This is a genomic window from Rhizobium sp. YAF28, assembly GCF_052113285.1.
Taxonomy (GTDB): domain Bacteria; phylum Pseudomonadota; class Alphaproteobacteria; order Rhizobiales; family Rhizobiaceae; genus Rhizobium.
The window spans coordinates 56962-113509 of sequence record NZ_JBFRCX010000015.1 but is presented as its reverse complement, the minus strand read 5'-3'; the positions used below and the strand labels follow the sequence as shown (position 1 = coordinate 113509).

Here is a 56548-nt window from a genome sequence, read left to right as displayed (position 1 = left end):
TGGCGGCAATCGGCGGCGCCTATCTGTCGCTCTATTATCCTGGCTCCTGGAATGAGGGCATTTCCTCCGGCCAGGGCCTGATGGCCGTCGCACTCGTCATCTTCGCCCGCTGGAACCCGATCGGCTGCTTCCTCGCCGCTCTGCTCTTCGGCGGCGCTGGTGCGCTCGGGCCGGCACTGCAATCGGTCGGCGTCACGCAGGGCTACTACCTTTTCTACGCCGCTCCCTACGTGCTGACCCTGGTCATCATGATTGCGACGTCCTCGCCGACACGTTCGCTCGCCGGTGCACCCGGCGCGCTTTCCCTGACGAAATAAGCGTGAAAGGAGCCAAGCCATGAACGGTCTCGGCGGATTGAACAAGTCGGAACATGGCGTCGGCATCGGCCTTGTGCAGCTGCAGCTTCCGGTCACCGTGACAAGGGAAGACCTTACGCGCCAGACGCAGGTCATCGTCGAACTCGTTGCCAAGGCGCGGCGCAACCAGCCGGGCATGGATCTGGTCGTCTTTCCGGAATATGCCCTGCACGGCCTGTCGATGGATATTAATCCGGAGATCATGTGCACGCTCGACGGGCCGGAGGTCGCAGCCTTCAAGAAGGCCTGCAGGGAGAACGCGATCTGGGGCTGCTTCTCGATCATGGAACTGAACCCTGATGGCATGCCCTATAATTCCGGTATCATCATCGACGACAAGGGCGAGCTGACGCTCTACTACCGCAAGATGCACCCCTGGGTGCCTGTCGAACCCTGGGAGCCCGGCAATTTCGGCATTCCCGTTATCGACGGGCCGAAAGGCGCCAAGCTCGCGCTCATCATTTGCCATGACGGGATGTTTCCCGAGATGGCGCGCGAATGCGCCTACAAAGGCGCGGAAATCATGATCCGCACGGCCGGCTATACGGCACCGATCCGCGAAAGCTGGAAATTCACCAACCAGTCTAACGCCTTCTGCAATCTCATGGTCACGGCGAGCGTCTGCATGTGCGGCTCGGACGGTACCTTCGATTCGATGGGCGAAGGCATGATCTGCAATTTCGACGGCTCGATCATTGCCCATGGCACCTCCGGCCGGGTCAACGAGATCATCACCGCCGAAGTGCGTCCCGATCTCGTGCGCGAAGCCCGCCGCGGCTGGGGTGTCGAAAATAATATCTACCAGTTCGGCCATCGCGGCTACGTCGCCGTTGCCGGCGGCGCCGGCGATGCACCTTACACCTACATGCATGACCTTATTGCCGGCAAATACCGCCTTCCCTGGGAGGATCAGGTGAAGGTCACGGATGGCACATCGTGCGGCTTCGACAAGCCGGCGCGCCGCTACGGCGAAACATTCAAACTCGCGGGTGAATAGGAGAAGAAGACGATGGACGCCATGGTCGAAACCAAAGGACATTATGTCGACGCCGATCCCTATGCCTGGCCCTATAATGGCGCCCTGCGGCCGGACAATACCGCGCTCATCATCATCGACATGCAGACGGATTTCTGTGGCAAGGGCGGCTATGTCGACCACATGGGCTACGACCTGTCGCTGGTGCAGGCGCCCATTGAGCCGATCAAGAAGGTGCTCGCAGCCATGCGCGCCAAGGGCTACCACATCATCCACACACGCGAAGGCCATCGCCCTGATCTTGCCGACCTGCCGGCCAACAAGCGCTGGCGCTCACAGCGCATCGGCGCTGGTATCGGCGATCCAGGCCCGTGCGGGCGCATCCTGACCCGAGGCGAACCCGGCTGGGACATCATTCCGGAACTCTACCCTGCCGAAGGCGAGACGATCATCGACAAGCCCGGCAAGGGTTCCTTCTGCGCGACCGATCTGGAACTGATCCTCAACCAGAAGCGTATCGAGAACATCATCCTGACCGGCATCACGACCGACGTCTGTGTCTCCACCACCATGCGCGAGGCGAATGACCGCGGCTATGAGTGCCTGCTTCTGGAAGATTGCTGCGGCGCGACCGACTATGGCAACCACCTGGCCGCCATCAAGATGGTCAAGATGCAGGGCGGCGTCTTCGGTTCCGTCTCCAATTCTGAAACGCTTGTGAGCCAGCTGCCATGAGTACGGTCCGCGACACTCCCCTTCCGCAGGCCGGCAAGGCCGTCGGCATCGACACGATCGACATGACGATGCGCTTCGGCAGTTTCACGGCGCTCGACCACGTGTCGATCAACGTACCCTCGGGCAGCTTTCATGCGCTGCTCGGCGAAAACGGCGCCGGCAAGTCGACGCTCGTCAAATGCATCATGGGTTTCTACCACGCCACATCCGGCGCGCTTTCCGTCGATGGCCGTGAAGTGGCGATCGCTTCGCCGAAGGATGCTGCAACTTACGGCCTCGGCATGGTCTACCAGCACTTCACGCTGGTCCCTTCGCTGACGGGTGCGGAAAACCTCGTCATCAGCCGCGCCGAAGTGCCTGCCATCATCAACTGGGCGAAGGAGCGCAAGGATCTTGCTGCCTTCATGGAGCGTATGCCCTTCAAGATCCCTCTCGATCGGCCGGTGAGCGAACTTGCCGCCGGCGAAAAGCAGAAGCTCGAGATCGTCAAGCAGCTCTATCTCGGCCGCTCCTTTCTGGTACTAGACGAGCCGACCTCGGTGCTGACGCCTGCCGAAGCCGACGAGATGCTCGGCCTCGTGCGTGGCATGACCGAACGAGGCGAGCTGACCGTGCTGATGATCTCCCATAAATTCCACGAGGTCACAAAATTTGCCGATGCCGTCTCCATCCTGCGGCGCGGTAAGCTGGTCGGCACCGGCAAGGTGGGCGAGGTTTCGACCGCCGACATGGCGGCGATGATGATCGGCGACGTCAAACTGGCCGAACTCGACACCCGCGTTCCAATTTCCGACAATGCCAGGCCGGTGCTGACGGTCGAGCAGGTCAAGGCGCCGGACCGTTCAGGCCTCAAGACCATCGAGATCGGCAATCTCACTGTTCGCTCCGGCGAGATCGTCGGCATTGCCGGCATATCGGGCAATGGCCAGAAGGAACTGACGGAAATCCTCGCCGGCCAACGACCGACCGATACCGGCCGCGTCAGTGTCAAAGGCGAGACCTATGGCGCGACGCGCCCGGAGACCCGCAAGAACAATGTCCGCTTCATCCCCGAGGAGCCCCTGCAGAATGCCTGCGCCCCGCGCATGACGGTCAGCGAAAACCTCGCCTTCCGCACCTTCGATCTCAAGGCGGATGGTAAGGATGCGATCTGGCTGAACAAGGCCAAGATGAAGAAACGCGCCACCGACCTGATCTTCGATTTTAAAGTCAAGACGGCCTCCTCCTCCTCGCCGATTGCGGCGCTTTCCGGCGGCAATGTGCAGCGCGCCGTGCTCGCCCGCGAACTGACGGGCGAGGTCGATCTGCTGATCGTCTCCAACCCCTGTTTCGGCCTCGATTTCTCAGCCGTTGCCGAGATCCGCGCCCGCATCATGAGAGCCCGCAATTCCGGTACGGCCGTGCTGCTGCTGTCCGAAGACCTCGATGAGCTGCTCGAAATGTCCGACCGCATCATGGTGATTTCCGAAGGCAAGCTGGTCTACGAGACACCGGCACGCTCGGCCGATATCGGCATCATCGGCGCACATATGGCGGGGCATCACTGATGGCAGAGATCAAGGCAGAACCCTTCGCCTTCCCGGCGAAACACGACCAACTGGCCCTCATCGTCATCGACATGCAGCGCGACTTTGCCGAGCCGGGCGGGTTCGGCGCCAGCCTCGGTAATGATGTCAGCCGCATCACCAGGATCGTGCCGGATGTCAAACGCCTCATCCAGGGCTTCCGCAATGCCGGCCTGCCGGTCATCCATACAATGGAATGCCACCAGCCCGACCTTTCGGATCTGCCGCCGGCAAAGCGCGATCGCGGCAATCCGACACTCCGCATCGGCGATGCGGGGCCAATGGGCCGTATCCTGATTGCGGGTGAGCCCGGCACGGCAATCCTTCCGGAGCTTGCGCCACTCAAGGGCGAAGTGGTGATCGAAAAGCCCGGCAAGGGCGCTTTCTATGCCACCGAGCTTGGCGACGTGCTGCAGGAAAAGGGCATAAAACAGCTCGTCTTCGCCGGCGTGACGACGGAAGTCTGCGTTCAGACGACGATGCGCGAGGCGAACGATCGCGGCTATGAATGTCTGCTCGCCGAAGAGGCGACGGAAAGTTACTTTCCCGAATTCAAGGCGGCTGCCATCGCCATGATCCGCGCCCAGGGCGCGATCATCGGCTGGACGGCGCATGTCGACGACATCCTGGAGAGCATCGCCCATGCCTGAGACTACCCGCGAACTCCTAACTTCAGATGGCTGGAAGACACTTGAATTCGGCCCCTTCCGTGATGAAGTGACGATCCATTGGATCCGTCCTTTCGACGGCGACCAGCCGGGCGTGGCGCTGCTGAAATATGAGGCCGGCGCCAGCGTTCCCCGCCATCGACATGAAGGACTGGAAACAATTCTTGTCCTGGACGGCGTGCAATCGGACGAGGCAGGCGACTACGGCCGCGGCAGCTATATCGTCAATGCGCCGGGCACCGAACATTCGGTCTGGAGTGATACCGGCTGCGTGGTGCTGATCCAGTGGGACAGGCCGGTGAAAATACTGGGAGAGGAAGCAGCGTAAATTCGGCAGCACCTGCTTCGTCAATCCAACGACTGAGCGAGGCTGGCTGACGGCCAGCCTCGCGTTCAGAACTTGTTCAGGCCGATTGGACGGCTTTGATACGGTCAAGGCCACCAACGACAGAGGCGAAATCGTCCCAGACGCCCTGTGCACCCTTCTGCCATTCATCGAAGGCTTCGGGCTTCAGCAGCTTGCCGCCGTTCTTCAGCGAGATTTCGACCGATGCGACCTCGTCACCGACGATCAGCTGGTTGAAGTAGGCCGCACCTTCCGTGGAGGCCTGCTGGAAGACGGCCTTCTGCTCGTCGTTCAGACCGCCCCAGAAGGTCGACGAATAATAGATGATGCCCGACGCCCAGATGTGGCGGGTCTCGGTCATGTAGGGCACGACCTCATAGAGCTTGAAGCCGGCGTAGGCCGATTTGGTGAGGTCCATCGCGTCAGCAACTCCGGTTGCCAGCGCATTATAGGTCTCGGTGATCGGGATGCCGATCGGCGTCGTGCCGAAAGCGCTCCAGAGCTCGGTGTGCAGCGGGCTCTGGATGACGCGGATGCGCTTGCCCTTCAGTTGTTCCGGGCGCGTCACCGGCTCCTTGGTGAGCAGATGACGGGCGCCGTAATTGATGAAGTCGCCGACGACGAAATTCTGCGCCTGCAGCTTGCCCTTCAGATCGGCGCCGACTTCCCCGCTGACGGTGCGGCGTACATGGTCGGCATCGCGGAACAGGAAGGGAAGGTCGAGGATCTGCAATTCCGGCGCCCAGCCGGAGAGCGAAGAGACCGTCGAAAGGCTGGCATGGATGGAGCCTAAGCGAACACCTTCCGCCACTTCCTTTTCGCCGCCGAGCGCACCGCTCTTGACGATGTTGAACTTGAACTGGCCCGGCAGCTTGGCTTCTACCAGCTCGCTGATCTTTACCCAGATCTTCGTCTCCGGCTTATCGTCGCCGAGCAGCGAGGCGATGGTAATCGTCGTCGTACGGGCAGCCGCCGTGCGAACGAAGGCCGGGGCGGCAAGGGCAGTGCCGGCAAGCGCGGCGGTCTTCAGGAAATTGCGTCGGTTGAGATTGTCCATGAATGAGGTCCTGTCCGTTAGAAGATAATCGCCCAGGCGCAAAGGATTGCGAGGGAGACGAGAAGGGCAAGCAGATAGGGAACGACCGCCTTGAAGAGGGCGGAAGCTGGAATGCGGGTCACGCCGCTGACGACGAAGATCAGCATGCCGAGCGGCGGCGTCAGGCCGTGGATCATCAGGTTGACGACGATGATGACGCCGAAATGAATGGGATCAATGCCTGCGGCGACGGCCGCCGGCAACAGGATCGGGCCGAAAAGCAGGATCGCCGCGCCGATGTCGAGAACGAGGCCCACCACAAGCAGGATGATGTTGGACAGCAGGATGACGGCGAGCGCACTGCCGCCAAGCACCGTCGTCAGGTGTGAGATCAGGCCCGAGACATCGTCGACCGCAAGCAGGAAGGCAAAGGGGCCAGCCGTGCCGATCAGCAGGCCGATCGCGGCGGCCTCGACAGCCGCCTGCCGGAAGGCCGTGTAAAGCGAGAGTACGCCAAGCCGCGCACCGATGCCGAGCAGGAAGGTGTAGAAGGCGGCAAGGGCCGCGGCCTCCGTCGTCGTGACGATGCCGATGCGAATGCCGACCACGACGATAACGCCGAGACCGAAGGCGGGGATCGCCTGGACGGCCGACTGCCAGCGCTGCGCCGACGTGGCTCGCGGCAGCGGCGCCTGATCGCGGACCGTCAGATGGATGGCGACCGCGAGGCAGATCGCCATCAGACCACCGGCAAAGAAGCCCCCGACCAGCAGGGAGCCAACCGAAAGATTGGTGGCGGTTGCCAGGATCAGGAAGGCGATCGACGGCGGGATGACATTGTCTAGAACCGAGGTCGCCGCGATGATCGCTGCGGCCTTGGCCGGCGGATAACCGTGGCGGACGAGCTCCGGCTGGAAGGTGGACGCACCGAAGGCGGCATTAGCAACCGAGGAGCCGGATGCACCGGAAAAGAGCACGCTAGTGAGCAGCGTCGTCTGGGCGAGACCGGCACGGCGATGGCCGACCATGGCGGCAGCGAAACGCACGAGCTGGTTGGCAACGCCCGATGCCGTCAGCAGACCGCCAGCAAGCAGGAAGAAGGGGATGGCAAGCAGCAGGAATTTCGAAATGCCGGTGACGGTCGAAGAGACGATCGCCGGCTCCGGCAGGCTGCTGCCGAAAGCGATCACCACATAGGCGGCGGCCAGGAAGGCATGCGGCAAGGGTGCTGCAAGCACGAGGCCAATAGCGGCAATCAGGCCGAGGAAGATGCTGGGCGGCCAGTCGAGTTCGACGGAGACGAAAGGAATGCCGGCATAGAGTGCCACGCCGACTGCGAAGGAGAGCAGGACCGGCCAAGCCTTTCCTTCGGCGATGCGCTGCAGCAGAAGAACGACGAGGATCAGCGCGCCGCCGGCGCCGAGAAAGCCGAAACGGATCCATTCCGGCACGCCGAGCGTCGGGGAAATACCGCCAAGCATGGTCATGATCTCGCTGCCGCCGAAGCTCAGGATGAGACCGGAAAGCACGGTGAAGATATCGGCGGCCACCTGCGTTGCCGGGTAAAGGCGCTCCGGCATCATCTTCACGAAGACGTCAAGACGCATGGCAAGCGCGCTGTTGAGACTGAGCGGTGCGCCGAGCGCGATCAGCAACACATGCAGCCAGATGCCGAGATCTTCAGCGCCGATGAAGCCAGCCGCGAAGAAATAGCGCATGCAGACCGTGACCAGCACCATGACGAGCAGCACGGCAAGCACCGACGCGGCGGCAATGCCAAGGACGCCTTCGATCGTCTTCAGGATGCGGGCTGCAAGCCCGTTACCTGTCGTCTCCTGTTCGGCTGGGTGGAATTCGCTTGCTGCCACAGAACTTGCTTTCTTGCCGGAGGGTCAGGCGCTCTTGACGGTGGAAAGGTCGCGATCGAAGAGCGTCGACCAGGTGTAGTTGCGCGCCTTCGACACTTCCCTGCTGACATCAAGACGCGGCAGAACCTTTTCGCCGAAACGATAGGCTTCCTCAAGCAGCGGCATGCCGGAAAGAATAAAGGTTTCGACGCCGGCCCTCTGATAGGCCTCCAGCGTGCGCAGCACCGTATCGGGCGAGCCGACAATCGCCGTGCCGGGACCGGGCCGTACCAGGCCGATGCCAGCCCAGAGATTGGGCGCCACTTCGAGATCACGCAGGTTGTCCGGCTTCAGGCCGCCATGCAGCGCCGTCATGCGCTGCTGGCCGACGGAATCACTGCGGGCGACGAAACGCTGGTTGGCGGCAATCGCCGCATCGTCCATGCGGCCGTAAAGGTCGGCGGCAGCTTCCCACGCCTTTTCGTCCGTATCACGCACGATCACATAAAGGCGGATGCCGTATTCGAGCTCACGTTCATATTGGGCGGCACGCGCCTTCACGGCCTCGACCTTGCCCTTGATCTGATCGGGCGTCTCACCCCAGGAAAGGTAGGTATCGACGTGCTTTGCCGCGACGTCGAGCGCCTTGTCGGAAGAGCCGCCGAACCAGAGTGGCGGCGGGGCGATGCTTTCGCCAACCGGAAGCGCGAGCTTGGCGCCGTCGGTGGAGAAATACTTGCCTTGATAGGTGACGCTCTCGCCGGCGAAGAGTCGATGCCAGAGCTGTAGATATTCATCCGCCATGTCGTAACGTTCATCGTGCGGCAGCATCATGCCATAGGCGCCGAGCATCTTGGCATCGCCTGAGACGACGTTGATCAGCAGGCGGTCGCGAGCAAATTCCTGAAAGGTCGCGGCCATCTTGGCCAACAATGTCGGCGCGACGAGACCGGGGTGGATGGCGACGAGGAACCGCAGCCGTTCGGTATGGGAAAGCAGCGCGCTTGCCAGCACCCAGACATCGTGGGCACCGGTCGCAAAGAGTGCGCCAGTGTAACCCAGATGATCGTAAGCCTGGGCGAGCTGCTTGTAATAACCGTAATCGACCGGACGCGAGCCTTCCGGCTGCCACGGATAGGCGCCGTCAGGAGCACACATATACCAGAAGACGTTCATTCCCGGCTCCTCACTTCGTTGCTTCCAGCGGCCCACCAATGGCGACCGCGCGATCAAAATAGCCGTGGCGAAAAAGCGTGTCGGCTTCCTCCTGCTGCTCGGCCAGCACTGCTGCATCGATCGGCACGACCGAGAAATCGCGTGCGCGTACCACCCTCTCCCAGGCCTCGGCGTCGATACCGCTACGGTCGTTTTCCGCCAGAAGGTGAGCTGCCCTTACCGGATCGGCGGCGATCTCGCTGCCAACACGGGCAAGCTCCAAGGCAATGCCGGCAATTTCGCTAGGGGAAAGTCCGATGCGCGCGAGGCTCCAGAAGAGCGACCGGTTGGGGATGGTGGCGCCACAGCGGACGATGAGACGGAGATCCGTCCGCTCGATCACCTTCTCCAGCCGCGGCGACATGGCGATCCAGGCATCGACCCTGCCCTCCAGCAGCTCCGTCAGGGAATCCCGCGTGCCGCTTTCGATGCGCTCGACGTCACCAAGCGCGAGATCCTCGCCCTCCAGGCTGCGAGCGAGCAGATAGGTGTGAAACGAACCGTCGATCAGCGAGATTTTTCGGCCGGCAAGATCAGCTACCGAGCCGATATCACTGTCGGCGCGCACGAAGATCGCGCCATTGGCTGGCCGCGGTGCCGATGCGGCGACATATTCGACATGAAGGCCACGCGCATCCGCCTCGATCGGCGGCGTCGAGCCGGTTCCGCCGACATGGATCGCGCCGCCTTCCAGCAGCGAGGCTGTGTCGCGGCCTTCATCATAGGGAACGAAGATCGGATCAAGCCCGGCAAAGGCACCCGGCCATGCGCTGGCGAGCCGCAAGTGGAGATTGTTGGGATGAACGCCGATTCTCATCTTCATTCCGGTCGGGATTGTCATTGCGATCAATCTACTTTTTTATAAATTGAAAGCGAGAAAAGTCCTGCCGGAGACCGGTGGGAAAACAGATCAAAAACCTATTAAATCTACCGAAAATAAAATCTTTTATCGCAGTTGCGCCCGCAAAGCGGCCGGGCATTGAAATTTCCGAGCACTCACTTTACTTTTTTGTAGAACAAGAGAGATGGCGATGACCAAGCCCGTATCATCGAGAGTCTGCCGCAGTGTCGGCGAGGCGAGCGAACTTCTGAAGCTGGTCGCCAATGCGAACCGGCTGGCAATCGTCTGCTATCTGATGGAAACGGAAGCATCGGTGTCTGCGCTGGAAGACGAACTCGGCATCCGCCAGCCGACGCTTTCACAACAACTTGCGGAATTGCGTGAGGCAAACGTCATCGAAGGGCACCGCGACGGCAAGTTGATCGTCTATCGAGTCGTCGATCCGAGGATTAAGACCATCGTCCACGCGTTGCGGGACATGTTCTCCGGCCTCGACGACGTCACCGGCCGTTTCGGCATGGCAAAGCTGCCGGTCGATGAAGTGATGTTCGACTGATCGCTCCTATGATCGACTTCTATACCTGGATCACCCCGAACGGCCTGAAGATATCGATCGCACTCGAGGAATTCGGGCTTCCCTATAAGGCCCACACGATCGATATCACCAAAGGTGATCAGTTTTCCGCCGACTATGTGGCGATCAATCCGGGCAGCAAAATCCCAGCCATCGTCGATCACGAAACCGGTATTACCCTCGCCGAATCCGGGGCCATTCTTCTCTATCTCGCCGAAAAGAAAGGACGATTCCTGCCGCGTGAAGGTGCTGCTCGCCATCACACGATCGAATGGCTGATGTGGCAGATGGGCGGCTTCGGGCCGACGCTCGGTCATGCCCATCATTTCCTGACTTACAATGAAGGTCGCGCGCCCTTCGCCGAAGAGCTTTTCCGCAAGGATACAATAAGGCTCTATGAAACACTTGATGCAAGACTTGAAGGCCGGGAGTACCTTGTCGGCGACTATTCCATCGCCGACATGGCCGTCTGGCCCTGGGTTTCGCGCTTCGTGCGCCACAAAATCGACCTCAGCGACTTCCCGAATGTCCGCCGCTGGTATCTGCAGCTTGCCGCCCGGCCACAGGTGAAGCGCGGCTACGAAGTGCCGCATTTCACCACCCCGGTTCCGCTGCCGCCAGGTGTCTAAGCATTGGTTTCGGATAGGCAGTCGGCCTATCGCGTAAACATCAGCCGCATGCGCGCCAGAATGCCCTTCATGCCCGGTATGGAGGTCGCTCTCAGATGGCGGGCGACGACACCCGCATCGACCCGTGCTCCGAAATGGCAGGAGCAGACGAGCCCGTGCAGTTGCCGATCGTTAAGATCGAAGAAGCTCTGGGCGTCCCCATAAGTATCGCCTTCGAGACCCGCGGCACGCAGAACCGGATCGTCATAGGCTACGGATATGGGTGACCCGGTGATCCTCATCAGTGTCCGCTGGTCGCGGGGTAGATATTCGGTTTCCCGAAGGGTAACGAGCGAACGCGCAGGATCGACTTCCAGAAGCTCAGCCCACCGGTCCAACCGCTCGGCGCGAGACAGTTGTGGCGTGGTACGGCTGACCCTGGCTATAGCCTTAAGCTGATCGACTGCGTATTGTTCCATGACGGCCTCCTATTTGGAAAAATAGACTGCACGCCCCCTCTGAAAGGTTGATCCCAACTACGCAGCCTGTCCAATCACGTTTGAAGAATCGTGTCTCTTAAATGCAGGCAGAATCCCGCCACTCAGGCGAATTCGCTCTGTCGCGAAAATGTCCGCGGGTGGGCGACGTGCTTCCGGACGACACTCTCCTTGCTGTCGAGTTCCTCCAGCAGAACGTCATAGCTCCAGAGATCGGCAAGGTGCTGCAGGACGAGCTTAAGATCTTCTTCTTCCAGGAACTCGTCATTGGTGGCTCGGTGCTGCAACAGCAATCTACGGTCACCTGCGAGATCGACGTCGACGATCTCAATCGCCGGATCGGTATGGCCAATATCGTAGCCGCGGGAAAGTTGCCGGCGGATACGCCGATAACCGCGCTCGTCATGGATCGCGGAAACCAGGATACCCTCCTGAATCTCCGGGTCGTCATGGAGCTGGAACATGCGCCAGCGCCGCATGAGGCTCGGGCTCAGGAACTGGCTGACGAAACTCTCGTCGCGGTAGTTGGCCCAGATATCACGCAGGACCGCCATCGGATCGCCCCGTCCGGCGATGTCAGGAAACCAGTCGCGATCTTCGCCAGTCGGCTCCGTCACGATGCGCTCGATATCCTGCATCATCGCAAAGCCCAACGCATAGGGATTGAAGCCAGAGAACCGCCGATCATCGTACATCGGCTGGAACACGACATTGGTGTGCGATTTCAGAAACTCGAAATAGTTGCCGTCGCTGAGCTGCCCGCGCTCGTGCAGGCGCTGCATGATGTTGTAATGGACGTAGGTGGCGGTCCCCTCATTCATCACCTTGGTCTGGCGCTGGGGATGAAAATACTGGGCGACGTGGCGCACGATGCGCAAGATCTCTCGCTGCCAGGAATGCAGCCGGGGCGCGGATTTTTCGAGGAAGTAAAGGATATTGTCCTGCGGCAAACCGAGTGCGGCACGCCGGTGCTCGAGATCGCGATCGGACTTGTTGCGCTTGAGGCCGACAGGCACGGTGCGCCAGAGATCGTTGAAGATCTTCTCCTCGTGCGCACGGCGCTCCTGCAGCCGCTTTTCTTCCTGCCGGAGGTCGACCGTCGTCTTGCCGGCATAGCGGTGCACACCGTGCGACATCAGCGCATGTGCGGCATCGAGCGTGCGTTCGACGGCCACTTCGCCATATCGTTCTTCGCAACGCGAGATGTAGCTCTTGGCGAAGTCGAGATAATCAAGAATACCTTCGGCGTCGGTCCAAAGCTTGAACAGATAGTTGTTCTTGAAGAAGTGGTTATGGCCGAAGGCAGCATGCGCAATGACCAGCGTCTGCATGGTCGCCGTATTCTCCTCCATGAGATAGGAGATGCAGGGCGAACTGTTGATGACGATCTCATAGGCGAGGTCGCGCATCCCGCGGCGGTAGAAGGCTTCGTGATGGGCAAAATGCTTCCCGAAGGACCAGTGGCGATAGAACAGCGGCATGCCTGTCGAGGAATAGGCATCGAGCATCTGCTCCGATGTAATGACCTCGATCTGGTTCGGATAGACATCGAGGCCCAGTTCCCCAAGCGCGATGTCCTCACAGGCATCATGAATGCGCTGCAGGGTCGGAAAATCCCAGTCAGCCCCTTCAAACAGAAGCTTTTCCTTATGCCGCGTGCTGGTCTTCATGGCGTAGCCCCTGCCTTGGCAGCCTTCTTCTGAAACAGGTCATGGAAAACAGGGAATATCTCGTTCCTGCGGCAGACCTTGCGTATGGCAAGAGGCAGAGCTGCGGAGCGGATCTCCTGATAGAGCGTCCAGAGCGGTGACCTAGACATTGAGGAATCCCCGTCTTCCTCACCGACTTCGATATAGGCGAAGTACTGGCAGACCGGCAGGATTTCCTGCTGCAGCAGCTGGCCGGTCAGAGCGCCGTCGGAATAGGAATTGTCGCCATCGGAGGCCTGCGCCGCATAGATGTTCCATTCCGTCGGATCGAACCGCGCGGCAACGATCGAGCGCATGACCGCCAGCGCACTGGAAACCAGCGTGCCGCCTGTCGCCGGGCTATAGAAGAAAGTCTCCTCATCGACTTCCTCCGCCTTTTCAGTATGGCGGATGAAGACGATCTCCACCTTCTCATAACGCTGCGACAGGAAGAGGTAGAGGAGCAGGTAGAAACGCTTGGCGAGATCCTTCATATGCTCGCTCATGGAACCGGACACGTCCATGAGGCAGAACATCACCGCCTTGACGACAGGCTTCGGTGTGTTTTCAAAGCGCCGGTAGCGGACGTCGAGCGGGTCGATATAGGGGATGCGCTTGCTCTTGAGCGTCAGGGTCCTCAGCCTGTCTTCAAGAACAAGGCGCTCTTCCGCATTGTCGCATTCGTCGATCTGCTTCTGGAGCGCCTCTATTTCCTCTACCTTCGGGCGATGAAGCGCCAGGCGCCGCATCATGGCAAGGCGTGTCGTGCGCCCGACGGCGATGTTGGAGGGGGAGCCGGAGACAGAAAAACCGGCCCTTTGCGGTGTCACCTCCTCGGTCTCGCTCAGTCGCCGCTTGGCGAGATCAGGCAATTCCAGATCTTCGAGGAAGATGTTGAGGAACTCCTCCCGGGTCAGGACGAAGCGGAAGCCGTCTTCGCCGTCGCCCTCCCCCGCCTCGGACGAACGGCCGCCGCCCGATGCCGGCGGACGCTTGATGAAATCACCCTCGACGAATTTCTGATTGCCGGGAAGGATACGATCCTGAATTCCCCCTCCGCCCCGGTGAAGGCCCGGTTCGGCCATGCCGCCGATCGGGAGAGTAACTTCACCGCCATCAAGCACATCGCGGATGGAGCGGTTTTGCAAAGATCGTTTAACCGCTTGTGCTACGGCGTCCTTGGCACGCCGTAGAAACCGTTGTCTATTTTCTAAACTTTTACCGCGCGGATTGAGCCGCCGGTCAATGATGTGCATGTTTGCTCCTAATGGGTACTCGCCGGACAGCCTACCTAACTCGCCTGTTTGACGCGCATGTACCATTCCACCAGCCGGCGAACCTGCCGTTCGGTATATTCCCGCGCGACCATGCGCGAGACGAACTCACTGTGTTTCTTTTCAGTCTCGCTATCCTTCTTCGATCCGAAGGAGATGACCGGCAGCAAATCCTCGACCTGCGAAAACATCCGCTTTTCGATCACTTCCCGGATTTTTTCATAACTGGTCCAGGATGGGTTCTTACCACCATTGTGGGCGCGCGATCTGAGGCAGAACTTGACGATCTCGTTGCGGAAATCCTTGGGATTGGCGATGCCCGCGGGTTTTTCGATCTTCGTCAACTCCTGGTTCAGAAGTTCGCGGTCGAGCAATTGTCCTGTATCGGGGTCCTTGAAATCGACGTCCTCGATCCAGGCATCCGCGTAATCGACGTAACGGTCGAACAGATTCTGACCGTAATCGGAGTAGGATTCCAGATAGGCCTTCTGGATCTCGTTGCCGATGAATTCCGCATAACGCGGCGCCAGTTCTGCCTTGATGAACTCCATATAGCGCTTTTCCGTCTCCTCGGAAAACTGCTCGCGGCGGATAGCCTGTTCCAGAACATACATCAGATGAACGGGGTCGGCGCCGATATCCGTTGTGTCGTGGTTGAAGGTCGACGCAAGGACTTTAAAGGCGAAACGTGTCGATATTCCGTCCATGCCCTCATCGACGCCTGCGGCATCGTGATATTCCTGTACGCTTCTGGCGCGCGGATCGGTTTCCTTCAGGCTTTCGCCGTCATAGGCGCGCATCTTTGAAAAGAGATTGGAATTCTCGTGCTTGCGAAGCCGTGACAGGACGGAGAAGCGGGCCAGCATCTCCAGCGTCGCTGGCGCGCAGGCTGCATCTGCAAGCTCCGAGCCTTCGATCAACTTCTCGTAGATTTTCTGCTCCTCCATGACCCGGAGGCAATAGGGAACCTTGATGACGCAGATGCGGTCGATAAAGGCTTCATTGTTCTTGTTGGCCTTGAAAGTCTGCCATTCCGCTTCGTTCGAATGGGCAAGGATGATACCCGAGAACGGGATCGCACCGATATTCTCGGTGCCCATGTAGTTGCTTTCCTGCGTCGCCGTCAGCAACGGGTGCAGCATCTTGATCGGCGCCTTGAACATCTCGACGAATTCCAGAATGCCCTGATTGGCGCGATTGAGACCGCCGGAATAGCTGTAGGCGTCTGGATCGTTCTGCGAATAGTGCTCGAGCTTGCGGATATCGACCTTGCCGACCAGCGATGAGACGTCCTGGTTGTTCTCGTCACCCGGTTCGGTCTTGGCGATCGCGATCTGGCGAAGCCTGGACGGCTGGATTTTCACGACGCGGAAACGAGAGATATCGCCGTCGAACTCGTCGAGGCGCTTCAGGCACCATGGGCTCATCAGGCCACTGAGGCGACGGGTAGGGATACCGTATTCTTCGAGCAGCAACGGCCCCATGGCCAAGGGATCGAAGAGATTGAGGGGGCTTTCGAAGACCGGGCTCAAGTCGTCGCCGGCCTTCAGCACATAAATGGGATTGACCTCCATGAGTTGCTTCAGGCGCTCCGCAAGCGAAGACTTGCCACCGCCGACGGGACCGAGCAGGTAGAGGATCTGCTTACGCTCTTCCAGGCCTTGGGCTGCATGCCGGAAGAAGGACACGATCCGCTCGATCGTCTCCTCCATACCGAAAAAACCCGCAAAGGCCGGATAGGTTCGGATCGTCCTGTTCATAAAGACCCGCCCGAGCCGCGAATCCTTGGCTGTATCGATGATCTCAGGTTCGCCGATTGCCGCCAGCAGCCGCTCGGTGGCGTTGGCGTAAGCCATCGGATCCTTCTTGCATATGGACAAATAGTCCGCGATAGACATATCCGTCTCGCGGCGAGACTCGTAGTTACGGGTGAACGCATCAAATAGGGAGTTGTTCAGCATAGGCCCTCCTATAAAGGTCTGCCTCAGCGATTTTCGCCTTCGCTAAGTAAGATGGTGCGCCAATGTTTTGAAAGATCAAGGTCCTCCTAGACGGAAATAAGACATCGCTGGCATTCCAGCATCGCTACACAAAAAATTGCGCGTAACCTGCCGATTTGATCCTCGAAAGTTGACCGCCTCTATAGATTTGCGGCAGCACCGGGAGTATTATTCGCGCGCGGTATGAAAGAGAACGCCGCGCACCTTCACGCCATGATGTGAATATGTGTTGGTGCCCCTTAAAGGGCTGCCTGATTCGATGGAGCGAGGATTTCTCGCCGTCCGAATGTGAAATATGCCTTCAAGAACCGCCCGTGAGAAAAGCAAGGCCTGATCGAAAACAGGCCAGCGGCGCAACCCATGCGGTCAAGGCTGAGGGTCCTTCTCACATTGCTATTTGCGCAGCGACCTGTTCTGCCTGAGCCCTGATATCGGGAACGGCGGTAATCTCCCAGAATTGACCGGCTGTCAGCGCGCCGACCGCATAAAGGTTCGATTGCGTCACGCCTTCTGAATTCAGCACGCGCGAATCCCGGTTTACCGAGATTCCGAGCCCAAGCGAATCCGCAACGACAAAGCCCTGCCGGCGCATTTCCTGCAGAAGCGGTGAATGCGCCAACCCCGCCCGTTCCATCCCCGTGCAATTGACGATCCAATCGACTGTGAGAGCGATCGTCTCACGGCGTCCTCTTTTGCGGTATTCGATGCCGATCCCGTCGCCGGCGTCCTTGAGCGTTTTGAGATAGCCGGCGTGGAAATTGACGACGCCCTGCTGCCGCAGTTGCTCGAACCGGTCGCAGATGTCAGGCGCCACGCGATGGCGATGGATGTTCCACCATGGCAGCGCATGCCGCAGGAAACGCGACCGCTGCGCTGGAGCGAGGTTCTGCCAGATCGCCTGGGTCTTGGGCCGCAGCCCATCCATGACGCTTCGCCAGTCGGCCCCCGATCTTACCCGCCGCCTGATATCGTGCAGGATCTGGCTGAGTGTCGTCCCGTTTGCATCGATCTCGATGGCCGCAGGTGATTTCGGATCGCGGGCATGTCCGTGCGGCGCGAGCCCGCGACGGGAGAGAACATCGATGCGGCCGCGGTGCCCATGCGACCGAAGCCCAAGAACCTGATCGATCATGGTAAGGCCCGAGCCCAGGATACAGACCCGATCCTGCGGGCCGACATGTGTCAGCCAGGAAAGGCGCCAGGGATTTTCGATCACATGCGAACGCGTGGCGCTCCCAAGAACTCCGGTATCGACCGGCAATTTCGCATTTCCCAACCCAAGACAGAGGACGACGTGGCGGCCGGCGATTTCGCCGCCATGCTCCAGCAGAAAGCCGAGGGCGCCCGGATAGCGCTCGACGCAACCGGTGGCCTTGGCCTTGATGAAATCGACGCGGCGCCGGTCGTCGCGAGGCCGCAGCAGATCTGCGAGCGTATCCCTGACATAGAGCCCATAATCGCTCCGTGACGCGAAATCGGCATCCCGCGACGGACGGTTCTTGCGGCTCAGCCATTCCACGAAATCGGCCGGCCTGTCCGTGAAGAGGCTCATGCGCGCCGCTGGGACATTCAGCCGGTGGAGATGCATTTCAGTGCGATAGGCCGTGCCTCTGCCAAAACCCGGATCATCGCCGATGACGGCGATCGACGCCGTCTGCGGAAGTTTCCGGACAAGATTGCAGACGACTGCGATCGCAGAAAAGCCGGAGCCGACGACAACAACATCATAAATCAAGCGCTCGTTCCATGAATCACCGGGTGAGGCATCGATGGAACTAGCGCGGCTTGACGACTTGTCACGGTCCCGGACTCTCAACCAAGGTGTTTATACCGGGATCCGTTTCGGCACCGCCGGTAACCGATGTGTCAGCTCTCCGCCTTTGAAGAGCTGAACGCGGCACGCTCGATGCCATAACGCTGCAGCTTGTCATAGAAGGTCTTGCGCGGAATGCCGAGTGTTTCGATCGTTCGGCGCACGTCGCCGCCGTTCCGGGTCAGCGTCTCCCGGATGATATCGGCCTCATAGCGGTCAATTCTCGCCGGCAAAGGGAGCGAGGCCTCTTTGTTCGCCATCCCGTCTTGCTGCGTTTCCGCCGGCGCCGCTTCGAGACCGAGCACGAAGCGCTCGGCGAAGTGGGAGAGCTCGCGTACATTTCCTGGCCAGTCATGGTCTTTCAGATGGCGATGCAGTTCGGGCGCAACAGGCGGAACCGGGCGTTTGAAGCGGTTGGCAGCCCGTTCGGTAAAGTGGGCGAAGAGAAGCGGGATATCGTCGCGCCGATCGCGCAGTGGCGGGATGCTGATCGTCACGACATTGAGCCGGTAATAGAGGTCCTCGCGGAAATCGCCGCGCTCACGCGGATCGCCGAGATCGATCTTGGCAGCGGCCACGACACGCAGGTCGACGGGGCGCACCTCGTTGGTACCGAGCGGCATGACTTCCCGCATTTCCAAGACGCGCAGCATCTGCACCTGCGCGGAAGGCGGCATGCTTTCGATTTCATCGAGGAAGAGTGTCCCACCGCTCGAATGTTCGATGCGGCCGATGCGCTTCTTCTGCGCGCCGGTGAAAGCGCCGGCCTCATGGCCAAAGAGTTCGCTCTCGATCACGGTTTCCGGCAGGGCGCCGCAATTCAGCGCCACAAAGTTTCCCTTTGAGCGACGGCTCCAGCGATGCAGCAGGCTTGCCACCACTTCCTTGCCGCTGCCGGTCTCGCCGGTCACCAGCACATCGACATCCGTGTCGGCGATCTGCCGGAGCGTTCGCCGCAGGCGCTCCATGGCCGGCGTCTGGCCGATCAGCGGCAGGTCGCCTTGTGCCTGCTCGGCCGCCTCGCGCAGCGACCGGTTGTCGAGCACGAGCCGGCGCTTTTCGGCGGCACGATGCACGCTTTGCACCAGCCTGTCGGCCGCGAAAGGCTTGGTGATGAAGTCATAGGCCCCATCCTGGATCGCCTTGACGGCCATCGGGATGTCACCGTGCCCTGTGATCAGGATCACGGGAAGGTCTTCATCGAGCCGGCGGATCCGATCGAAGAGCTGCAATCCGTCGACATGCGGCATGCGGATATCGGAAACGACCACACCCGAGAACTCCGCGGTCAGATCCTTCAGCGCTTCCGTAGCGGCGGAAAAGGTCGAAACAGAAAAGCCGGCAAGCTCCAGCGTCTGTTTCGTCGCCTTCAGGAGATCCTTGTCGTCATCGACCAGCAAGACCGGGATTGCTTCACTCATGCCTGTGCCTTCTGCAGATAAACGGTAAAGCGGGTGCCGCTTTCGTTGCTTTCGACCTCGATACGGCCGCCATAATCGGCAACGATATCCTTAGAAATGACGAGCCCAAGGCCCAGGCCTTTTTCTTTCGAGGTGTTAAAAGGCGAAAAAAGCGAGCCAAGGATGTTCTCCGATATGCCGGGGCCGTTATCTGCCACAGTCACCGCCACCTCGCTGTCCGTCTCCTCGCAGAAGATCTCAACCTTCGCGGCCTCCCTGCCCTCCAGCGCTTCCAGCGCATTCTGGAAGAGGTTGATCAGTACCTGCTCCAGCCGGATGCGGTTGCCGCTCACCTTCAGATCGGCTGCAGGTAGCCTGATATCGAGCGCATCTAATCGGCCGGCAAAACGGCTGCGCAGCAGTACGACCGCGCCTTCGATGACGGCGCGCAGTTCGATCGGCTCCGCCGCAGTGCGGCCCTTGCGGGCAAAGGCCTTCAACTCCTCGGTGATGGTGCCGATGCGCTCCGTCAGGCTGGCAATCGCATCGAGATTGCCGTCGGCCGATTCCGGCTGATGGCGTTTGAGGAAGGTGCGAGCATTGTCGGCATAGGCGCGGATGGTCGCGACCGGCTGGTTGATCTCATGCGCCACGCCGGCGGCGACCTGCCCCAAGATCGCCAGGCGGTTCGCCTGCACCAGTTCCTGCTGCACCACCTGCAGCCGCGCCTCGGTCGCGCGGTGGTCCGATATCTCCTCCTGCAGACGGTCACGGGCGCGGCTCAGGTCCTGTGTGCGCTCCAGCACCCGGCGCTCCAGCTCCTCGCGGGCGGCGCGCTCGGTCGCGATACGCATGACGACGATCTGGCGGCGGCGCAGCAGGAAGGTCATGATCGCCAGCACCGGAATGAGGGCGGCCAATGTCAGCAGCCGCCATTCGCGCACCGAAGAGGCGATCGGCGCTTCGGTCGGCACAAGATATTCGAGTTGCCAGGTTGTCGATGGCACCTCCGTGCGCAATCGCAGGAACTCGCCCTCCCCGGCGCCCGGCATGATGGCATGGACGATTGCGGCTCCAGGCCCCAGCGCCTGCCGTTCGTCGATCGGCAAGGGCAGCAATGGCGCCTCGCCGAATTGCAAACTGCTCCTGATCGCCGCAAGGCTTTCTTGCGGCAGAGGTTTCGCCGTCATAAAGCGCCAGGACGGCAGGCTGGTGATGAGCACGACACCGTGCTCGTCGACAACATAGGCGGGCCGGACAGCATCGCGCCAGTCGGATTCCAGCTGATCGAACTCCATCTTGACGACGACGACACCAAGCGGAGCCGCGGCATCCCCGACCCGCCGGGAAATATAGAGGCCCGGCCGGTTGCTGACATTACCAAGCGCGAAATGCTCCGCCGTGCCCGTTTCCATCGCACGGCGGAAATAATCGCGGAAGGAATAGTCGTTGCCGACAAAACTCAGGGGCTCCCGCCAATTGCTGGAAGCGATCGCGATGCCGTTCTTGCCGGTTACATAGAGAACCGAGGCGCGGGTGCCGGCGACAAGGCTCTGGAGCTTGCGGTCAAGCCCCATGACGGCTTCTCCCTGCCCCGAGGCCAAAGCGTCCCGCACCTGCTGGTCATCGGCAAGGAGCAGCGGCAGAGCCCGTGGCCCCTCGAGCACGGCACGCAGCAGCGCCACCTTGAGATTGGCGTCGGTCTGCCCCTGATCCTCCAGCGCTGCAATTGCCTGCAGGCGGCCGTAGATGCCGGCGCCGTAAAGGGCCGTTCCGATGAGGACGGCGGCGAGCGCCGCAAAGATCAGCCAGACGGATCGGGAGCGCCGGCCAAGCTGTTCAGGCGTCAGTAAAGGTTCATTTGCTGTCCTCTGGAGCATGGCCGCATTGTGCATCTTTTCGCACGGCCAGCAAATCACTTTGTGCGAAAAATCGCACTATCGTTTCTGGGTCAGCCCGACGCATTCAATAATATCAATGAATTAGGCAATTGGAAGTAACTGGCACGCGCGTTGCAAACAAGTCCTCATCAGTCGGGAGGCTGTTTGACCATCATGACTTGGCCGTCGCCCTATTGGCGTCCGGCATAGTGGAGGACACCATGGATATTGCAATGAACGCCGCTACAGAGCGCGGCAAAACTCCCTTTTACCGGCACCTCTACGTGCAGGTTCTCGCCGCCATCGCCGCCGGCATTCTGCTCGGCCACTTCTACCCTGCTCTCGGCGCTTCGCTGCAGCCGCTCGGAGACGCTTTCATCAAGCTCGTGCGCATGGTGATCGCACCCGTCATCTTTCTGACTGTCACGACCGGCATAGCCGGCATGGCCGATCTCAAGAAGTTCGGCCGCGTGGTCGGCAAGGCGCTCGGCTACTTCCTCGTCTTTTCGACGCTGGCGCTCGTCGTTGGCCTCGTTGTTTCCAACGTGCTGCAGCCAGGCGCCGGCATGCATATCGATCCGGCGACGCTCGATACGAAGGCGGTCAACAACTATGCCGCCCAGGCCCATGATGCGACGATCGTCGGCTTTCTGATGAACATCATCCCGGACACGATCGTCGGCGCCTTCGCCAAGGGCGACATCCTGCAGGTGCTATTCTTCTCAGTCGTCTTCGGCATTGCGCTCGGCTCCGTCGGGGAGCGTGGCAAGCCCGTGCTGGATTTCTTCCAGGTTCTGACCGCTCCGGTCTTCCGCCTCGTCGCAATCTTGATGAAATTCGCCCCGATCGGCGCCTTCGGCGCCATGGCCTTCACCATCGGCAAATATGGTATCGGCGCGATCGCCAACCTCGCCTTCCTGATCGGCACCTTCTATCTGACGTCGCTGCTCTTCGTGTTGGTCGTGCTCGGTGCAGTTGCCCGCTACAACGGCTTCTCCATCCTGGCGCTGCTCCGCTATATCAAGGAAGAACTGCTGCTGGTGCTCGGGACTTCGTCCTCGGAAGCCGCCCTGCCCGGCCTGATGAACAAGATGGAACGGGCCGGCTGCAAGCGCTCGGTCGTCGGCCTCGTCATTCCGACCGGCTATTCGTTCAATCTCGACGGCACCAACATCTATATGACGCTGGCTGCACTCTTCATCGCCCAGGCTACTGATACGCATCTGAGCTTCGGCGACCAGATCCTGCTGCTTCTGGTGGCGATGTTGAGCTCCAAGGGTGCTGCGGGCATTACCGGCGCCGGCTTCATCACGCTTGCCGCCACACTCTCAGTCGTCCCCTCGGTTCCGATCGCCGGCATGGCGCTCATCCTCGGCATCGACCGCTTCATGTCGGAATGCCGGGCATTGACGAACCTTGTCGGCAATGCCGTCGCGACTATCGTCGTCGCCCGTTGGGAAAACGAACTCGACCAGACCCGCTTTGCCGCCGCAATGGCCGGCGATTTGCGCGAAGACAGCGACGTGCTTGTTCCAGTGGCGCAGCCCGCCGAGTAAACAACCGACAAAACAAACCCGCCGCCAGTCATACATTGGCGGCGGATTTCATTTGATGTCGACGAGCCGGCACACGTCCGGATCGTCAGCGATCTCTCAGATTTAAAGCGCCAGACCCGTGCCGCGGTCGAAAATATGGACCTGATCGCTGGCGATATTGGCCTCGAAACGGGCGCCGTAGCGGGCGGCATAGTCTCCATCCACCACCGCCGTGACCGGCTGACCGGCCAGATCGAAGACGACGTGCGTCTGGGCGCCGGTCGGCTCGACAAGAAGGGTCTGGCCGGCGAGCGCATTTCCATCCCTGCCGCCCGGCGTCAGATGTTCGGGACGCAGGCCGACTGTCACCATCTGGCCCGGACGGACCTTACGGTCCGGCGCAATGCGGATCGCGGTTCCATCTGAAAGACGGGCTGCAGGCACGCCACCCTCGCCTTCGACAATACCTTCGATGAGGTTCATCGCCGGAGAGCCGATAAAGGCTGCGACGAAGAGATTGGCCGGTTTTTTGTAAAGTTCGAGCGGCGTGCCCTCCTGCTCGATATTGCCCTGGTTCAGGACGACGATGCGGTCGGCGAGCGTCATGGCCTCGATCTGGTCATGCGTAACGTAGATGGACGTCGTCTTGACCTTCTGATGCAACGCCTTGATTTCCGAGCGCATCTGCACACGCAGCTTGGCATCGAGGTTCGATAGCGGCTCGTCGAACAGGAAGACGGCCGGGTTGCGCACGATGGCGCGACCCATGGCGACGCGCTGGCGCTGGCCGCCCGAAAGCTGCGCCGGCTTACGCTCCATGAGCTTCGTCAGATCCAGCATACGCGCGGCCTCAGCCACGCGCTGCTCGATCTGCGGCTTGGGAAGACCTGATAGTTTCAGATTGAAACCCATGTTCTCTGCGACGGTCATATGCGGATAGAGCGCATAGGACTGGAAGACCATGGCGATGTTGCGCTCGCGGGGTGTCAGTTCGTTGACGACGGCGTTGTCGATGATGACCTCACCGCCGCTGATTTCCTCGAGACCAGCGATCATGCGCAGGAGCGTGGACTTGCCGCAGCCGGACGGGCCGACGAGGGCAACGAACTGCCCATCCTCGATCGACAGCGAGATATTATGGATCACATCGAGCGATCCATAGGCCTTGCGAATATTCTTGAGTTCGACAGACGCCATGTGCGTGTCTCCGATGCGGGCTCAGGACTTCACCGCACCGGCGGTCAGGCCGGCGATGATGTGCTTCTGGGCGAGGAAAAAGACGATGATGGTCGGCAGGATGGTCAGCGTGATGAAGGCGAGGATGAGGTGCCAGTCAGTGGCAAACTCCCCTCTGTAGACCATGATGCCGAGCGGCCAGGGATAGAGGCTCTCCGAATTGAGCATGATCAGCGGCACGATATAGCTGTTCCAGCTTCCGACAAAGGAAATGATGCCGACGGTCGCGACGATCGGGCGCGAGAGCGGCAGCGAGATATGCCAGAAGAAGCGCATATAACCGCAGCCATCGACGAAAGCCGCATCGAAGAGCTCGGACGGCAGGTTCCTGAAATAGTTGCGGAACAGCATGATGCTCATGCCGAGCCCGAAGGCCACCTGCGGCAGCACCACACCCCAATATGTATTGAGAAGGCCGAGATCGCGGATGCGGATGTAGAGCGGCAGGATGGCAGTTGCAGCCGGAAACATCAGCCCGATCAGGAAATAGTTCACCAGATAGGTCGAGCCGAAGAAGCGGATATGGGCAAAACAGAAGGCCGCCATGGCACCGAGCGTCAGCGTCAGGAAGACGGTGAGCAGCGCGATCAGCAATGAATTGCCCATCTGCAGCCAGTAGCGATGGCTGACGATGATGTCGATATAGTTGCTCCACTGCCATTCCGTCGGCAGACCGAAGGGATTGCCCCGAAGGTCGGAAAGTGTCTTGAAGCCGCCGAGCGCGGTGCTGATGAGCGGGATGACGACGAGGCCGGCGACGATCAGCAGCGAGACGTACATGTAGATCTGCGTACCGGTGCGGACCTTGCGGCCGGCGCTATTTGCCGATGCGGCATCGATAGGTGGTGCGGTTGAGATATCAGTCATTGCGCATGAATATCCGCTTGTAGCTGAAGGCGAGCGTGACGCAGATCAGGAACAGCACGACGCCGACGGCGCTGCCGAAACCGACCTGCATGCGGGTCACCCCGAAATTATAAAGGAAGGTCACCATCGTTTGCGTCGAGTTCGACGGACCGCCGCCAGTCAGCGGCATGATCATGTCGAAGAGCTGCAGAGAGCCGACGACGCCGAAGAAGACGGACAGGCGAACGGTGGAGCCGAGAAGCGGCAACGTGACGTGCCGGAATTTCTGCCAACCGGTCGCGCCATCGATATCGGCCGCCTCCAGCACGCTCTTGTCGATCGCCTGAAGGCCGGCAATGAAGAGCATCATGTGAAAGCCGAAATACTTCCAGACGATGACGCCGAGAATGGCATACATGGCGACGTCGCGATCGGCGAGCCAGAAGGGTGGCTCAACGCCGATCATATGCGAAATGCCGGCGACCAGGCCGAAATCGCCGTCATAGACGAAGCGCCAGATCATGCCGGCGGCAACGTCGGCCAGAACATAGGGCAGGAAGAAGATGAGGCGAAAGAACAGCGCGCCCTTGATCTTGGTGGAGACCATTGTCGCGAGCCATAGCGCCAGCGGGATCTGCACACAGAGCGAGATGAGGACGATCAGGCCGTTATTGATGAGCGCCTGGGTAAAGGCACCGTTGCGGAAAATGAGCTGGTAATTGCGGAAGCCGATCCATTGCGTCGGGTCGCCGTAGCCATTCCAGTTATAGAAGGAATACCATGCGGCTTCGCCCATCGGTACGATGACGAGCAGCGTGAAAAGCATCAATGCCGGCGGCAGGAAAAGGATCAGCACCGGCCATTTGCTGTGGGCCAGCGAACGCTTGTGCCGGCGCGGGGCCACTTTGGCGCTCGTCCCTGCCACATTTGCTGACATGAAAGTATCACTCATCGGTCTCTAGGACTCCTCGGGCGAATTCGCGACTGCGCCGCGAGTGAGAAGGAGCCGGCGCTCGGTTCGAGCGCCGGCGGATTTTTTACTTCGCTTCGAGCGAGTAGGCGTCCTGGATCTGCTGGGCAGCGTCGGCCGGCGAAGTCGAGCCAGAGACGATCTCCATCGTCATGTCGTTGACGACACCACCGACATTCGGGCCGAGATCCTGATCGAGGAAGTTCTGGTGCCAAGTTTCCTGATCGAGAGCGACCGCGCTGTCCTTCAGAAGCACGTTCTTAACGCCATCGGCTGCGCCCTTGGCGACGGGGATGATACCGGTCTTCTGAGCCAACAGCTTCTGATTTTCCGGATTGCCGAGGAACTTCAGGAACTCTTCGGTTTCCGGAGGCGCATTCTTGGTGACGACCCAACCGTTCAGACGACCGAGGTAATCGGTCGCGAGACCCGGAGCGCCTTCGACGACCGGGAACGGGAAGCGGCCGATATTGTCGTCCGGCTGACCCTTTCCGCTGGTTGAGCTCGCACGCGAGGTGTCGTTGGTGTTTTCAAAGCCGAGCAGCATGGCCGCGCGTCCGTCGCCGAAAGCAGCAAGCGCATCGTTCCAGGTGGCGCCAAGATAGCCGTTCTGGAAGGGTTCGAGCTTGCCGAGTTCGGCGAGATGCTCGCCGGCCTTCACGAAGGCTTCACCGGCAAAACCATCACCCTCGCCAGCCTTGGCCTTTTCGAAGCCATCATGGCCGGCTTCGCGCATGGCGAGATAGCCCCAATAGAAATGGATCGGCCACTTATCACCGCCACCGCCGGCGATCGGCACGATGCCTGCGGCCTTCAGCGTCTTCACGGCGCTGAGGAAATCGCCCCAGGTCTTGATCTTGCTGGCATCGACATTGGCCTTCTTGAACAATTCCTTGTTGTAGAAGAAGGAGACGAGGCCAGTCTTGTAGGGCGCTGCCCAGACCTTGCCGTCGAAGGTCATGCCGTCGATCGTGGCAGCACTGGTGCCGTTGCGCCATGCGCCGCCATCGGCGTCAAGGGCGGCATCGATCGGCCGCAGCATACCGGTCTCGGCTTGCGCCTTCAGCACGCCGCCACCCCAGGTGTAGAAGAAGCTCGGGGCTTCGTTCGACTGCAGGAGCGTCGGAAGCTTGGCCTTGAAGGCCTGGTTTTCGAGGAACTGCAGCTCGACCTTGACGCCGGGGTGGCTCGCTTCGAAGTCCTTGGCGAGCTTGTTCCACACCTCGAGGGTGCCCGGAACCTGCTCCAGGTGGAGCCAGCGGATGGTCGTATCGGCGGCAGCCGTTACCGTTGATGCACAGTAACCGGCAACCGCGATTGCGATCGCCGACAGCATGTTGATGCGATGAGTTTTGGTAGTCAGCACTTGGCACTCCTCCCGAGGCGCTTTATTTCTGTATCCGGATTAAATAATCGCAACCTTTGCCTTTCTGTCAATACCCTGCCTGAAAAAGCGGCAGAAGATGCGCAAAATGATGCCATTATGGAAATTCCTGTTGCGCGATTGTGAAAATCAGATCTACAACAAGGCGAATTTAATTTGCCTCTCGAATAAAATCGCGAGGCCTATGACAGTTTAGGTGCGCACGAGACGATGAAGACTGCCGATCCTGAATTGATGCGTGCCATCAACCGCTTGAACGTGCTGGATACGATCCGGCGCCACGGCCCGATCTCCCGCATCCAGATCAGCGAACGCACCGAATTGTCCACGACGACAGTTTCGGCCATTACCGCTTCGCTTCTCGACGACGGGCTCATTTTGCCCATTCACGAGGGTGATATCCGCAACGAGGCAGTGCGTGGCAGGCCGCGCGTCATGCTGGAGGTCAATCCGGATGCCGCCCGCGTAGTTGGCGCCAAGATTGCCGCCAGCCGCATGATCTTCGTGGTTACCAATTTCCGCGGCGACGTGCTCTCCAAGCTCGCCCTGCCGATCCGCATCGATCGGCAGCCGATTGCCGTGATTGCCGACCTCATCGAGGATGGCGTGCGGCGCTGCGTCGTCGATATCGGCCTCTCGCTCGATGATATCGACAGCATCTGCCTGGCACTCCCTGGCGTCATCGAGCACCGTACCGGCCATATCCGTTCAAGCCCCATCTTCCGCGAAGTCAACATTGATTTTGCTGCGGAAATGTCGGCCCGCCTGTCGACGCCGACCATCATCGAGAGCGACGCACATGCCATCACGCTTGGCCATCATTGGTTCGGCAAGGCCCGCGATCTCGAAGACATGGTGCTGATCTCGCTGGAGCAGACACTCGGTCTCGGCGTGCTGCACGACAACCAGCTTTTCCGCGGCGCTGGCGGCCTCAGCCACAATCTCGGCGATCTTGTCCTCGGCATGGGTCAGCAGGGCGTGGTGCGTCTTTCCAGCCAGGCCGGTGAAAGCGCCATTCTCGGCGAACAACAGGCCGATGGCCGCTTTGCCGAAGCGGTACGCCTCGGCCGAGGCATGACCCATGTTCAGGCGCTGATCCAGGCCGATGACGACCGTCTGATCGGCGCGGCCATGCGCGCCGGCGAGGCGGTGGGGCTGACCATTGCCAATATCGTCACCCTGTTTGCGCCACCGCGCGTTATTCTCGTCGGCTCCTCGCTTGCGCTGGGTGAGCCCTTCCTCAACAGTCTGCGGGATGCCTATGCGCTGGCTATCCCGCCGTCCCTGCAAGGCGTCAGCGAACTCGTTTTCGATGATTCGACCGACGACTTCTGGGCGCAGGGTGCTGCCGCTGTTGCGCTTTATGAACTCTACGAATCGCCCTGGAGCACTACAGGACCGGCGCTCTGACGCGCAAAAATCAGTATTTATGGAGGATATGATGGAAAAAGTCGGTATCGGCATCATTGGATGCGGCAATATTTCGGGCGCCTATCTGAAGGCGATGACATCGGCATTCCCGATCCTCGAGATCCGCGGACTGGCCGACCTCAATCGCGAACTTGCAGAGGCAAAAGCCAACGAATTCAATCTTCAGGCCAGGTCTGTCGAAGAGCTTCTGGCCGATCCGAAGGTCGAAATCATCGTCAACCTGACCATTCCGAAGGCCCACGTTGCAGTCGGTCTGCAGGCACTGGAGGCCGGCAAGCATACCTATTCGGAAAAGCCGCTGGGGATTAATTTCGCGGAAGGGAAAAAATTGGCGGATGCCGCCAAGGCCAAGGGTCTGCGCATCGGCGCTGCCCCTGACACCTTCCTTGGCGGCGGTCACCAGACCGCCCGCGCCCTGATCGACGAGGGCGTCATCGGCATTCCAGTCGGCGGCACCGCGACCTTCATGTGCCCGGGCCATGAGCGCTGGCATCCCAATCCGGCCTTCTATTATGAAGTCGGCGGCGGCCCGATGCTCGACATGGGTCCCTATTACATCACCGACCTCGTCAATCTGCTGGGGCCGGTTGCCAAGGTCGCCGGTTTTGCGGTCACGCCGCGCGATGAGCGCATCATCACCAGCGAGCCGCGCAATGGCGAGCGCATTTCTGTTCATATCCCGACGCATGTGGCCGGCGTGATGGCTTTCGCCAATGGCGCTGTCGTGCAGATCGGCATGAGCTTCGATGTGGCAGGCCACAAGCATGTGCCGCTCGAAGTCTACGGCACCGAAGGCACGCTGATCGTGCCGGATCCGAACCGTTTTGCCGGCCCGGTCGAATATCTGAAGAAGGGCGGCCAGTTCGAGGACCAGCCCGTGACGCTGCCCTATGCCGACGGCAATTATCGCTCCCTCGGTGTGGCCGATCTCGCCCACGCGATCCGCTCGAACCGGCCGCATCGCGCAAATGGCGATCTGGCGCTGCATGTGCTCGAGGTGATGGAAGCCTTCCAGAAGGCATCTGACACCGGCAGCACGGTAACGCTCACCACGACAACGGAGCGCCCTGCTCCGCTTTCTCAATCCCTCGTCGACGGACTGCTCGGCAAGTAACATTCAGGAGGAATACACGATGCGTGAAGCACTGATCGTCTGGGGCGGCTGGGCCGGCCACGAACCGGAACAATGCGCCGCAATCATCAAGGACATACTCGAGGAAGACGGCTTCAAGGTCTATGTGGAGCACAGCACGGAGGCCTTCGCCGATCCGTCGATCCACGATCTGAGCCTGATCGTTCCCGTCATCACCATGTCGAAGATCGAGAAGGAAGAGGTCAAGAACCTCGCTGCCGCGATCGAAAGCGGCGTCGGCATTGCCGGCTATCACGGCGGCGCCGGCGACAGCTTCCGCGAATCGACCGATTACCAGTTCATCATCGGCGGCCAATGGGTTGCCCATCCCGGTAATATCATAAACTACACCGTCAACATCACCCGGCCGGACGACCCGCTGATGGAGGGGATCACCGATTTCCCCTATAATTCCGAACAATATTACATGCATGTCGATCCCTCGAACGAGGTGCTGGCGACGACGACTTTCACCGGCGAACATGCTTACTGGATCGACGGCGTGACGATGCCGGTTGTCTGGAAGCGGAAATATGGCAAGGGTCGCGTCTTCTATTCCTCACTCGGCCATGTCGCCAAGGAATTCGACGTGCCGCAGATGAACACGATCTTCCGCCGCGGCGCCAATTGGGCAGCGCGCTGATCGGTTCGACGTTGGGGCTGCCGGTGTCTCGCCGGCAGCCCCACATGAAAAGTGCATATTTGGGCACGACACGGGTGCCAAATCCGTCGATATGCGTTACTGCTGTGGAAAGAACGAACCAGACAGCAAGACAATGAGCGATAACGTTATCAAGTTTCGCAAGCCGAAGCCCCCGCCGAAAGCCCCCAATCCCATGCTCCGCAAGCTCGTGATCATCGCCGCGGTGATCATCGTGTTTGCATTGGCCTGGGTCTATGTCCAGGTCACCGGCGTCCAGCCGCAATAATCCAGCGAGGGATCGTCCGATGAGCGTTCGCCCGCCGCAATCCTTCAGGCAGTCTTTTTCGGCCGAAGGCGGGGTGAATGTACTCGAATACGAGCTCATGTCGGAGCGCGCCAGTTCACTCGGACGCAACGGTCTCAAAGTCGAATCGGCTCTCTCAGCCCTGAAGGCCTGGAATCCCGATCGCGATAGTGCCGAGCAGCGCGAAACGCTGATCAACGAGGCGTCCGATGCCGTTTGGGCGCTCTTCGTCCAGCGCGAGATCTGCGGGCTGCGCAACAGCAGGGATATTGTCCAGCGTTACGCCATTCCCGGCGAAGTGCTGGCGCGGGTCGGCGTCGTCAGGAAATAGCGGCGGTCAGGCTCTGTGTCGCAGGCGCCGGATGCGAGAGAACGAATGCGCGCGCCTCTTTTTCCAGCCATTCGCAAAAGAGCGTGGATTTGCGGTTTCGCCTCGCCCGGCGCAAGGCCACGTATTCATGGCCGCTTTCCAGAAATCCATGCGGCGCCACCAACCGGCCGAAGCGAACATCATCCGTCACATAGGGCCAGGGCACGACGCAGACGCCAAGCCCGGCGTTGGCAGCCTCCAGCATGAAATAGAAATGCTCATATTCGACACGGCCACCGGCTTCGACGGTGATGCCCGAGCGAGCAAGCCAGTCACCCCAGGCGCGTAGACGGCTGCGGGTATGAAGGCGAGCGGCACCTGTGAAGCGTTCGCCGACAATTTCCGCCAATGCCGGCGAAAGCACGGGACCGGTCTGTTCGGGAAAGAGCGGGATGACATCCGCACCGGCTGGCCAGGGTGCTGTTCCAACGCGGATAGCGACATCGAAGCTGTCGCGCGCAAAATCCACCGGACGTGAAGAGGCGGTCAGGCGCACATCGATATCGGGATATTCCGCCTGAAACCGGTAGAGCCTTGGGATCAGCCAGCGCATGGTGAAGGTTCCGGGGCAGGATACATCGAGCGCACCATCCTCGGTATCGGCCACCGCGCGGACGGACGTGTCGATCTGGTCGAAGGCGGCATTCAGACCTGACAGAAGCGTCGTGCCGGCCTCGGTCAGACGCAGCCGGTTCTTCGGGCCTTCAAAGAGAGGAACGCCGAGCACATTTTCGAGATGCTGGATCTGGCGGCTGACGGCGCTATGGGTGACGTTCAGTTCGTCCGCGGCGAGCGTCATGCGCCCGAGACGGCCGGCGGCTTCGAAAGCGCGGAGCGCATTGAGCGATGGAATACGGCGAGCCATGTGCATTTTCCGAACAACATTTGTTCGATCATATCGATTTTCACACTGCATTCCATGGTGTTTCTTGCGGCTCGCGAATTGGCGAATGCCTTTTCAGGAACAACAAACGCCGGAGAGCTCAGCGCTCCGACAACAGCGGCGCTTTGCCTTTTGAAGCAGTTATGGAGACCGATCGTGAACAGCAGACACAGGGACGGAAGTGCGGGCGACGCCAATTACGGCGTGATCGGTACAAATTACACCAGGTACCGCCGGCCCGATCCGCATATCGCCGAATTCATCCGCGCCGCACTTGGCAACGCCGAGACCGTTCTGAATGTCGGCGCAGGTGCAGGCTCCTACGAGCCGGTCGACCGGAAGGTGACACCAGTAGAACCTTCTGCATCCATGCGCGCCCAACGTCCGGACCATCTGCCCGAGGCAATCGATGCAACGGCCGAAAAACTTCCCTTCGCAGATCAATCATTCGACGCGAGCATGGCGACCTTCACTGTGCATCAATGGTCGGACCTCAAAGCTGGTGTTTCAGAAATGCGTCGTGTTTCGCGCGGCCCCGTGCTGATCTTGAGCTGCGATCCCAATGAACTGGAACACTCATGGCTGTTCGACTATGCGCCGGAGATGATCGCCGTCGAGGCAAGCCGCTATCCGGCCCTGCAGACCGTCGCCGATCATCTCGGCGGCACAATTGAGATATTGCCCGTGCCAATCCCGCTTGCCTGCATCGATGGCTTCGGCGAGGCCTACTACGGTCGGCCGGAGCTTATGCTCGATCCCGGCGCCCGGCTTGCAAATTCGGCCTGGAGCTTCGTCGATCCATCGATCGGCGAGCGCTTCGTGACCGAACTCGGCCGCGATCTTAAGGATGGCACGTGGGATGCGCGTTACGGGCATCTGCGCACGCAACCCTTCTTCGAAGGTTCACTGCGCCTGATCGTCGCCCTGCCCTGACAGCCTTAGCTGAAGAAGCGATTCTCCGGTCGCGGCAGGCCAAGGTGTTCGCGCAGCGTCGTGCCTTCGTATTCCCTACGGAATAGGCCACGGCGCTGCAGTTCAGGCACCAGGCGCGTGGTCACGTCGTCAAGCCCCTGCGGCAGGTAGGGGAAGACGACGTTGAAACCGTCAGAGCCCTCTTCGTCCAGCCAACGTTCCATCTCGCCGGCAATGCTTGCAGGCGTGCCAACGAAGGCAAGACCGGAATAGCCGCCGTAACGCTGGGCAAGCTGCCGGACGGTGAGGTTTTCCTCCTGCGCCAGCTTGATGACCTGACCGCGGCCCGTCTTACTGGCATTGGTATCGGGAATATCCTTGGGCAGCGGCGCATCCGGGTCGAAGCCCGAGGCATCATGGCCAAGCGCGATCGACAGCGAGGCGATGGCGCTGTCATAGTGAACGAGACTGTCGAGGGCGAGGCGCTTGGCGCGCGCCTCCTCGATGCTGTCGCCGATGACAACAAAGGCGGCCGGCAGCAGTTTCAGGTGATCGCGGTTGCGGCCGATCGCCTCCATCCGGCCCTTGATGTCGGCATAGAGAGCCTTGCCGCCTTCGAGATCACGCGGCGAACAGAAGACCACTTCGGCGGTTTCCGCGGCCAACTGGCGGCCGGGATCCGACTGGCCGGCCTGCACGATAACGGGCCAGCCCTGAACCGGTCGGGCAATATTCAACGGCCCACGCACGCTCAGTTCCTCGCCCTTGTGGTTGAGCACATGCATTTTTTCGGGATCAAAATAAATACCGCTCTCGCGGTCGCGACTGAAGGCGTCGTCGGCGAAGCTGTCCCAGAGGCCGGTGACGACATCGTAGAACTCGCGCGCCCGCTTGTAGCGCTCGCCATGTTCCACATGCTCGTCAAGGCCGAAATTGAGCGCAGCATCGGGATTGGAGGTCGTGACGATATTCCACGCGGCGCGGCCATTGCTGATGTGATCGAGCGAAGCGAAACGGCGGGCTACATGGTAGGGCTCGTCGAAGGTCGTCGATGCCGTTGCAGCGAGCCCAATCCTCTCGGTGACGGAGGCAAGCGCCGACAGCAGCGTGAAGGGCTCGAAGGAAGTCACGGTGTGACTGCGCTTCAGCGCTTCGACCGGCATGTTGAGCACCGCCAGGTGATCGGCCATAAAGAAGGCATCAAATTTCGCGGCCTCGAGCTTCTGCGCGAAGGCTTTGATATGGGAGAAATTGAAATTGGCATCCGGATAGGAGCCGGGATAGCGCCATGCGCCGGTGTGCAGGCTAACGGGACGCATGAAGGCGCCGAGGCGCAACTGCCGTGAACGGGTCATGTTTTTCCTCATGGATCGGGCGAAGCGACCGCCTGCCCTCTGCTGAACGGTGATGCCGGAACGACGCATCCGTTTGGGTTACGTAGGCGTTGGCGCACAGCAATTCGAGATCAGCATTGGCATTTTCTGGCGGCGATTTCACCGGCAACCCGGTCAATTGCCGGATGAGATGGATAGGGGCAGACGTTAGCCGTGCCGACGCGCCTCACAGAAGCAAGCACTTTTCATTTTCTATCACATCTATAGAATTTATAATCTTACCTGTCGCTCCGATTTCTTTCACCCATATCACGGTCAGAACTGGAGAAATCAATGACGACCGTGCTCAGGCAGCAAGACCAGATCCGGCCCGTGGCCGCCCGCATAGCCAGCGACGAGGAGGCACTTGAGACGGCCCGCAGGCTCGGCGCTCAATTTGCCGCCACGGCCGCCGCACGAGACGCAGAGCGCCGGTTGCCTTTCGCCGAACTCGATGCGCTGGCGCAATCCGGCCTGCTGGCGATTGCCGTTCCAGCGCAATATGGTGGGCTCGATGTTTCGAATGCCGTGCTTGCCGAAGTGACCGCGATCCTGGCGGAAGCTGATGGCTCGATCGGCCAGATCCCGCAGAACCATTTCTACATTCTAGAAGCCCTGCGCACCGATGGCAGCGAGGAGCAGAAGCGGTATTTCTTCGGCCGGGCGCTTGCCGGCGATCGTTTCGGCAATGCGCTTTCGGAGCGCGGCACGAAGACGGTCGGCCACTACAATACGCGCATCGTCAGGGACGGACCCGGCTACCGCATCAACGGCCAGAAATATTACTCGACCGGCGTACTGTTTGCCGACTGGATCACGGTCTTCGCGCTTGATGAGGAAGACCGGCTTGTCATGGCCTTCGTGCCGAAAGGGACCGAGGGTGTTGAGATCCTCGACGACTGGGACGGCTTTGGCCAGCGCACGACCGGCAGTGGCACCACGATCCTCAAGAATGTCTATGTCCATGCCGATTCCGTCGTCCTGCATCACAAGGGTTTCGAGCGGCCGGCGACGATCGGCTCGGTCGGCCAGATCGTCCATGCCGGCATCGATCTCGGCATCGCGCGGGCCGCTTTTGCGGAAACGTTGGAATTCGTGCGTACCAAGTCACGCCCCTGGATGGATAGCGGCGTGGAGCGCGCCGCCGAGGATCCGCTGACGATCTCGAAGGTCGGGCAGATCGCCATCCGGCTGGAAGCTGCTGCAGCACTCCTCGAACGCGCCGGCCGCAAGGTCGATGCCGCGCAGATCGAGACGACGGAAAAGACCGTCGTCGACGCCACGCTTGCCGTGGCTGCCGCCAAGGTGCTGACGACCGAGATCGCCATTGAGGCCACCAACACGCTCTTCGAGCTTGCCGGAACCTCTGCGGTCAAGAGCGACCTCAATCTCGACCGGCACTGGCGCAACGCACGCACCCATACGCTGCACGATCCCGTGCGCTGGAAGTACCATGTCGTCGGCAATTACCACCTGAACGGCGCGATTCCGCCGAAGAACGGCGCGCTCTGAACCCTCTCCTCAACTAAAACCCCACTTCCGTCACCGGAAATGGGGTTCTTTTTTGCTTATGTTCCTGAGTTCAGCTGTAAAGGCTCACTTCAGGGATTTTGTCGTTCAGCACGAATTCGCCGACTTCCTTGGCCTTGTAGAAGACCGGATCGTGCAGCGTGTGAGTGCGCACATTGCGCCAGAAACGGTCGAAGCGATATTTCTCCGCCGTGGAGCGCGCGCCGGTCAGCTCGAAGACACGAGAGGTGGTATCAAGCGAGACATGGGTTGCATGCACCTTGGCGGCATAGGCTTCTGCCGCCGCCTCGCCACGCTCGCGGGCGGTGACACTGTGGCCCTTTGCGAGACCTGCCTGAACGGCGGCGGCGGCCGTATCGGCCAGGGCAGCAGAGGCTTTCAGCGCGGCGGTGAACTCACCGACCCGCTCCAGGATATAGGGGTCGTCTGCAGCGCGCTCGACGCCCGAGGTGATCCACGGGCGCGTCGTCGTGCGCACATAATCGACGGCAGCCTGGAGCGCGCCTTCTGCGCTGCCAAGATAGAAGTTGACGAAGACGAGCTGGATGAGCGGCGTATTGAAGGTGGAAAGCACCGGCGGGGCGGCATCAGGAGCAGCCGGGGGACCGACGAAGTCTTCCTCATAAACAGGAAAATCGTGGAACTCGACACTGCCGCTGTCGGAGAGCCGCTGGCCGAAATTGTCCCAGTCGTCATTTGCCTGATAACCGGGCCGGTTGGTCGGCACGGCGAAACCGACGATCTTGTCGTCGAGCGTGGCGTTGGCATTGATATAGTCAGATACATGGGCGGCGGTGGAAAACGACTTGCGCCCGTTCAGCACATAGCCATTGCCACGACGGGTCAGCACAAGACCCGGATCACGCGGATTGACGGCAGCGCCCCAATAGAGGTTTTTCGCCACGGTTTCGGCACCCACCGCATGAGCACGTGCTTCTTCTAGCGCCCAGTAGACATACTGGCTGTTGACGAAGTGATAGCCTAGCAGCTGGCCGATCGAGCTTTCGCCGCGCGCAAGGATACGCACCAGCCGCAAGCCATCCACCCAATCAAGGCCACCGCCGCCGATCTTCTGATCATGCAGGGCGTTCAGCAGGCCGGCATTCTTCAGCTTGACGATCTCCGCAAGAGGCGGGCGACCGTCGCGGTCGAGCTCGGCGGCGCGTCTGGAGAGATCGGCCGAGATATCTTCGGCGCGGGCAAAGAGGTCCTCTCGCGTTGTGCTGCGATTGGTCGCGAAGACGACATTGGACTGGCTCATGGGTCGAAACTCCGATTTCCTGAAAAAAATGGGCCGGCGGGGGCCGCACAACCCCCGCCGGAAGATCGAGGCAGGCAGCCTAGAAAAGCTTGTCCGGGATCCAGCTAGCGGTTGCCGCGTCGCTTGTGCTGAAGGCCGGGATCTTCTGCGCCAGGTCCTCGATCGTCTTGACGCCGGCTGCGCGCAGGCTTTCCTGCGTGAGCAGCGTCGGCTTGACTGTGATCTGATGGGGGACGTCCTGTCCGGCGATCTGCAGAGCCGCGGCGCGGACGGAGACGGCGCCAACGACAGCCGGGTTGGTGGCGACGGTCGCAACCCAGGGGCTGCCCTCTTCGATGATCTCCTGAATGTCAGCAGTCGAAACGTCGGCCGAATAGATCTTCAGCTTGCTTGCAATACCAAGGTCGTTGGCGGCAAGCTTTACGCCACGGGCAAACTCGTCATAGGGCGCAAAGACGACGCCGATATCGGGATTGGCGGTCAGCGCGGCCTTGGCCTGATCGGCGGTAGAGGTCGCGGTGGTGTCGCTCACGTTACCGAACCGGGCCTTTTCAACAACGCCGGAATTCTCCGACTTGAACTTATCCCAGACCTCGTTGCGGCGGTCGAGCGGCGCGAAACCGGCGACATAGACATAACCGGCATTGAAGCTCTTGCCGTTGTCCTTCACCACCTGTTCGAGCGCGAGTTGAGCGAGTTCGTGGTCGCTCTGCTCCACCTGCGGCACCTTGGGATTGTTGAGGTTGACGTCGAAGGCGACGACCTTGATGCCCTTGTCCAGCGCCTGCTGGACGACATCGCCGAGCGATTCCGGCAGGCCGTGATCGACGACGATCCCGGCCACGCCAAGATTGATCGCCTGAAGGATCTGCTCACGCTGCTCGGCGGCATCCTGCCGGCCGGGGAAGACGCGCAGGTCGATATCGAGCGCCTTGGCCTGGGATTCCGCACCGGCCTGATAAGCCTGGAAGAAGTCACCCGCCGAGATGTAGCTGATCAGTGCCACCTTGACGCCGCCCTTATCAAAGGGCGCCGGTGCGCCGTTAAGGCCAGCGGCAAAGGAGGTCTGATAGAGAGAAAAAGAAATTGCGGCTGCAGAGAGCGCCAGCCGTGCGAAGGATTTCATCGTCGCGATCCTCTAGTCAATCGGGTGCGTCGTCTGACAGGTTGGCAGCTCCCTGCGACGCATGAAATTATTAGATATAAACTCTATGTTTTTAGTAGATTTAATGATCTGATTTTTGCGGATTCAGGAGATTCTTTGTTCCCATCGCCTTCCGACCGAGGCAAGGCTTGCCTCGAAGTTCGGGCATCTGTCAGGCCAATATCGCGGCTTAAAAGCAGACCCGGATTTGCCCGATGCCGCTCCTTCAAGTCGAGAATATCACCCGCAGTTTCGGGTCCACACGCGCGCTTTTCGGCGCGCATTTCTCTATCGAGCGGGGTGAGATCGTCGCGCTGATGGGAGCCAATGGCGCCGGCAAATCGACGCTGGTAAAGATAGTCTCCGGCGTGCTTGCGGCAGATGGCGGCACAATCAGCCTGAACGGCCGGCCCTTTTCGCCGAAAACACCATCCGAGGCGGCAAAGGCCGGCATCGTGACCGTGCATCAATCGACGGATCTTGTCGGACCGGCGGGGCTGACGGTTGCCGATGCCCTGCTGCTGCATCGCTTCGCAGAGGGCAGCACACCCTTCTTTCTCTCTCACGCAAGCGTGCGACGCGAAGCGCGCTCCGTGCTCGATACCGCCGGATTCTCGCTGCCGCTCGACCGGGATTTCGGCGATCTGACTGCCGCCGACCGGCAGCTGGTTGCGATCGCCCGCGCGCTTGCCAACAAGGCCGAGCTGCTGATCCTCGACGAACCGACAGCAAGCCTTTCGGCGGACGAGAGCCGACGCCTATTTGACATCCTGCTCACCTTGCGGGCGCAAGGCCTTGCCATCCTCTATATCTCTCACCGGACCGCCGACCTCGAAGCGATCGCCGACCGGGCACTCGTCATGCGCGGCGGCCGCATCGTCGGCAGCTTCAATCGCCCTATCGATTTTTCCAGCGCCATCGAAACGATGATCGGTCGCAGGCTCGAAGCGGCACGGCCGGATGCCCGCCCAGTGACGGGCTCAGCTGTTCTCGAGATGAACGGCATCCGGCTTCTGCCATCAAGCAAGCCCTTCGATCTGACCCTGCACGAAGGCGAGGTCGTTGCCATCACCGGCGTGCTCGGCGCCGGCAAAAGCCGCCTGCTCTCGGCGATCTTCGGCGTTCGAGACTTGGCCGATGGCACGATGCAACTCGATGGCAAGCCCTACCGGCCGAAATCGCCGGCTGAGGCGATTGCCGCAGGTGTCGCCATGGCGGCGGAGGACCGCCATCGCTCCTCGCTGATGCCGGCCGCGTGGCCCGGCAATTCGCTCGCGGCTACCATCAGCCTGCCGCATCTTGCCAAATGGTATCCGAGCGGCCTGCTATTCGGCGGCCGCGAGCGGCACGAGGCAGAGCAGGCCATTTCCCGGCTCAGCATCAAGGCCGCCGGTCCGCACGCTTCGATCTGGTCACTGTCGGGCGGCAATCAGCAGAAGACGGTCATCGCCCGCTGGGAAGCGGAGCCGAGCCGGCTGCTGTTGCTCGACGAGCCGTTCCAGGGGGTCGACGTCGGCGCCCGCCATGACATCATCCAGGCGATCCGGGCACGCACCGACCGCGCAACGCTGATCGCCACATCCGATCCCGAAGAGGCCTATGAGGTCGCCGATCGCATCCTGACGATCGACCACCACAGCTTGCTGCCTGATCTCGTCGACATCGCCTCTTCTTCAGCCCCACAGGAAATTTCCGCATGACGACCATCGACGAAGAGGCCCTGCCAAAGACCAGTGCGGTCCCTCAGAGCCATAATGAGGATAGCCGCGCTCTGGCACTCGGCAGCTTCTTGCGCGCCGGTGCGGTGTTCATCCTGCTCGGGCTGATGGTGATTGGCTTCACCATCGCCCAACCGGCCTTCATCAACATCGGCAACCTGATGAGTATCCTGCAGGCCGTATCGGTCGTTGCGATCCTCGGCGCCGGTGTGACGGTGACGCTTGCCGTCGGCGGCTTTGATCTCTCGATCGGTGCTGTCGCCGCCTCCAGCGTCATGGCCGCGAGCTATGCGATGATCGTCTGGCATCTCGATGTTTTTGCCACCGTGCCGCTCGTCCTTGCCTTCGGTGCCGCGGTCGGGCTCGTCAATGCCTTGCTCATCGTGCGCCTGCGCGTGCCCGATCTGCTGGCGACGCTTGCCATGATGTTCCTGCTGTCGGGCCTGCAACTCATCCCGACCGCCGGGCGATCGATTTCTGCCGGACTGGTCCTGCCCGACGGCTCCAAGGCGACCGGTGCCTATGATCCAGCTTTCTTGCTGATCGGCCGTTACAGCCTGTTTGCCACCCTGCCCGTTTCCGTCGTGCTGATGGCCGCCGTCGCCATCTTCCTTTTCGTGCTGACAGAGCGTACCCGCATCGGCCGACTGCTCTTTGCGACCGGCGGCAATGAGGTAGCGACGCGGCTTGCCGGCGCCTCCACCACCCGGCTGAAGACGCTTGCCTATGTCATCTCGGGAACCTTGGCCGCTCTTGGTGGCATCGTGATCGCCGCCCGTGTCGGGCGCGGCGATGTCTCCTCCGGCGGCTCGCTGCTGATGGACTCGGTCGCTGCCGCCCTCATCGGCTTTGCCGTCCTCAACCTGCGCCGCCCCAATGTGCTTGGCACCATTGCCGGCGCCGTCTTCGTCGGCGTGCTGCTCAATGGCCTGACGATGCTGAACGCACCCTATTACACGCAGGATTTCGTCAAGGGTGCCGTGCTCGTCGGAGCACTTGCCCTGACCTATGGGCTCGGCCGCAACAGCGATCGCTGAAGCCAGGCCTTAGCTTCAGAAAATTTCCTGCGACCGTGTGCTTTTGGAATAACGTACCTCTTATGAGCCTTAAATCTATATATTTTACAGACTATCAAATTGAGAGGGTATCGTTATGAATGAAGGACTTGGAGGCGGCTTCGGACGCCGTGAAATCTTGAAGCTCGCGGCTGTCGCCAGCGCGACCTTTGCAGGCGCCAGCATGCTGACCGCACCCGCCGCAAGGGCCGACGACGAGGGGCTTTCCCTGAAGGGCAAGCGCGTCGCCATCAGCGCCACCGGTACGGACCACTATTTCGATCTGCAGGTCTATAATGCCCAGATCGAAGAGGTGAAGCGGCTTGGCGGCGAACCGATCGCCGTTGATGCCGGCCGTAACGACGGCAAGCTGATCGCCCAGCTTCAGACGCTTGTCGCTCAGAAGCCGGATGCGATCGTCCAGATCCTCGGCACGCTCAGCGTCATCGATCCCTGGCTGAAGAAGGCCCGTGACGCCGGCATTCCTGTTCTGACCGTCGATGTCGGCTCAACCAATTCGATCAACAACACGACGTCGGACAATTGGGGCATTGGCAAGGATCTCGCCCTGCAGCTCGTCTCCGATATCGGCGGGGAAGGCAATATTGTCGTCTTCAACGGGTTCTACGGCGTGACACCCTGCGCGATCCGTTACGACCAGCTCGTCAACGTCATCAAGTATTTCCCGAAGGTGAAGATCATCCAGCCGGAACTGCGTGACGTCATCCCGAATACGGTTCAGGACGCCTTCACGCAGATCACCGCCATCCTCAACAAATATCCGGACAAGGGCTCGATCAAGGCCGTCTGGTCGGCCTGGGACATTCCGCAGCTCGGCGCCACGCAGGCGATCGCCGCCGCCGGCCGCAACGAGATCCGCACTTATGGCGTCGATGGAAGCCCGGAGGTTCTCCAGCTCGTTGCTGACAAGAACTCGCCGGCTGGCGCCGATGCCGCTCAGCAGCCCGCCGAAATCGGCCGTGTCGCAGTCCGCAACGTTGCCAAGCTGCTCGCCGGCCAGACGCTGCCGCGCGAGACCTATGTTCAGGCGCTGCTCGCCAACAAGGAAAACGTCTCCGAGATCATCAAGAAGCTCGGCATCGGCTGATATCAAGGCTGACCTTGCGGTTAGCGCCGCAAGGTCAGCATGTCCCTGGAAAGCGGCATCATGACTGAACCCGTCCCGGCGCAAGTGACCGACAGCAACGATGTCATCATTCGCTTCGATCACATCATCAAGCGTTTCGGCGGTGCCCAAGCGCTCGCCGACGCATCGCTCGCCATACGACGCGGCACCGTCCACGGCCTCGTCGGACAAAACGGCGCCGGCAAGTCGACGCTGATCAAGCTGCTTGCAGGGCTGCATGTCGCAGACGAGGGCACGATCGAAATCGAGGGTAAAGTCTACGATCGGCTGACACCGCATCTCAATGAAGAGCTCGGCATCCATTTCATCCATCAGGACAGGCTGCTGGTTCCGACATTCACCGTCGGCGAGGCTTTGTTCCTCGGCCGTGAAACGCGGCTTGCGAAAACTCCCTTCCTCGATCGCCGGGCGATGCAAAAGCGTGCCGGTGAGCTCCTAGCCAATTATTTCGGGATCACTCTGCCGAAGAACGCCCTTATAAGTGAATTATCGACCGCCGAAAGGCAGATCGTCCAGATCACCCGCGCACTGCTCCACCAGCCGAAAATACTCGTCTTCGACGAGCCGACCGCGGCCCTGGTGCGGCGCGAGGCCGAGATCCTCTTTCGCCTGATCCGCCGGCTGCGCGACGAAGGCGTGACCATCATCTACATCTCGCATTACCTCAACGAGATCGAAGAACTCTGCGATCACGTCACCGTGCTGCGAAACGGCCGGGATGTGGCTTCGTTGCCGATTGGCGAAACCTCGGCCAAGGCGATCGCCAGCCTGATGATCGAGCGTGACATCGCCGAAATGTTCCCCAAGCGCCAGGTCGACCTCGGCGAAACGATCCTGAACATCCGCGGGCTTTCAGCGCCCAACCGGTTTGACGATGTCAGTTTCAGCCTGCGACGTGGCGAGGTGCTCGGCATCACCGGTCTCCTCGGCTCCGGCGCCAAAGACCTGATCCGCACGCTCTTCGGTCTGGAACAGGCCGCGAGCGGCGAGATTGAAATCGAGGGTCGAGCAGCACAGCCGCGCAGCCCGGCAAGGGCCGTCGACCGTCGGCTTGCACTTGTTCCCGAGGATCGGCGCGGACACGGCGTCGGCCTCAATCTTAGCGTGGCCGAAAATGTCACGCTCCCGAGCCTTGACCGCTACAGCCGTTTCGGTTTCCTCAATCGCAGGCGTGAGCGCTCCGATACCGAGGACCTGATCAAGCGGCTGCAGATCAAGACGGCCGGGCGCGATGCGCTAGTCCGCACACTCTCGGGCGGCAATCAGCAGAAGGTGGCGATCGCCAAGTGGCTGAGCCGCCAGTCGGAAATCTACCTGCTGGATGAACCGACCGTCGGCGTCGATATCGGCTCGAAGGTCGAGATCTATGCGCTGATCGGCGAACTTGCGGCGCGTGGCGCCGGCGTCATCGTCCTCTCCTCCGACCTGCCGGAGCTCGTCGGCATCACGGACCGGATCCTGGTGTTTTTCCGCGGCCGGCTGATCCGAGAGCTAGACTCCTCCAAAACCACAACGGATGAAGTGCTGTCCATCTCGACCGGCGCTTCGGAAGGATTGCGCCATGTCGGTTGACGTTCACTTCGCGCCCCATCCCGCCGTTTCCTCCGACCCCGTGCCGCAAGCCAAGGGCGCAGCAGCCGTCGCGGTGCTCCGCTTCGGCTCGCTGCTTGCTTTCGCGGCCATCCTCGTCGTGTTCTCGTTGACCGCGCCCTACTTCCTGTCGGTCGGCAATATCGGCAATGTTCTCGGCCAGTCCGCCATTTCGGGCGTGCTGGCGATCGGCTTGACCGTAGTGCTGGTCGCGGGGGGCTCGAATGTCGTCACCGGCGGCATCGACCTGTCGCTGGCCGCCAATATGGGCCTGAGTGCTGCAGTCTATGCGACTTTGATCCAGCTCGGCTATGGCGACGCAACAGCGGTGGCTGCGGCCTTGCTGACCGGGCTTGCGATCGGCGCGGTCAACGCTGTCGCCGTCGTGCTCGCGGGCATCGTCCCGCTGCTAGCAACGCTCGCGGTAATGAATGTCGTCGCCGGTCTCGAACTCGTCCTAACGCAGAATACCGTCGTGCCCGCCTCGACCGATTTTCTGACAGTGGTTTCGGCTTCCGACAGTTTCGGCATTCCCATTCTCGCCTATGTGCTGATCGGGTTTACAGCAATTGCCACCGCGATAGTGCAATATACGCCAGTCGGTCTGAGGCTTTATGCCGTCGGCGAATTTCAGGATGCCGCGCGCGCCGCTGGCCTGCCGCTCAAGCGGCTGCTTGCCGGGGCCTTCATTGCCAGCGGGTTCTGCGGTGGTTTTGCCGGCATTCTCTCGGTTTCCTATCTCAGCGGCAGCACGACCGGTTCGGGCGAAGCGTTGCTGCCCATCGTCGTTATCGCATTGCTCGGCTCGGTCTTTTCGCGTCGGCTGGTGCCCACTGTTCCGGGAACACTGATATCAGCGCTATTCATCGGCTTCCTCACCAACGGCTTCCAGCTCCTGAACCTGCCGAGTACGCTCGTCAGCGGCGTGCAGGGGCTTCTCATTCTGATCGTCGTGTCGGCCACGACATTGCTGCGCAAGCGGGAGATCTGACATGACCGCCTCGACTTCAGCCGGCCGCTCGCTCGCCGGCCTCGCACGCTTTGGCCTGATCGTGGCGCTCATCGTGGTTTTCTCCGTCTTCTCGATCCTGGCGCCAACCTTCTTCACTCCCGGCAACCTGCAGAGCATTCTCGTCAACAATTTCACGCTGCTCGCCATCGTCTCGATCGCCATGACCTTCGCCGTCTCCGCAGGCGGCATCGATCTGTCGGTCGGCACGGCCGTCGATTTTGCAAGCTTCGCCTTCGTCTCCCTCGTTCTGGCGGGCCAGCCGGTGCCGCTCGCGCTGCTCGCCGGCCTTGCAGCCGGCGCACTGGTCGGCGCGTTCAATGCTGTTCTTGTGTCCGTGATCGGCGTTGCACCATTTCTGGCGACACTCGGCACCTTGTTTATAGGTCGTAGCATCCAGCAATTGCTGACCAATGGCGGAAATCCGGTCTATCTGCCGCCCTCGGGCGTGCCGGACGCCTTCCGCTTCGTCGGCAACGGCACGATCGCCAGTGTGCCCGTTCCGCTGGTGATCGCCGCGGTCGTCATTGCCGGTGCAGCAGCCGTGTTCGCCTGGACGCGTTTCGGGCGGGTGGTGGTCTCGATCGGTATTCAGCCAAGCGTCGTGCGCTATTCCGGCATCGGGCTTGGCGTCCCTGTGGCCGCCACCTTCATTCTCGCCGGGCTGATTGCCGCCGTTGCCGGCCTTATCCTGACGGCGACCGTGACCGTCTACATCCCCTCCTCCGGCAATGCGTTCCTGCTGAACGCCATCGGCGCCACCTTCATCGGCACGACGCTGTCGCCGCTCGGTCGGCCCAATGTGCTTGGCACCGTTCTCGGCGTCCTGCTCCTCAGCATCGTCGCCAACGGCCTGCTGCTGACGGGCCTGAACTTTTACTGGCAGCAGGTCGGTACCGGCACGCTCATCTTTGCCGTGCTCGCCTTCAGCTTCATCAACAGAAAAACCGTCGGCGCCTGAACCGCACCTCGCCGACCGATGTAGGAAGAATAAAATGACCCGTGAAATCAGGCTCAACGCCTTCGATATGAATTGCGTCGGACACCAGTCGCCAGGGCTTTGGCGGCATCCGCGCGACAAGTCCTGGACCTATAAGGACCTCGACTACTGGGTGCATCTGGCAAAGACGCTGGAGCGCGGCAAGTTCGACGGTCTCTTCATCGCCGATGTGCTCGGTGTCTATGACGTCCTGAACGGCAACGTCGATGCAGCACTTCGCCATTCGGCGCAGGTGCCGGTCAACGATCCGCTGCAACTCATCCCGACCATGGCCTATGAGACCGAGCATCTCGGCTTCGGCCTGACGGCTTCGCTTTCCTTTGAACACCCCTATACATTCGCCCGGCGAATCTCGACGCTCGACCACCTGACCAAGGGCCGCGTCGGCTGGAACATCGTCACGTCTTATCTCAACAGCGGCGCGCTCAATATCGGCCAGCCGGCACAGACCAACCATGACGACCGCTATGATCTCGCCGACGAATATCTCGAGGTCTGCTACAAGCTCTGGGAAGGAAGCTGGGAGGCCGATGCTGTCGTGCGCGACCGCGAAAGCGGCATCTTTACCCATCCGGGAAAGGTCCATCCGATCAACCATTCGGGAAAGTATTTTAACGTTCCCGGCATTCACCTGAGCGAGCCCTCGCCGCAGCGCACGCCCGTTCTCTATCAGGCTGGCGCTTCCAGCCGCGGCAAGGATTTTGCCGGCGCACATGCCGAATGCATCTTCGTGGCTGCGCCCTCCAAGACGGTTCTGAAGCGCTATGTCGCCAATGTCCGCCAGGCCGCCGAACGGCTGGGACGTAACCCGCGCGAAATGCTTGCCTTCAACCTGCAGACCGTGGTGCTCGGCGAAACGGATGCCGAGGCGCAGCGCAAATTCAACGAATATCGCAAGTACGCTTCCTTCGAGGGGGCGCTGACGCTGATATCCGGTTGGACGGGCATCGATTTCGGCCAGTTCGGCCCGGACGAGGTGCTGCGCCACCGCCATACGAATGCCGTGCAGTCGGCTGTCGAGACCTTCACGACCATCGACCCGAGCAAGGAATGGACTGTGCGCGAAATGGCCGATTGGGTCGGCGTCGGCGGTTTCGGCCCGGTCTTCGTCGGCTCGCCATCGACGGTCGCCGATCTGATGCAGGAATGGGTCGAGGACACCGATGTCGACGGCTTCAATCTTGCCTATGCGGTGACGCCCGAGAGCTTCGAAGATACCGTCGATCTGCTGGTGCCGGAACTGCAGAAGCGCGGCGTCTACAAGACCGAATACCGGCAGGGTACACTGCGCGAAAAGCTCGGCGCTGCGGGGCCGAGGCTGGTTGCGCCCCATCCGGGAGCTGCCTATCGCAACCTTGGCGCGGAAGCGCTGCGGCTTGCTGTCGGCGGCCGCTGAAAAATAATGGCTGGGTGACAAAAAATATCTCGCCTGGCCATCCTGTTCGAATTTAATTCCTGTCACACTTACGGTTTCAGCTCGAATATAGATCATTGAATTTTTAAGGGATCAGGAGGGGGCATGACTATTGCGGATATCTCTCGGCGTGGCCTGCTGAAGGGCACGGCGCTGCTGCTCGGAACAACGGCGCTGTCGCGCATTGCGCTGGCGCAGGCAGTGCCGGCTGGCGGGCGTCTGATCGTTGCAGCCGACTCCGAGCCGAAGAACCTCAATCCTGCCATCGTCGCCTCGAACGGCGTTTTCTTCATTTCAAGCAAGGTGATCGAACCGTTGGCGGAAGCCTCCTATGAAGGTTCGGATGGTCTCGCACCGCGTCTTGCAACGTCATGGGAAGGCTCGCCGGACGGGCTCTCCGTGACCTTCAAGCTGCGCGAAAACGCCACTTGGCACGACGGCAAGCCCTTCACCTCGGCCGACGTTGCCTTCTCGGCGCTCAACGTGTGGAAGCCGCTCCAGAACCTCGGGCGCCTGGTCTTTGCCAATCTGCAGGCTGTCGATACGCCCAACGATCATACGGCGATCTTCCGCTTCTCGAAGCCGACGCCGTTCCAGCTCATCCGCAATGCGCTTCCGGCTGTCACCAGCGTCGTTCCCAAGCATATTTTCGAAGGCACCGATATCGCCACCAATCCGGCCAACAATGCACTCGTTGGCACCGGACCTTTCAAATTCGCCGAATACAAGCCTGGCGAATATTACCGGCTGACACGCAACGAAAATTACTGGCAGAAGGGCGAGCCGAAGCTCAACGAAATCGTCTACCGCGTGTTGCCGGACCGTGAATCGGCCGGGGCCGCGCTCGAAGCAGAAGAGATCCATCTCGCCGCCTTCTCGGCCGTGCCGCTTGCCGATCTCGACCGCATCTCCAAGGTCGATGGCATCAAGGTGATTTCCAAGGGCTATGAGGCGCTAACCTATCAGCTTGTCGTCGAGATCAATCATCGCCGCAAGGAGCTGTCAGATCTAAGAGTTCGTCAGGCGATTGCCCATGCGATCGACAAGAAGTTTGTCGTCGATACGATCTTTCTCGGCTATGCGACAGAATCCACCGGCCCCGTTCCGAAGAATTCGAAAGAATTCTACACCGCCGATGTCGCCAACTACAATTTCGACGTGAAGGCGGCAAACGAGCTGCTGGACCAGGGCGGCTATACCAAAGGCGCTGACGGCAATCGGTTCCAACTCAAGCTGCGCCCTGCACCCTATTTCAACGAGACACGCCAGTTCGGCGATTATCTGCGCCAGGCGCTTGCTGCCATCGGTATCGATGCCGTCATCGTCAATGCCGATGCGGCCGCCCACCAGAAGGCCGTCTATACCGACCACGACTTCGACATCGCCGTCGGCCCGCCGGTCTTCCGCGGTGATCCGGCAATTTCCACGACGATCCTCGTGCAGTCCGGAACACCTGACGGCGTGCCCTTCTCCAACCAGGGCGGTTATGTCAGCGCCGAGCTCGACAAGATCATCAAGCAGGCGTCCGAGACCGTTGATACGGCCGCACGCACCGACCTCTATTACAAGTTCCAGCAGCTTGTGGTGGCCGAGCTGCCATTGATCAACGTCGCCGAATGGGGCTTCATCACGGTCGCCCGAGACACCGTGCTGAATGTGTCCGACAATCCGCGCTGGGCAGTTTCGAACTGGGGCGATACCGCGCTGCAATCGTGATAGGGTCGAAGGCGCAATTGCTGCAGGGGCCTCGTCCGGCGTGAAACGTGCACTTCTCCTCCTGAGACGCAGGGTCATCAGCAGCATTCCGGTGCTGCTGATCGTCGTGATCTTCAGTTTTTTCCTGCTGGAATCCGCCTCCGGCGATGCGGTCGATGCCTATCTTGGTTCGATCGGCGGTGGTGACGCCGCCCTTATAAATTCGCTGCGGCAGAGCTACGGCCTCGATCAATCGGTCTTTGCCCGCCTCTGGCTCTATCTGTCGTCACTTGCCCGCCTCGATCTCGGCTGGTCGGTGGCCTTCAACCGGCCGGTGCGGGATCTGATTGTCGAGCGGCTGCCGAACACGCTGCTTTTGATGGGAAGTGCCACGGCACTTTCCTTCGGGCTTGGTTCGACACTCGGCATTCTGGCTGGCGCAAGGCCCGGCAGCGTGCGGGATCGCTTCCTCTCGATCGGCTCGCTCGTCATCTACGCCATTCCGAGCTTCTGGCTGGGATTGGTGCTCAGCATCTTCTTTTCGGTCAAGCTACGCTGGCTGCCAATTGCTGGCATCGAAACCATTGCCTCGGGCAAGACAGGCCTCGCGCGTGCGCTCGATATCGCGGAGCACCTGGCCCTCCCGGTTGGCGCACTTGCCTTCATCTATCTCGCGCTGTTCCTGCGCGTCATGCGCTCGGGTATGGAAGAAGCTTGGAAGCTCGATTTCGTGCTCTTTGCCCGGGCCAAAGGCCTGTCGCGCAGCCGTATCGTGCTTCGCCATGTGGCACGCAATGCGCTTCTGCCGCTTGTTACCATGCTCGGCCTGCAATCCGCGGCTATGCTCGGCGGCAGTGTGGTGATCGAGAGCGTTTTTGCCATTCCGGGCTTCGGCCGACTGGCCCAGGAAGCCGTCAACGGTCGTGACGCGCCATTGCTGATGGGCATTATCCTTTCCAGCGCTGTTCTCGTCATCTGCGTTAATTTCATTGTCGATCTGGTCTATGCGACGCTCGATCCGCGCATCGGCGCATCTGGGGGCCGGGCATGACACTGCTGCGTCGTCTTCCTCAAACTCCGGAAGGTGGGATCGGGCTTGCAATCCTTTCAGCTTTGCTCGTCGCCGGCCTGTTGGCGCCGGTCATCTCGCCAGGAGATCCACTACGAATTGCTGGCCGGGCGCTCCTTACGCCGTTCACCGATCCGAGGCTGCCGCTCGGCACCGATAGGCTGGGGCGCGACGTGCTCGCCGGCCTGCTCTACGGTGCGCGCACCTCGCTCGCCGTCGGTATCGCCGCTGCCCTGTCCGCCATGGTGCTTGGGCTCTTTGTCGGCATGGCTGCCGGATTTGCCGGTGGTGTCATCGATGAAGCACTGATGCGCGTCGTCGATGCTTTCCAGATCGTTCCGGGCTTCCTGCTGGCGCTCGCCTTTGTCAGCATCATCGGCGTCTCGACGCCGGTCATCGTCTTCGCCATTGCGCTCGGAACCTGGGCCGATCCTGCGCGGCTGACGCGCGCGCAAGTGCTGTCCATCCGCGAACGGGATTATGTGGCTGCCGCACACGTGATCGGCATGCACCCGGCTGAGATCGCCTTCAAGGAAATCCTGCCGAATGCGCTGCCTCCGGTTCTGGCCCTGTCCGCCACTATTGTCGCAGGCGCGATCCTCACTGAAGCCGCCCTTTCCTTCCTCGGTCTCGGCAATCCCAATCTCGCCACCTGGGGATCAATGATCGCTGAGGGCCGCAGCGTGTTGCGCTCGGCCGCCTACCTTTCCGTGCTGCCCGGCCTCGCGCTGGCAATAACGGTGCTCGGAGTGCATCTCTTTAGCGAGGGGCTGAGCAAGGCGCTTGGCAATGAGGAGGGATTGCGATGAGTGATCTCTTCTGCAGCGTGAGAGGGCTTTCCGTCCATTACGAGCGCGATGCGGCTCTGGAATCCATCGACCTCGATGTCCTCAGAGGTGAAAGGCTGGCCCTCATCGGCGAAAGCGGCTCCGGCAAAAGCACATTTGCCCGAGCGCTTGCCGGACTTTTGCCGAAGAGCGCCAGGATCAGAGGCAACATAACATGGCCGGCGCTTGGTCATGCGCCGCTTCCCGGTCGCGATTTCGGTTTCGTCTTTCAGGACCCCGGCACCAGCCTCAATCCGGTGCTGACCATCGGCGAGCAGGTTGCCGAAGCGGCCCGACGGCACCTGGGGTTAGACTGGCGGCGAGCCTATGCCCGTGCCGAAGAGCTTCTCGAGCGGGTGCGCATACCACAGCCCGCGAGCGCCATGCGCGCCTTTCCGCATCAGCTTTCCGGCGGCCAAAGGCAGCGTGTGGCAATTGCGGCTGCGATTGCCGCCAAGCCAACCTTGCTGATCGCCGATGAGCCGACCAGCGCGCTCGACGTCGTTGTTCAGGCCGAGATCGTCAGCCTTCTCGACGGGCTGGTGCGCGAAGAAGGTATGACCCTGCTCTTCATCACCCATGATATCGCGCTTGCCTCCGGTTTCGCCGATCGCATCGCCGTCTTCCGGAATGGAGAACTGGTCGAGGCCGGCCCTATCAGATCGGTCCTGTCGTCGCCGGCCGATGGCTATACCGCGGCCCTCATCGCAAGCCATCGCGATCTGTCCACGCCGCCCTTGATTGCCGAGGCAGCGTCATGAGCGGGCTTCTGACTGTTGAGGCTCTATCCAAGGCCTATTCCTCCACCGGCCGACAGGTTGCCGCTCTCGACAATGTTTCACTGACGATTGCAGCCGGCGAAACCCTGGGCTTGGTTGGAGCGTCGGGCAGTGGAAAATCGACGTTGTCGCGCGTCCTTCTGCGACTGCTGGAGCCCGATTCCGGCTTCATCCGATTCGAAGGGCAAGATTGGCGCGCGCTTCGAGGCGCCGAACTGCGGCGCCGGCGCGCGCATATGCAGATGGTGTTTCAGGACCCACTCGGCGCCTTCAATCCGCTGTCCTCCGTCGCCTCGGTTCTCGACGACCCGCTGCGGATCCACGCCATCGCGAACAGGAAACAGCGGCCGGCCGAAATCGCTACCCTGCTGGAGCGCGTCGGCTTGCCCTCGACCTTTGCCTCCCGCCCTGTTCGCACACTCTCGGGCGGGCAACGACAGCGCGTTGCCATTGCCCGTGCCATCGCGACGCGGCCGTCTCTGCTAGTGCTGGATGAAGCCGTTTCCGCGCTCGACGTGACCATTCGCGGCCGCATCCTCGAATTGCTGGTCGAGTTGCAGCGCGAGCGTGGCCTTGCCTATCTCTTCATATCCCATGACCTCGCGGTGGTGCGCGCGGTTTCGCATCGTATCGCGGTCATGGATGCGGGCCGAATCGTTGAGGAGGGACCGGCAGCGGATATCGTCAATGCCCCGCGATCCGATGCAGCGCGCCGGCTCGTCGCGGCTGTGCCGCGCCTTGTAACCGAACCCGTTTGAAGGAGTTTCCCATGACCGAAGTCGCCTGGAACCCGTTCTATGGTGCGCCGGTCTATCCGGCCGAACGTTACACCGCCCTCGCCCGCCGCATCGGCGCGATCCTGAAGACGGACAACGACGTTTTGCTGGTGCAGGCCGAGGCGGTGGTGGCGCTCGAAGCCGTTGCGACCAGCCTTGCCAGACCTGGCTTTTCCGCGCTGAACGTCGTCACCAGCGCCTACGGCGGCTGGTTTGGACAATGGCTGCGGCGCGGCGGTACTCACGTCGTCGATGTCATCGCTCAGCCCGGCCTGCCTATCGAGGCCAGAGCAATCGCCGCCGCGCTGGATGCAAATCCCGATGTCAACGTACTGGCCCTCGTCCACGCGGAATCGGCAAGCGGTATCCTCAATCCATTGCCCGAGATCGCTGCTCTCGCAAAGGCGCGAGGCATTGTGACGGTAGTCGATGCCGTTGCCTCCGTCGGCGGCCATGCGCTCGATGTCGACGCGTTGGGCATCGATATCGCCGTGATCGGCCCACAGAAAGCACTCGGCGGGCCGGCCGGCGTTTCCGCGCTGTCAGTCAGCCAGCATGCCTGGGAACTGGCCCTCTATGACGGTGCGCCGCGTGATTCCATCCTGTCGCTGGCCGACCTGAAGGCTTGGGTGGATGCCGGCCGCGGCGCGTTGCCGGGAACGCCGGCACCGCTGGAATTCTTTGCACTGGAAGCGGCCCTCGACCGGGTCGAGGCGGAAGGCCTCGGGCAGGTCGTCGCCCGCCATGAAAGAGCAGCTTCGGCGAGCCGGGCCGGACTTGCAGCGCTGGGCGCCAACCTTTGGGTGCCGGCCGAACAGGCATCGAACCTCGTGACAACGGTCTCCTTACCGTCAGGAATTAAACCCACCTCTGTGGTTGGTTTTGCGGCGGGGTTGGGCGTCGAACTGACGCCGGGTGTCGGGACAGGCTCGTCGCACCTCATGCGTATCAACCACACAGGGGCACGGGCAACCTTCCAGACCGTGCTCGCAAATGTCGTGGCCTATGGTGCCGCGCTTCGGCAGGCCGGCTTCCCGGCGAATATCGGCGCCGCATCGGAAGCTGTCGCGAAGATCTATAGCAGCTGATCGCTCAGTACCAGGAATTCGGCGTCGGCTGCCAGAAGAAGAGTTCTTCCTCCCGCAGGCTACGCAGACGGCTTTCGGAATCCTCTTCCGTCGCGTGGACAGATGTTTCGAACACCGGTTGGTCACGGTCTCGGAAAAGCTTCGCAAAGAAAGTTTTGAATGCCGCAAACATACGTCACCTCCTGGAAAACCGAGCCACGATTTTCGCACGGATCGCTGGGCCAGGGAACATTGTCTACAAAATTAGTATTCTAATTTGCACTGTTGTGCCGCATGCAGATGCCACGGGAAGACTGGCGCACGAAAAAGGCTTTGTTCGGTAAAGAGGGGCCGCGGCCGCGAGATCAAGCCTAATCTTCCACCGACCCTTGAGAATCGAACCTTTCCGATGCACGAAGAAGCCGAGACGAATAGGTCGAGGATGATGGAATGACCGATACAGGCGGACTTCGGATAGAGTTTGAAGGCCATTCGCCCCTGCTGAAGTGGCACCGGCTGCGCCGGCGTATGGCCGACCCGCTGTTTTCGGCCGAGGTGATGGCCGAAGGCTTCAAGGCCGGCGCTTCGATGGAGCTCGACCTGCGGGTGCGCGCCGATGGTGGTTTCGTCGTGCTGCATGATAAGGAGCTGGAAGGCGAGACGACCGGGCGCGGTCTCATTGCCCAAAAGAGCCTTGCGGATCTGCGCGACCTGCGCATGAAGGACGGCAATCGTCCGCTCCTCTACAGCGAGGATCTGGCAGCCATGCTGCAATCGGCCCATCCGGACGCGCTGCTGCAGTTCGATATGAAAGACGATTACGAGGCGATCGGCGAAAAGGGCATCGCCCATCTTGCAGAACACCTGCAGCAGATTTCCGCCTCCGTCATCGTCAGCGCTGGAAGTCCGGAGCTAATCCTGGCCGTCAAGGACAAGCTGCCGCATCTGCGCCGCGGCATCGACCCCACCAACAAACTCGGCGATATCGCCAAAGCCGAAGGCTGGAAAGCGGTCGAAAAGGAACTGCTTGCAGATCTGCGCGGCCCGACGGAGCCGGAAACAATCTACCTTTACTGGCCGATGTTGCTCGATGCCGCAAAGGCCGGCCTCGACATGATCGCGCTCTGCCACAGCGAGGCCAAGCTGGTCGACGCCTGGACCTTCACACTGAAAGATCCCGACGGCGGCTTCAGCGATGCGGAGTGGACGAACTTCTCGGCACTGGTCACTTTGAAGCCGGATCAGATCACCACGGACGAAGCCCTGGCGACCGAGCGGGCGTGGCTGAAGCGCATGGCGGGCTGATCAGCCCGCCAGACCTTCGAACTCGACGAGGAAGGCGAATTCTTCTGCCAGTCCAGGCGAATGGGCGATAACAGGACCGCCATCCTCCAGCAGCGTATCGACAGGTGGAATGGCGACCTTCGCACCGGCCTCCGAGGCGATCAGCGCGCCAGCCAGCATATCCCAGGCATTCAGGTGCCGTTCGTAGAAGAGGTCTGAAACACCTTCCGCCACGCGCACGAGATCGACTGCGGCTGCACCCATGCGGCGATAATCCATGCCGCGCTCGTAGAGCCGCTTGGAGAGCGCCGCATAGTCGTCAAAGCTCGTCTTGCGCGAATGGCCGAGCACGACGATCGCATTGGCAGGATCGGTCGTCGGAGCAGCGTGGATCGGCTGGCTCTCCTTGAAGGCGCCACGGCCGCGGATCGCGGAGAAAACCTGGTCGTTGGCCGCATCATAGACCACGCCGATCTCCACCTTGCCACCAACGACGAAGGCGATGGAGACGCCCCAGTGACGAAAGCCTCTGATATAATTTGTCGTGCCGTCGATCGGATCGACGACCCAGGTGCCGGCAGAGCCGGACTCGCCGCCGGTTTCCTCGCCCATGAATGTGTCGTCTGGAAAGCGCACCAGCAGCCCTTCGCGGATCGACTGTTCTGCCTGCCTGTCTGCGACGGTAACGAAATCCTGCAATCCCTTGTTTTCGACATGCAGCGTGCCTGGGTGTCCTTCACGCCTGAAGCGCGCAGCCTCGCGTCCAACCTTGCGGGCCACGTCGATTGCGACCTCCGCCCGCGCGGTTAGAGCAGAGGCATCGAATGCGGAATTCATCAAGCAGTCCTTCTTTTAATCAGCGTCACGGGGGTAAATTCGACGCGGGCGGTCATATCCGGTTCGGACATGCGGGTCATCAGCAGATCGACCGTTTGTTCGGCCTGGAAATCGCAGGGCTGGCGGATGGTCGTAAGGTCATAGGCAGACCAGCTGGCCTGCGGAATGTCATCATGGCCGATGATGCGTAGCGGCGGCTCATCGTCGCGGCCAAGCCCCTTCATGATGCGGTCGATCACGCCGCAGGCCATGTAGTCGTTGGCGCAGAACAGACCGTCAATACCGAGCGAAACAAGATCGGCGGCCGCGTCGTGGCCGCTCTTATAGTCGTTGATTTTCAATTCGATCATGCGCGGCTCGAGGCCGAGTTGCCGACAGGCCGTCATGAAGGCTTCACCGCGCCGCCTTGCCGTATAGGAGATAGCGGGCGCCGCCATGACCGCCGGCGCCCTGACGCCGCTTTCGATCAGATGCGTGGCAGCGAGATGGCCTGCCATGCGATCATCGGAAATGATGCGGTCGACGAAGGGAATATCGTCGCCCTTGTTGATCAGCACGATCGGCACACCTTCGGCTGCGCATTGCTCGCAGATCTCCGTCGGCGGCGCGTCCGATGTGACGATGACGCCGGAGACGGCATAGTGCAGAAGCTGGCCGATGACGGTCGAGGTGTCCGCCTCCTTCGAGGTCGGCAACAGGATCGGGCGAAAATTGCGGGCGATCAGCACCCGCGCCAGATGCTCGATCTGCAGCGTGCGGAACGGGTTATCGAGGCCGGCGGCGACAAGGCCGACGAGATCGGAACGCTTGTTGGTGAGGCTGCGAGCCAGATAGTTCACCCGGTAGCCGAGATCCTTGGCCGCCTGATAGACCTTCTCGCGCGTCTTCGGCGAAACACTGGCATCCGGGGTGAAAGCGCGCGAAACGGCAGCGCGCGAGACGCCCGCCACACGTGCCACGTCGAAGGACGTGACCTTCCTCGGTCCCTTGTTATCCTTGTCTGCCATG

The 56548-nt window shown here is 60.9% G+C and carries 53 protein-coding genes (2 of these 53 running past the window's edge); 30 read left to right on the top strand and 23 right to left on the bottom strand.

Going from position 1 to position 56548, the window contains the following annotated elements:
• The 6 genes in view from AB4Z13_RS28350 to AB4Z13_RS28325 are tightly spaced (at most 19 nt apart) and all read left to right on the top strand, a layout consistent with a single transcriptional unit that may run on beyond the window.
• Window positions 1-317, top strand: partial view of an ABC transporter permease gene (locus AB4Z13_RS28350; RefSeq protein WP_442207362.1) — the 3' portion only. The gene continues 610 nt to the left of window position 1, outside the view; the window shows 317 of its 927 coding nt (coding positions 611-927); its start codon lies beyond the left edge, outside the window; it ends in the stop codon at window positions 315-317.
• A 19-nt stretch (window positions 318-336) separates the two neighbouring features.
• A complete protein-coding gene (locus AB4Z13_RS28345; protein WP_442207361.1) occupies window positions 337-1353 on the top strand; it encodes a formamidase in 1017 nt (338 codons plus the stop codon).
• A 12-nt stretch (window positions 1354-1365) separates the two neighbouring features.
• The gene (gene biuH / locus AB4Z13_RS28340) at window positions 1366-2067 is read left to right on the top strand and encodes a biuret amidohydrolase (protein ID WP_442207360.1); all 702 of its coding nucleotides are present in this window, start codon (window positions 1366-1368) and stop codon (window positions 2065-2067) included.
• Entirely contained in the window at window positions 2064-3614 is a 1551-nt protein-coding gene (locus tag AB4Z13_RS28335; RefSeq protein WP_439018141.1) for an ABC transporter ATP-binding protein, read from the top strand. Before biuH ends, AB4Z13_RS28335 begins: the two co-directional genes overlap by 4 nt.
• On the top strand, window positions 3614-4282 hold the full coding sequence (locus AB4Z13_RS28330; protein ID WP_439018142.1) for a cysteine hydrolase family protein: 669 nt from the start codon (window positions 3614-3616) through the stop codon (window positions 4280-4282). Before AB4Z13_RS28335 ends, AB4Z13_RS28330 begins: the two co-directional genes overlap by 1 nt.
• On the top strand, window positions 4275-4628 hold the full coding sequence (locus tag AB4Z13_RS28325) for a cupin domain-containing protein (protein ID WP_007826658.1): 354 nt from the start codon (window positions 4275-4277) through the stop codon (window positions 4626-4628). Before AB4Z13_RS28330 ends, AB4Z13_RS28325 begins: the two co-directional genes overlap by 8 nt.
• A 76-nt stretch (window positions 4629-4704) precedes the next feature.
• Here AB4Z13_RS28325 and AB4Z13_RS28320 read toward each other — a convergent pair whose 3' ends face one another.
• From AB4Z13_RS28320 to AB4Z13_RS28305, 4 genes are read right to left on the bottom strand one after another with little or no spacing between them, the layout of a single operon-like run.
• On the bottom strand, window positions 4705-5703 hold the full coding sequence (locus AB4Z13_RS28320; RefSeq protein ID WP_442207359.1) for a TRAP transporter substrate-binding protein: 999 nt from the start codon (window positions 5701-5703) through the stop codon (window positions 4705-4707).
• Between the two features lie 17 nt (window positions 5704-5720).
• Window positions 5721-7550 carry a TRAP transporter large permease gene (locus AB4Z13_RS28315; RefSeq protein ID WP_439018144.1) on the bottom strand — a complete coding sequence of 610 codons (1830 nt, stop codon included), beginning with the start codon at window positions 7548-7550 and terminating at the stop codon, window positions 5721-5723.
• 24 nt (window positions 7551-7574) lie between these two features.
• A complete protein-coding gene (locus AB4Z13_RS28310) occupies window positions 7575-8705 on the bottom strand; it encodes an LLM class flavin-dependent oxidoreductase (RefSeq protein WP_439018145.1) in 1131 nt (376 codons plus the stop codon).
• A gap of 10 nt (window positions 8706-8715) precedes the next feature.
• Window positions 8716-9561 (bottom strand): ABC transporter substrate-binding protein, encoded by an 846-nt coding sequence (locus AB4Z13_RS28305; RefSeq protein ID WP_439018146.1) that lies wholly within the window; start codon window positions 9559-9561, stop codon window positions 8716-8718.
• A 214-nt stretch (window positions 9562-9775) separates the two neighbouring features.
• Here AB4Z13_RS28305 and AB4Z13_RS28300 point away from each other — a divergent pair, with 214 nt between their 5' ends.
• Together AB4Z13_RS28300 and AB4Z13_RS28295 are read left to right on the top strand one after the other, a co-directional pair.
• Complete coding sequence (locus AB4Z13_RS28300; protein ID WP_113323003.1) at window positions 9776-10141, top strand: metalloregulator ArsR/SmtB family transcription factor; 366 nt, start codon at window positions 9776-9778, stop codon at window positions 10139-10141.
• An 8-nt stretch (window positions 10142-10149) separates the two neighbouring features.
• Window positions 10150-10788, top strand: coding sequence for a glutathione S-transferase N-terminal domain-containing protein (locus tag AB4Z13_RS28295; RefSeq protein ID WP_439018147.1), 639 nt, complete (start codon window positions 10150-10152; stop codon window positions 10786-10788).
• Window positions 10789-10814: 26 nt separating this feature from the next.
• On the opposite strand, the gene AB4Z13_RS28290 is transcribed toward AB4Z13_RS28295, so the two are convergent.
• The 7 genes from AB4Z13_RS28290 to AB4Z13_RS28260 all read right to left on the bottom strand — a co-directional run bounded on the left by AB4Z13_RS28290 (window position 10815) and on the right by AB4Z13_RS28260 (window position 21319).
• Window positions 10815-11246, bottom strand: a complete 432-nt coding sequence (locus AB4Z13_RS28290; RefSeq protein ID WP_113322968.1) for a hypothetical protein — start codon at window positions 11244-11246, stop codon at window positions 10815-10817.
• Window positions 11247-11368: 122 nt separating this feature from the next.
• Window positions 11369-12934, bottom strand: coding sequence for a SpoVR family protein (locus tag AB4Z13_RS28285; protein WP_113322969.1), 1566 nt, complete (start codon window positions 12932-12934; stop codon window positions 11369-11371).
• Entirely contained in the window at window positions 12931-14208 is a 1278-nt protein-coding gene (locus AB4Z13_RS28280; protein ID WP_439018148.1) for a YeaH/YhbH family protein, read from the bottom strand. The genes AB4Z13_RS28285 and AB4Z13_RS28280 overlap by 4 nt, the downstream gene beginning before the upstream one ends.
• 35 nt (window positions 14209-14243) lie before the next feature.
• Complete coding sequence (locus AB4Z13_RS28275; protein ID WP_439018149.1) at window positions 14244-16187, bottom strand: PrkA family serine protein kinase; 1944 nt, start codon at window positions 16185-16187, stop codon at window positions 14244-14246.
• 424 nt (window positions 16188-16611) lie between these two features.
• A complete protein-coding gene (locus tag AB4Z13_RS28270; RefSeq protein WP_439018150.1) occupies window positions 16612-17961 on the bottom strand; it encodes an FAD/NAD(P)-binding protein in 1350 nt (449 codons plus the stop codon).
• Between the two features lie 131 nt (window positions 17962-18092).
• Complete coding sequence (locus AB4Z13_RS28265; RefSeq protein ID WP_439018151.1) at window positions 18093-19460, bottom strand: sigma-54-dependent transcriptional regulator; 1368 nt, start codon at window positions 19458-19460, stop codon at window positions 18093-18095.
• Window positions 19457-21319 (bottom strand): sensor histidine kinase, encoded by a 1863-nt coding sequence (locus AB4Z13_RS28260; RefSeq protein WP_439018152.1) that lies wholly within the window; start codon window positions 21317-21319, stop codon window positions 19457-19459. Before AB4Z13_RS28260 ends, AB4Z13_RS28265 begins: the two co-directional genes overlap by 4 nt.
• 221 nt (window positions 21320-21540) lie before the next feature.
• Here AB4Z13_RS28260 and AB4Z13_RS28255 point away from each other — a divergent pair, with 221 nt between their 5' ends.
• Window positions 21541-22875: a dicarboxylate/amino acid:cation symporter gene (locus tag AB4Z13_RS28255; RefSeq protein ID WP_439018153.1), complete on the top strand. Its 1335-nt coding sequence runs from the start codon at window positions 21541-21543 to the stop codon at window positions 22873-22875.
• 102 nt (window positions 22876-22977) lie between these two features.
• On the opposite strand, the gene AB4Z13_RS28250 is transcribed toward AB4Z13_RS28255, so the two are convergent.
• The 4 genes from AB4Z13_RS28250 to AB4Z13_RS28235 all read right to left on the bottom strand — a co-directional run bounded on the left by AB4Z13_RS28250 (window position 22978) and on the right by AB4Z13_RS28235 (window position 27242).
• Entirely contained in the window at window positions 22978-24051 is a 1074-nt protein-coding gene (locus AB4Z13_RS28250) for an ABC transporter ATP-binding protein (protein WP_442207358.1), read from the bottom strand.
• A 21-nt stretch (window positions 24052-24072) separates the two neighbouring features.
• Entirely contained in the window at window positions 24073-24870 is a 798-nt protein-coding gene (locus tag AB4Z13_RS28245; RefSeq protein ID WP_112572501.1) for a carbohydrate ABC transporter permease, read from the bottom strand.
• Between the two features lie 79 nt (window positions 24871-24949).
• On the bottom strand, window positions 24950-25873 hold the full coding sequence (locus AB4Z13_RS28240) for a carbohydrate ABC transporter permease (RefSeq protein WP_439018888.1): 924 nt from the start codon (window positions 25871-25873) through the stop codon (window positions 24950-24952).
• Window positions 25874-25973: 100 nt separating this feature from the next.
• The gene (locus tag AB4Z13_RS28235; RefSeq protein ID WP_439018889.1) at window positions 25974-27242 is read right to left on the bottom strand and encodes an extracellular solute-binding protein; all 1269 of its coding nucleotides are present in this window, start codon (window positions 27240-27242) and stop codon (window positions 25974-25976) included.
• Between the two features lie 258 nt (window positions 27243-27500).
• On the opposite strand from AB4Z13_RS28235, the gene AB4Z13_RS28230 reads away from it, so the two are divergent.
• From AB4Z13_RS28230 to AB4Z13_RS28210, 5 genes are all read left to right on the top strand, one after another.
• Window positions 27501-28700 (top strand): ROK family transcriptional regulator, encoded by a 1200-nt coding sequence (locus AB4Z13_RS28230; RefSeq protein WP_113322991.1) that lies wholly within the window; start codon window positions 27501-27503, stop codon window positions 28698-28700.
• Window positions 28701-28731: 31 nt separating this feature from the next.
• The gene (locus tag AB4Z13_RS28225; RefSeq protein WP_442207375.1) at window positions 28732-29835 is read left to right on the top strand and encodes a Gfo/Idh/MocA family protein; all 1104 of its coding nucleotides are present in this window, start codon (window positions 28732-28734) and stop codon (window positions 29833-29835) included.
• A 19-nt stretch (window positions 29836-29854) separates the two neighbouring features.
• Window positions 29855-30496 (top strand): ThuA domain-containing protein, encoded by a 642-nt coding sequence (locus AB4Z13_RS28220; protein WP_442207357.1) that lies wholly within the window; start codon window positions 29855-29857, stop codon window positions 30494-30496.
• Between the two features lie 133 nt (window positions 30497-30629).
• Complete coding sequence (locus tag AB4Z13_RS28215; protein ID WP_310381983.1) at window positions 30630-30782, top strand: hypothetical protein; 153 nt, start codon at window positions 30630-30632, stop codon at window positions 30780-30782.
• A 19-nt stretch (window positions 30783-30801) separates the two neighbouring features.
• Window positions 30802-31131 carry a DUF6665 family protein gene (locus AB4Z13_RS28210; RefSeq protein ID WP_442207356.1) on the top strand — a complete coding sequence of 110 codons (330 nt, stop codon included), beginning with the start codon at window positions 30802-30804 and terminating at the stop codon, window positions 31129-31131.
• Here AB4Z13_RS28210 and AB4Z13_RS28205 read toward each other — a convergent pair.
• The gene (locus AB4Z13_RS28205; protein ID WP_113322994.1) at window positions 31121-32035 is read right to left on the bottom strand and encodes a LysR family transcriptional regulator; all 915 of its coding nucleotides are present in this window, start codon (window positions 32033-32035) and stop codon (window positions 31121-31123) included. The two genes, AB4Z13_RS28210 and AB4Z13_RS28205, sit on opposite strands and share 11 nt — an antisense overlap.
• Window positions 32036-32209: 174 nt before the next feature.
• Between AB4Z13_RS28205 and AB4Z13_RS28200 the strand changes: the two genes are divergently transcribed.
• Window positions 32210-32986, top strand: a complete 777-nt coding sequence (locus AB4Z13_RS28200) for a class I SAM-dependent methyltransferase (RefSeq protein ID WP_442207355.1) — start codon at window positions 32210-32212, stop codon at window positions 32984-32986.
• Window positions 32987-32991: 5 nt separating this feature from the next.
• Here AB4Z13_RS28200 and AB4Z13_RS28195 read toward each other — a convergent pair whose 3' ends face one another.
• Window positions 32992-34320: an LLM class flavin-dependent oxidoreductase gene (locus tag AB4Z13_RS28195; RefSeq protein WP_442207354.1), complete on the bottom strand. Its 1329-nt coding sequence runs from the start codon at window positions 34318-34320 to the stop codon at window positions 32992-32994.
• Window positions 34321-34632: 312 nt separating this feature from the next.
• Here AB4Z13_RS28195 and AB4Z13_RS28190 point away from each other — a divergent pair, with 312 nt between their 5' ends.
• Window positions 34633-35850 carry an SfnB family sulfur acquisition oxidoreductase gene (locus AB4Z13_RS28190; RefSeq protein ID WP_442207353.1) on the top strand — a complete coding sequence of 406 codons (1218 nt, stop codon included), beginning with the start codon at window positions 34633-34635 and terminating at the stop codon, window positions 35848-35850.
• 70 nt (window positions 35851-35920) lie between these two features.
• On the opposite strand, the gene AB4Z13_RS28185 is transcribed toward AB4Z13_RS28190, so the two are convergent.
• Both AB4Z13_RS28185 and AB4Z13_RS28180 read right to left on the bottom strand, forming a co-directional pair.
• Window positions 35921-37129 (bottom strand): acyl-CoA dehydrogenase family protein, encoded by a 1209-nt coding sequence (locus AB4Z13_RS28185; RefSeq protein ID WP_442207352.1) that lies wholly within the window; start codon window positions 37127-37129, stop codon window positions 35921-35923.
• 79 nt (window positions 37130-37208) lie between these two features.
• Window positions 37209-38255: a substrate-binding domain-containing protein gene (locus AB4Z13_RS28180; protein ID WP_442207351.1), complete on the bottom strand. Its 1047-nt coding sequence runs from the start codon at window positions 38253-38255 to the stop codon at window positions 37209-37211.
• Between the two features lie 233 nt (window positions 38256-38488).
• Between AB4Z13_RS28180 and AB4Z13_RS28175 the strand changes: the two genes are divergently transcribed.
• From AB4Z13_RS28175 to AB4Z13_RS28115, 13 genes are all read left to right on the top strand, one after another.
• Window positions 38489-39973, top strand: a complete 1485-nt coding sequence (locus tag AB4Z13_RS28175; protein WP_442207350.1) for a sugar ABC transporter ATP-binding protein — start codon at window positions 38489-38491, stop codon at window positions 39971-39973.
• Window positions 39970-41028 carry an ABC transporter permease gene (locus AB4Z13_RS28170; RefSeq protein WP_442207349.1) on the top strand — a complete coding sequence of 353 codons (1059 nt, stop codon included), beginning with the start codon at window positions 39970-39972 and terminating at the stop codon, window positions 41026-41028. Before AB4Z13_RS28175 ends, AB4Z13_RS28170 begins: the two co-directional genes overlap by 4 nt.
• 115 nt (window positions 41029-41143) lie before the next feature.
• Window positions 41144-42154: a sugar ABC transporter substrate-binding protein gene (locus tag AB4Z13_RS28165; RefSeq protein ID WP_439018164.1), complete on the top strand. Its 1011-nt coding sequence runs from the start codon at window positions 41144-41146 to the stop codon at window positions 42152-42154.
• 60 nt (window positions 42155-42214) lie between these two features.
• Window positions 42215-43765, top strand: a complete 1551-nt coding sequence (locus tag AB4Z13_RS28160) for a sugar ABC transporter ATP-binding protein (RefSeq protein WP_439018165.1) — start codon at window positions 42215-42217, stop codon at window positions 43763-43765.
• Complete coding sequence (locus AB4Z13_RS28155; protein WP_442207348.1) at window positions 43755-44774, top strand: ABC transporter permease; 1020 nt, start codon at window positions 43755-43757, stop codon at window positions 44772-44774. The genes AB4Z13_RS28160 and AB4Z13_RS28155 overlap by 11 nt, the downstream gene beginning before the upstream one ends.
• A gap of 1 nt (window position 44775) precedes the next feature.
• Complete coding sequence (locus AB4Z13_RS28150; protein WP_439018167.1) at window positions 44776-45753, top strand: ABC transporter permease; 978 nt, start codon at window positions 44776-44778, stop codon at window positions 45751-45753.
• Between the two features lie 34 nt (window positions 45754-45787).
• Complete coding sequence (locus AB4Z13_RS28145) at window positions 45788-47188, top strand: LLM class flavin-dependent oxidoreductase (protein ID WP_442207347.1); 1401 nt, start codon at window positions 45788-45790, stop codon at window positions 47186-47188.
• A 123-nt stretch (window positions 47189-47311) separates the two neighbouring features.
• A complete protein-coding gene (locus tag AB4Z13_RS28140; protein ID WP_439018169.1) occupies window positions 47312-48922 on the top strand; it encodes an ABC transporter substrate-binding protein in 1611 nt (536 codons plus the stop codon).
• A gap of 40 nt (window positions 48923-48962) precedes the next feature.
• Window positions 48963-49952 (top strand): ABC transporter permease, encoded by a 990-nt coding sequence (locus tag AB4Z13_RS28135; RefSeq protein WP_439018170.1) that lies wholly within the window; start codon window positions 48963-48965, stop codon window positions 49950-49952.
• Window positions 49949-50779 carry an ABC transporter permease gene (locus tag AB4Z13_RS28130; RefSeq protein WP_439018171.1) on the top strand — a complete coding sequence of 277 codons (831 nt, stop codon included), beginning with the start codon at window positions 49949-49951 and terminating at the stop codon, window positions 50777-50779. Before AB4Z13_RS28135 ends, AB4Z13_RS28130 begins: the two co-directional genes overlap by 4 nt.
• Window positions 50776-51558 carry an ABC transporter ATP-binding protein gene (locus AB4Z13_RS28125; protein WP_439018172.1) on the top strand — a complete coding sequence of 261 codons (783 nt, stop codon included), beginning with the start codon at window positions 50776-50778 and terminating at the stop codon, window positions 51556-51558. The genes AB4Z13_RS28130 and AB4Z13_RS28125 overlap by 4 nt, the downstream gene beginning before the upstream one ends.
• Window positions 51555-52334, top strand: coding sequence for an ABC transporter ATP-binding protein (locus AB4Z13_RS28120; protein WP_439018173.1), 780 nt, complete (start codon window positions 51555-51557; stop codon window positions 52332-52334). The genes AB4Z13_RS28125 and AB4Z13_RS28120 overlap by 4 nt, the downstream gene beginning before the upstream one ends.
• A gap of 11 nt (window positions 52335-52345) precedes the next feature.
• Window positions 52346-53440, top strand: coding sequence for a pyridoxal-phosphate-dependent aminotransferase family protein (locus AB4Z13_RS28115; protein ID WP_439018174.1), 1095 nt, complete (start codon window positions 52346-52348; stop codon window positions 53438-53440).
• Window positions 53441-53444: 4 nt separating this feature from the next.
• Here the strand turns inward: AB4Z13_RS28115 and AB4Z13_RS28110 are convergent, their stop codons facing one another.
• Window positions 53445-53612, bottom strand: coding sequence for a hypothetical protein (locus tag AB4Z13_RS28110; protein WP_439018175.1), 168 nt, complete (start codon window positions 53610-53612; stop codon window positions 53445-53447).
• A gap of 257 nt (window positions 53613-53869) precedes the next feature.
• On the opposite strand from AB4Z13_RS28110, the gene AB4Z13_RS28105 reads away from it, so the two are divergent.
• Window positions 53870-54724 (top strand): glycerophosphodiester phosphodiesterase, encoded by an 855-nt coding sequence (locus AB4Z13_RS28105; protein ID WP_439018176.1) that lies wholly within the window; start codon window positions 53870-53872, stop codon window positions 54722-54724.
• Here AB4Z13_RS28105 and AB4Z13_RS28100 read toward each other — a convergent pair whose 3' ends face one another.
• The 3 genes in view from AB4Z13_RS28100 to AB4Z13_RS28090 are tightly spaced (each overlapping or abutting the next) and all read right to left on the bottom strand, a layout consistent with a single transcriptional unit that may run on beyond the window.
• On the bottom strand, window positions 54725-55540 hold the full coding sequence (locus AB4Z13_RS28100; protein WP_113319588.1) for an inositol monophosphatase family protein: 816 nt from the start codon (window positions 55538-55540) through the stop codon (window positions 54725-54727).
• Entirely contained in the window at window positions 55540-56547 is a 1008-nt protein-coding gene (locus AB4Z13_RS28095; RefSeq protein ID WP_439018177.1) for a LacI family DNA-binding transcriptional regulator, read from the bottom strand. Before AB4Z13_RS28095 ends, AB4Z13_RS28100 begins: the two co-directional genes overlap by 1 nt.
• Window positions 56531-56548 carry the final stretch of a glycerophosphodiester phosphodiesterase gene (locus tag AB4Z13_RS28090; protein WP_439018178.1) on the bottom strand. It continues 756 nt past the right edge of the window, so the window shows 18 of its 774 coding nt (coding positions 757-774); the start codon falls outside the window, past its right edge — the gene reads right to left on this strand; the stop codon is at window positions 56531-56533. The genes AB4Z13_RS28095 and AB4Z13_RS28090 overlap by 17 nt, the downstream gene beginning before the upstream one ends.

Bases quoted from the DNA above. Each gene is read 5' to 3' on its own strand.
- AB4Z13_RS28345 (WP_442207361.1), top strand. From the start codon at position 337: ATGAACGGTCTCGGCGGATTGAACAAGTCGGAACATGGCGTCGGCATC.
- biuH (WP_442207360.1), top strand. From the start codon at position 1,366: ATGGACGCCATGGTCGAAACCAAAGGACATTATGTCGACGCCGATCCC.
- AB4Z13_RS28335 (WP_439018141.1), top strand. From the start codon at position 2,064: ATGAGTACGGTCCGCGACACTCCCCTTCCGCAGGCCGGCAAGGCCGTC.
- AB4Z13_RS28330 (WP_439018142.1), top strand. From the start codon at position 3,614: ATGGCAGAGATCAAGGCAGAACCCTTCGCCTTCCCGGCGAAACACGAC.
- AB4Z13_RS28325 (WP_007826658.1), top strand. From the start codon at position 4,275: ATGCCTGAGACTACCCGCGAACTCCTAACTTCAGATGGCTGGAAGACA.
- AB4Z13_RS28320 (WP_442207359.1), bottom strand. From the start codon at position 5,703: ATGGACAATCTCAACCGACGCAATTTCCTGAAGACCGCCGCGCTTGCC.
- AB4Z13_RS28310 (WP_439018145.1), bottom strand. From the start codon at position 8,705: ATGAACGTCTTCTGGTATATGTGTGCTCCTGACGGCGCCTATCCGTGG.
- AB4Z13_RS28305 (WP_439018146.1), bottom strand. From the start codon at position 9,561: ATGAGAATCGGCGTTCATCCCAACAATCTCCACTTGCGGCTCGCCAGC.
- AB4Z13_RS28300 (WP_113323003.1), top strand. From the start codon at position 9,776: ATGACCAAGCCCGTATCATCGAGAGTCTGCCGCAGTGTCGGCGAGGCG.
- AB4Z13_RS28295 (WP_439018147.1), top strand. From the start codon at position 10,150: ATGATCGACTTCTATACCTGGATCACCCCGAACGGCCTGAAGATATCG.
- AB4Z13_RS28290 (WP_113322968.1), bottom strand. From the start codon at position 11,246: ATGGAACAATACGCAGTCGATCAGCTTAAGGCTATAGCCAGGGTCAGC.
- AB4Z13_RS28285 (WP_113322969.1), bottom strand. From the start codon at position 12,934: ATGAAGACCAGCACGCGGCATAAGGAAAAGCTTCTGTTTGAAGGGGCT.
- AB4Z13_RS28280 (WP_439018148.1), bottom strand. From the start codon at position 14,208: ATGCACATCATTGACCGGCGGCTCAATCCGCGCGGTAAAAGTTTAGAA.
- AB4Z13_RS28275 (WP_439018149.1), bottom strand. From the start codon at position 16,187: ATGCTGAACAACTCCCTATTTGATGCGTTCACCCGTAACTACGAGTCT.
- AB4Z13_RS28265 (WP_439018151.1), bottom strand. From the start codon at position 19,460: ATGAGTGAAGCAATCCCGGTCTTGCTGGTCGATGACGACAAGGATCTC.
- AB4Z13_RS28260 (WP_439018152.1), bottom strand. From the start codon at position 21,319: ATGCTCCAGAGGACAGCAAATGAACCTTTACTGACGCCTGAACAGCTT.
- AB4Z13_RS28255 (WP_439018153.1), top strand. From the start codon at position 21,541: ATGGATATTGCAATGAACGCCGCTACAGAGCGCGGCAAAACTCCCTTT.
- AB4Z13_RS28250 (WP_442207358.1), bottom strand. From the start codon at position 24,051: ATGGCGTCTGTCGAACTCAAGAATATTCGCAAGGCCTATGGATCGCTC.
- AB4Z13_RS28245 (WP_112572501.1), bottom strand. From the start codon at position 24,870: ATGTACGTCTCGCTGCTGATCGTCGCCGGCCTCGTCGTCATCCCGCTC.
- AB4Z13_RS28240 (WP_439018888.1), bottom strand. From the start codon at position 25,873: ATGTCAGCAAATGTGGCAGGGACGAGCGCCAAAGTGGCCCCGCGCCGG.
- AB4Z13_RS28235 (WP_439018889.1), bottom strand. From the start codon at position 27,242: ATGCTGTCGGCGATCGCAATCGCGGTTGCCGGTTACTGTGCATCAACG.
- AB4Z13_RS28230 (WP_113322991.1), top strand. From the start codon at position 27,501: ATGAAGACTGCCGATCCTGAATTGATGCGTGCCATCAACCGCTTGAAC.
- AB4Z13_RS28225 (WP_442207375.1), top strand. From the start codon at position 28,732: ATGGAAAAAGTCGGTATCGGCATCATTGGATGCGGCAATATTTCGGGC.
- AB4Z13_RS28220 (WP_442207357.1), top strand. From the start codon at position 29,855: ATGCGTGAAGCACTGATCGTCTGGGGCGGCTGGGCCGGCCACGAACCG.
- AB4Z13_RS28215 (WP_310381983.1), top strand. From the start codon at position 30,630: ATGAGCGATAACGTTATCAAGTTTCGCAAGCCGAAGCCCCCGCCGAAA.
- AB4Z13_RS28210 (WP_442207356.1), top strand. From the start codon at position 30,802: ATGAGCGTTCGCCCGCCGCAATCCTTCAGGCAGTCTTTTTCGGCCGAA.
- AB4Z13_RS28205 (WP_113322994.1), bottom strand. From the start codon at position 32,035: ATGGCTCGCCGTATTCCATCGCTCAATGCGCTCCGCGCTTTCGAAGCC.
- AB4Z13_RS28195 (WP_442207354.1), bottom strand. From the start codon at position 34,320: ATGACCCGTTCACGGCAGTTGCGCCTCGGCGCCTTCATGCGTCCCGTT.
- AB4Z13_RS28190 (WP_442207353.1), top strand. From the start codon at position 34,633: ATGACGACCGTGCTCAGGCAGCAAGACCAGATCCGGCCCGTGGCCGCC.
- AB4Z13_RS28185 (WP_442207352.1), bottom strand. From the start codon at position 37,129: ATGAGCCAGTCCAATGTCGTCTTCGCGACCAATCGCAGCACAACGCGA.
- AB4Z13_RS28180 (WP_442207351.1), bottom strand. From the start codon at position 38,255: ATGAAATCCTTCGCACGGCTGGCGCTCTCTGCAGCCGCAATTTCTTTT.
- AB4Z13_RS28175 (WP_442207350.1), top strand. From the start codon at position 38,489: ATGCCGCTCCTTCAAGTCGAGAATATCACCCGCAGTTTCGGGTCCACA.
- AB4Z13_RS28170 (WP_442207349.1), top strand. From the start codon at position 39,970: ATGACGACCATCGACGAAGAGGCCCTGCCAAAGACCAGTGCGGTCCCT.
- AB4Z13_RS28165 (WP_439018164.1), top strand. From the start codon at position 41,144: ATGAATGAAGGACTTGGAGGCGGCTTCGGACGCCGTGAAATCTTGAAG.
- AB4Z13_RS28160 (WP_439018165.1), top strand. From the start codon at position 42,215: ATGACTGAACCCGTCCCGGCGCAAGTGACCGACAGCAACGATGTCATC.
- AB4Z13_RS28155 (WP_442207348.1), top strand. From the start codon at position 43,755: ATGTCGGTTGACGTTCACTTCGCGCCCCATCCCGCCGTTTCCTCCGAC.
- AB4Z13_RS28150 (WP_439018167.1), top strand. From the start codon at position 44,776: ATGACCGCCTCGACTTCAGCCGGCCGCTCGCTCGCCGGCCTCGCACGC.
- AB4Z13_RS28145 (WP_442207347.1), top strand. From the start codon at position 45,788: ATGACCCGTGAAATCAGGCTCAACGCCTTCGATATGAATTGCGTCGGA.
- AB4Z13_RS28140 (WP_439018169.1), top strand. From the start codon at position 47,312: ATGACTATTGCGGATATCTCTCGGCGTGGCCTGCTGAAGGGCACGGCG.
- AB4Z13_RS28130 (WP_439018171.1), top strand. From the start codon at position 49,949: ATGACACTGCTGCGTCGTCTTCCTCAAACTCCGGAAGGTGGGATCGGG.
- AB4Z13_RS28125 (WP_439018172.1), top strand. From the start codon at position 50,776: ATGAGTGATCTCTTCTGCAGCGTGAGAGGGCTTTCCGTCCATTACGAG.
- AB4Z13_RS28120 (WP_439018173.1), top strand. From the start codon at position 51,555: ATGAGCGGGCTTCTGACTGTTGAGGCTCTATCCAAGGCCTATTCCTCC.
- AB4Z13_RS28115 (WP_439018174.1), top strand. From the start codon at position 52,346: ATGACCGAAGTCGCCTGGAACCCGTTCTATGGTGCGCCGGTCTATCCG.
- AB4Z13_RS28110 (WP_439018175.1), bottom strand. From the start codon at position 53,612: ATGTTTGCGGCATTCAAAACTTTCTTTGCGAAGCTTTTCCGAGACCGT.
- AB4Z13_RS28105 (WP_439018176.1), top strand. From the start codon at position 53,870: ATGACCGATACAGGCGGACTTCGGATAGAGTTTGAAGGCCATTCGCCC.
- AB4Z13_RS28100 (WP_113319588.1), bottom strand. From the start codon at position 55,540: ATGAATTCCGCATTCGATGCCTCTGCTCTAACCGCGCGGGCGGAGGTC.
- AB4Z13_RS28095 (WP_439018177.1), bottom strand. From the start codon at position 56,547: ATGGCAGACAAGGATAACAAGGGACCGAGGAAGGTCACGTCCTTCGAC.